Source organism: Streptomyces sp. TSRI0107 (genome assembly GCF_001905845.1).
Lineage (GTDB): Bacteria > Actinomycetota > Actinomycetes > Streptomycetales > Streptomycetaceae > Streptomyces.
Window position 1 is genome coordinate 569,311 of sequence record NZ_LIVZ01000001.1, and the last position, 57,026, is coordinate 626,336.

General features: G+C 71.7%; 49 protein-coding genes, 3 tRNA genes and 1 pseudogene (2 of these 53 only partly in view). 24 read left to right on the forward strand and 29 right to left on the reverse strand.

Annotated elements, in window-relative coordinates; translation table 11 throughout:
- Positions 1-232 carry the 5' portion of an ammonium transporter gene (locus tag AMK31_RS02480; protein WP_073938611.1) on the reverse strand. The gene continues 1,100 nt to the left of window position 1, outside the view, so only the first 232 of its 1,332 coding nucleotides appear in the window; the start codon lies at positions 230-232; the stop codon falls past the left edge of the window.
- A gap of 151 nt (positions 233-383) precedes the next feature.
- Here AMK31_RS02480 and era point away from each other — a divergent pair, with 151 nt between their 5' ends.
- On the forward strand, positions 384-1,343 hold the full coding sequence (era, locus tag AMK31_RS02485; protein WP_073938964.1) for a GTPase Era: 960 nt from the start codon (positions 384-386) through the stop codon (positions 1,341-1,343).
- A 6-nt stretch (positions 1,344-1,349) separates the two neighbouring features.
- Here the strand turns inward: era and AMK31_RS02490 are convergent, their stop codons facing one another.
- The 6 genes from AMK31_RS02490 to AMK31_RS02515 form a co-directional block, all read right to left on the reverse strand.
- Positions 1,350-2,219, reverse strand: a complete 870-nt coding sequence (locus AMK31_RS02490) for a thermonuclease family protein (protein WP_073938612.1) — start codon at positions 2,217-2,219, stop codon at positions 1,350-1,352.
- Positions 2,220-2,285: 66 nt separating this feature from the next.
- The gene (locus tag AMK31_RS02495) at positions 2,286-2,507 is read right to left on the reverse strand and encodes a hypothetical protein (protein ID WP_073938614.1); all 222 of its coding nucleotides are present in this window, start codon (positions 2,505-2,507) and stop codon (positions 2,286-2,288) included.
- 51 nt (positions 2,508-2,558) lie between these two features.
- The gene (locus AMK31_RS02500) at positions 2,559-3,995 is read right to left on the reverse strand and encodes a S8 family serine peptidase (RefSeq protein ID WP_073938615.1); all 1,437 of its coding nucleotides are present in this window, start codon (positions 3,993-3,995) and stop codon (positions 2,559-2,561) included.
- A gap of 192 nt (positions 3,996-4,187) precedes the next feature.
- Complete coding sequence (locus tag AMK31_RS02505) at positions 4,188-5,495, reverse strand: GH1 family beta-glucosidase (protein ID WP_073938617.1); 1,308 nt, start codon at positions 5,493-5,495, stop codon at positions 4,188-4,190.
- Between the two features lie 57 nt (positions 5,496-5,552).
- The gene (locus tag AMK31_RS02510; protein ID WP_073938619.1) at positions 5,553-5,819 is read right to left on the reverse strand and encodes a protealysin inhibitor emfourin; all 267 of its coding nucleotides are present in this window, start codon (positions 5,817-5,819) and stop codon (positions 5,553-5,555) included.
- 21 nt (positions 5,820-5,840) lie between these two features.
- Positions 5,841-6,893: a M4 family metallopeptidase gene (locus AMK31_RS02515; RefSeq protein ID WP_073938621.1), complete on the reverse strand. Its 1,053-nt coding sequence runs from the start codon at positions 6,891-6,893 to the stop codon at positions 5,841-5,843.
- A gap of 318 nt (positions 6,894-7,211) precedes the next feature.
- Between AMK31_RS02515 and leuA the strand changes: the two genes are divergently transcribed.
- The 6 genes from leuA to AMK31_RS02550 all read left to right on the forward strand — a co-directional run bounded on the left by leuA (position 7,212) and on the right by AMK31_RS02550 (position 15,329).
- Positions 7,212-8,933, forward strand: coding sequence for a 2-isopropylmalate synthase (gene leuA / locus AMK31_RS02525; protein WP_073938623.1), 1,722 nt, complete (start codon positions 7,212-7,214; stop codon positions 8,931-8,933).
- A 189-nt stretch (positions 8,934-9,122) separates the two neighbouring features.
- On the forward strand, positions 9,123-9,818 hold the full coding sequence (locus AMK31_RS02530; RefSeq protein WP_073938625.1) for a tellurite resistance TerB family protein: 696 nt from the start codon (positions 9,123-9,125) through the stop codon (positions 9,816-9,818).
- A gap of 199 nt (positions 9,819-10,017) precedes the next feature.
- The gene (locus AMK31_RS02535) at positions 10,018-12,087 is read left to right on the forward strand and encodes an MMPL family transporter (RefSeq protein ID WP_073938627.1); all 2,070 of its coding nucleotides are present in this window, start codon (positions 10,018-10,020) and stop codon (positions 12,085-12,087) included.
- Between the two features lie 94 nt (positions 12,088-12,181).
- Entirely contained in the window at positions 12,182-13,429 is a 1,248-nt protein-coding gene (locus AMK31_RS02540) for a sensor histidine kinase (RefSeq protein ID WP_073938629.1), read from the forward strand.
- A complete protein-coding gene (locus AMK31_RS02545) occupies positions 13,426-14,127 on the forward strand; it encodes a response regulator transcription factor (RefSeq protein ID WP_073938631.1) in 702 nt (233 codons plus the stop codon). Before AMK31_RS02540 ends, AMK31_RS02545 begins: the two co-directional genes overlap by 4 nt.
- The gene (locus tag AMK31_RS02550; RefSeq protein WP_073938632.1) at positions 14,124-15,329 is read left to right on the forward strand and encodes a sialidase family protein; all 1,206 of its coding nucleotides are present in this window, start codon (positions 14,124-14,126) and stop codon (positions 15,327-15,329) included. The genes AMK31_RS02545 and AMK31_RS02550 overlap by 4 nt, the downstream gene beginning before the upstream one ends.
- Before the next feature lie 41 nt (positions 15,330-15,370).
- Here AMK31_RS02550 and AMK31_RS02555 read toward each other — a convergent pair whose 3' ends face one another.
- The 5 genes from AMK31_RS02555 to AMK31_RS02575 form a co-directional block, all read right to left on the reverse strand.
- Complete coding sequence (locus tag AMK31_RS02555) at positions 15,371-16,306, reverse strand: dihydrodipicolinate synthase family protein (RefSeq protein WP_073938634.1); 936 nt, start codon at positions 16,304-16,306, stop codon at positions 15,371-15,373.
- A 164-nt stretch (positions 16,307-16,470) separates the two neighbouring features.
- A complete protein-coding gene (gene bla / locus AMK31_RS02560; protein WP_079186642.1) occupies positions 16,471-17,382 on the reverse strand; it encodes a class A beta-lactamase in 912 nt (303 codons plus the stop codon).
- Between the two features lie 128 nt (positions 17,383-17,510).
- Positions 17,511-19,004: an alpha/beta hydrolase gene (locus AMK31_RS02565; protein WP_073938965.1), complete on the reverse strand. Its 1,494-nt coding sequence runs from the start codon at positions 19,002-19,004 to the stop codon at positions 17,511-17,513.
- Between the two features lie 96 nt (positions 19,005-19,100).
- The gene (locus AMK31_RS02570; RefSeq protein ID WP_073938637.1) at positions 19,101-19,580 is read right to left on the reverse strand and encodes a cupin domain-containing protein; all 480 of its coding nucleotides are present in this window, start codon (positions 19,578-19,580) and stop codon (positions 19,101-19,103) included.
- Between the two features lie 115 nt (positions 19,581-19,695).
- Positions 19,696-20,223 carry a hypothetical protein gene (locus tag AMK31_RS02575; protein ID WP_073938638.1) on the reverse strand — a complete coding sequence of 176 codons (528 nt, stop codon included), beginning with the start codon at positions 20,221-20,223 and terminating at the stop codon, positions 19,696-19,698.
- A 277-nt stretch (positions 20,224-20,500) separates the two neighbouring features.
- Between AMK31_RS02575 and AMK31_RS02580 the strand changes: the two genes are divergently transcribed.
- From AMK31_RS02580 to AMK31_RS02595, 4 genes are all read left to right on the forward strand, one after another.
- Positions 20,501-20,725 carry a hypothetical protein gene (locus AMK31_RS02580; RefSeq protein ID WP_073938639.1) on the forward strand — a complete coding sequence of 75 codons (225 nt, stop codon included), beginning with the start codon at positions 20,501-20,503 and terminating at the stop codon, positions 20,723-20,725.
- 93 nt (positions 20,726-20,818) lie between these two features.
- On the forward strand, positions 20,819-21,565 hold the full coding sequence (recO, locus tag AMK31_RS02585) for a DNA repair protein RecO (protein ID WP_073938640.1): 747 nt from the start codon (positions 20,819-20,821) through the stop codon (positions 21,563-21,565).
- 33 nt (positions 21,566-21,598) lie between these two features.
- Positions 21,599-22,432, forward strand: a complete 834-nt coding sequence (locus tag AMK31_RS02590; protein WP_073938641.1) for an isoprenyl transferase — start codon at positions 21,599-21,601, stop codon at positions 22,430-22,432.
- Entirely contained in the window at positions 22,429-22,794 is a 366-nt protein-coding gene (locus AMK31_RS02595; protein WP_143204197.1) for a hypothetical protein, read from the forward strand. The genes AMK31_RS02590 and AMK31_RS02595 overlap by 4 nt, the downstream gene beginning before the upstream one ends.
- A 27-nt stretch (positions 22,795-22,821) precedes the next feature.
- On the opposite strand, the gene AMK31_RS02600 is transcribed toward AMK31_RS02595, so the two are convergent.
- From AMK31_RS02600 to AMK31_RS02615, 4 genes are read right to left on the reverse strand one after another with little or no spacing between them, the layout of a single operon-like run.
- Positions 22,822-23,244, reverse strand: a complete 423-nt coding sequence (locus tag AMK31_RS02600; RefSeq protein WP_073938643.1) for a Fur family transcriptional regulator — start codon at positions 23,242-23,244, stop codon at positions 22,822-22,824.
- Between the two features lie 60 nt (positions 23,245-23,304).
- The gene (locus tag AMK31_RS02605; protein ID WP_073938644.1) at positions 23,305-24,207 is read right to left on the reverse strand and encodes a metal ABC transporter permease; all 903 of its coding nucleotides are present in this window, start codon (positions 24,205-24,207) and stop codon (positions 23,305-23,307) included.
- A complete protein-coding gene (locus tag AMK31_RS02610; RefSeq protein WP_107468513.1) occupies positions 24,207-24,977 on the reverse strand; it encodes a metal ABC transporter ATP-binding protein in 771 nt (256 codons plus the stop codon). The genes AMK31_RS02605 and AMK31_RS02610 overlap by 1 nt, the downstream gene beginning before the upstream one ends.
- A gap of 14 nt (positions 24,978-24,991) precedes the next feature.
- Entirely contained in the window at positions 24,992-25,945 is a 954-nt protein-coding gene (locus AMK31_RS02615; protein WP_073938646.1) for a metal ABC transporter solute-binding protein, Zn/Mn family, read from the reverse strand.
- 175 nt (positions 25,946-26,120) lie between these two features.
- On the opposite strand from AMK31_RS02615, the gene AMK31_RS02620 reads away from it, so the two are divergent.
- The 3 genes from AMK31_RS02620 to AMK31_RS02630 all read left to right on the forward strand — a co-directional run bounded on the left by AMK31_RS02620 (position 26,121) and on the right by AMK31_RS02630 (position 29,344).
- Positions 26,121-27,503, forward strand: coding sequence for a glycine--tRNA ligase (locus AMK31_RS02620; protein ID WP_073938647.1), 1,383 nt, complete (start codon positions 26,121-26,123; stop codon positions 27,501-27,503).
- Positions 27,504-27,681: 178 nt separating this feature from the next.
- Complete coding sequence (locus AMK31_RS02625; protein WP_073938648.1) at positions 27,682-28,698, forward strand: aldo/keto reductase; 1,017 nt, start codon at positions 27,682-27,684, stop codon at positions 28,696-28,698.
- A gap of 25 nt (positions 28,699-28,723) precedes the next feature.
- The gene (locus tag AMK31_RS02630) at positions 28,724-29,344 is read left to right on the forward strand and encodes a TetR family transcriptional regulator (protein ID WP_073938649.1); all 621 of its coding nucleotides are present in this window, start codon (positions 28,724-28,726) and stop codon (positions 29,342-29,344) included.
- Between the two features lie 37 nt (positions 29,345-29,381).
- Here AMK31_RS02630 and AMK31_RS02635 read toward each other — a convergent pair whose 3' ends face one another.
- The gene (locus AMK31_RS02635) at positions 29,382-30,827 is read right to left on the reverse strand and encodes a DHA2 family efflux MFS transporter permease subunit (protein WP_073938650.1); all 1,446 of its coding nucleotides are present in this window, start codon (positions 30,825-30,827) and stop codon (positions 29,382-29,384) included.
- Positions 30,828-30,904: 77 nt separating this feature from the next.
- Between AMK31_RS02635 and dusB the strand changes: the two genes are divergently transcribed.
- Positions 30,905-32,068: a tRNA dihydrouridine synthase DusB gene (gene dusB / locus AMK31_RS02640; protein WP_073938651.1), complete on the forward strand. Its 1,164-nt coding sequence runs from the start codon at positions 30,905-30,907 to the stop codon at positions 32,066-32,068.
- Here the strand turns inward: dusB and AMK31_RS02645 are convergent, their stop codons facing one another.
- The 3 genes from AMK31_RS02645 to AMK31_RS02655 form a co-directional block, all read right to left on the reverse strand.
- Entirely contained in the window at positions 32,069-33,736 is a 1,668-nt protein-coding gene (locus AMK31_RS02645) for a CDP-alcohol phosphatidyltransferase (RefSeq protein WP_241842507.1), read from the reverse strand.
- 116 nt (positions 33,737-33,852) lie between these two features.
- Positions 33,853-35,805 (reverse strand): amylo-alpha-1,6-glucosidase, encoded by a 1,953-nt coding sequence (locus tag AMK31_RS02650; RefSeq protein ID WP_073938653.1) that lies wholly within the window; start codon positions 35,803-35,805, stop codon positions 33,853-33,855.
- Positions 35,802-37,274 (reverse strand): MGH1-like glycoside hydrolase domain-containing protein, encoded by a 1,473-nt coding sequence (locus AMK31_RS02655; RefSeq protein ID WP_073938966.1) that lies wholly within the window; start codon positions 37,272-37,274, stop codon positions 35,802-35,804. Before AMK31_RS02655 ends, AMK31_RS02650 begins: the two co-directional genes overlap by 4 nt.
- Positions 37,275-37,394: 120 nt before the next feature.
- On the opposite strand from AMK31_RS02655, the gene AMK31_RS02660 reads away from it, so the two are divergent.
- Both AMK31_RS02660 and ppdK read left to right on the forward strand, forming a co-directional pair.
- Entirely contained in the window at positions 37,395-38,621 is a 1,227-nt protein-coding gene (locus AMK31_RS02660; protein WP_198948403.1) for an ROK family protein, read from the forward strand.
- A 405-nt stretch (positions 38,622-39,026) separates the two neighbouring features.
- Positions 39,027-41,774: a pyruvate, phosphate dikinase gene (gene ppdK, locus AMK31_RS02665; protein WP_073938655.1), complete on the forward strand. Its 2,748-nt coding sequence runs from the start codon at positions 39,027-39,029 to the stop codon at positions 41,772-41,774.
- 163 nt (positions 41,775-41,937) lie between these two features.
- On the opposite strand, the gene AMK31_RS02670 is transcribed toward ppdK, so the two are convergent.
- Together AMK31_RS02670 and AMK31_RS02675 are read right to left on the reverse strand one after the other, a co-directional pair.
- On the reverse strand, positions 41,938-42,903 hold the full coding sequence (locus AMK31_RS02670) for a sensor histidine kinase (protein ID WP_241842508.1): 966 nt from the start codon (positions 42,901-42,903) through the stop codon (positions 41,938-41,940).
- Positions 42,900-43,205, reverse strand: a complete 306-nt coding sequence (locus tag AMK31_RS02675; protein WP_241842509.1) for an STAS domain-containing protein — start codon at positions 43,203-43,205, stop codon at positions 42,900-42,902. Before AMK31_RS02675 ends, AMK31_RS02670 begins: the two co-directional genes overlap by 4 nt.
- 175 nt (positions 43,206-43,380) lie before the next feature.
- Between AMK31_RS02675 and AMK31_RS02680 the strand changes: the two genes are divergently transcribed.
- Complete coding sequence (locus AMK31_RS02680; RefSeq protein WP_073938658.1) at positions 43,381-43,953, forward strand: ANTAR domain-containing protein; 573 nt, start codon at positions 43,381-43,383, stop codon at positions 43,951-43,953.
- 94 nt (positions 43,954-44,047) lie between these two features.
- Here the strand turns inward: AMK31_RS02680 and AMK31_RS02685 are convergent.
- From AMK31_RS02685 to AMK31_RS02695, 3 genes are all read right to left on the reverse strand, one after another.
- Positions 44,048-44,121: transfer RNA gene (locus AMK31_RS02685), tRNA-Ile, on the reverse strand.
- A gap of 167 nt (positions 44,122-44,288) precedes the next feature.
- A tRNA-Asn gene (locus tag AMK31_RS02690) sits at positions 44,289-44,361 on the reverse strand.
- 5 nt (positions 44,362-44,366) lie between these two features.
- Positions 44,367-44,439: transfer RNA gene (locus tag AMK31_RS02695), tRNA-Asn, on the reverse strand.
- A 155-nt stretch (positions 44,440-44,594) separates the two neighbouring features.
- Between AMK31_RS02695 and AMK31_RS02700 the strand changes: the two genes are divergently transcribed.
- The 6 genes from AMK31_RS02700 to AMK31_RS02725 all read left to right on the forward strand — a co-directional run bounded on the left by AMK31_RS02700 (position 44,595) and on the right by AMK31_RS02725 (position 52,189).
- Positions 44,595-44,900, forward strand: a complete 306-nt coding sequence (locus tag AMK31_RS02700) for a hypothetical protein (protein WP_073938659.1) — start codon at positions 44,595-44,597, stop codon at positions 44,898-44,900.
- A gap of 50 nt (positions 44,901-44,950) precedes the next feature.
- A complete protein-coding gene (locus AMK31_RS02705) occupies positions 44,951-46,402 on the forward strand; it encodes a xylulokinase (RefSeq protein WP_073938660.1) in 1,452 nt (483 codons plus the stop codon).
- Between the two features lie 106 nt (positions 46,403-46,508).
- On the forward strand, positions 46,509-48,242 hold the full coding sequence (locus AMK31_RS02710) for an ABC transporter ATP-binding protein (RefSeq protein WP_073938661.1): 1,734 nt from the start codon (positions 46,509-46,511) through the stop codon (positions 48,240-48,242).
- Positions 48,242-50,170: an ABC transporter ATP-binding protein gene (locus AMK31_RS02715; RefSeq protein WP_073938662.1), complete on the forward strand. Its 1,929-nt coding sequence runs from the start codon at positions 48,242-48,244 to the stop codon at positions 50,168-50,170. Before AMK31_RS02710 ends, AMK31_RS02715 begins: the two co-directional genes overlap by 1 nt.
- 101 nt (positions 50,171-50,271) lie before the next feature.
- The gene (locus AMK31_RS02720) at positions 50,272-51,765 is read left to right on the forward strand and encodes an APC family permease (protein ID WP_073938663.1); all 1,494 of its coding nucleotides are present in this window, start codon (positions 50,272-50,274) and stop codon (positions 51,763-51,765) included.
- Between the two features lies 1 nt (position 51,766).
- Positions 51,767-52,189, forward strand: a complete 423-nt coding sequence (locus tag AMK31_RS02725; protein WP_073938664.1) for a universal stress protein — start codon at positions 51,767-51,769, stop codon at positions 52,187-52,189.
- 36 nt (positions 52,190-52,225) lie between these two features.
- On the opposite strand, the pseudogene AMK31_RS02730 reads toward AMK31_RS02725, so the two are convergent.
- The 4 genes and pseudogenes from AMK31_RS02730 to AMK31_RS02745 all read right to left on the reverse strand — a co-directional run.
- A pseudogene (locus AMK31_RS02730) lies at positions 52,226-53,460 on the reverse strand (RNA polymerase sigma factor).
- Between the two features lie 81 nt (positions 53,461-53,541).
- Complete coding sequence (dnaG, locus tag AMK31_RS02735; protein WP_073938665.1) at positions 53,542-55,440, reverse strand: DNA primase; 1,899 nt, start codon at positions 55,438-55,440, stop codon at positions 53,542-53,544.
- A 51-nt stretch (positions 55,441-55,491) separates the two neighbouring features.
- Positions 55,492-56,757: an NAD(P)/FAD-dependent oxidoreductase gene (locus AMK31_RS02740; RefSeq protein ID WP_073938666.1), complete on the reverse strand. Its 1,266-nt coding sequence runs from the start codon at positions 56,755-56,757 to the stop codon at positions 55,492-55,494.
- A gap of 103 nt (positions 56,758-56,860) precedes the next feature.
- A protein-coding gene (locus AMK31_RS02745; RefSeq protein ID WP_073938667.1) for a deoxyguanosinetriphosphate triphosphohydrolase crosses the window boundary here: on the reverse strand, positions 56,861-57,026 show its end. The gene runs 1,106 nt beyond the window's last position; 166 of the gene's 1,272 nt are visible here — the last part of the coding sequence; its start codon lies beyond the right edge, outside the window — the gene reads right to left on this strand; its stop codon occupies positions 56,861-56,863.

Here is a 57,026-nt window from a genome sequence, read left to right on the forward strand (position 1 = left end):
CCTCGCCGAAGGCGAGCGAGTAGCCGGCCGCCAGCCACACGACGGTGACCAGGGCGATCGACACGAAGCTCATCATCAGCATGTTGAGCACGCTCTTCGTGCGGACCATGCCGCCGTAGAACAGGGCCAGGCCCGGGGTCATCAGGAGCACCAGGGCGGTCGCGGCGAGCAGCCAGGCGGTGTCGCCGGTGTCGGGCGCCGCCTGCTCGGCGGCCAGGGTCACGGTCGTCACGGGGTCTCCAACGCGGTGAGGGCTGCGTCAGAGAGTCACCGGTCGGCGTTTCCGGTCGCGTACGGGTGTGTTTCCGTGACGTTTCGTTGCCACCGGGTTTCCGGGAACTCACGGTACGGCGGCGCTCCGGCGATCAGGGAGAATGGTCGGCATGAGCGTTCGCACCCAGTCATCCGAGCCGTCGGGGCCCAGCGGGGCCGTCCACCGCGCGGGCTTCGCCTGTTTCGTGGGCCGCCCCAACGCGGGCAAGTCCACCCTGACGAACGCTTTGGTCGGGCAGAAGGTGGCGATCACCGCCAACCAGCCGCAGACCACCCGGCACACCGTGCGGGGCATCGTGCACCGTCCGGACGCCCAGCTGATCCTGGTGGACACCCCCGGCCTGCACAAACCGCGCACGCTGCTGGGCGAGCGGCTGAACGACGTGGTCCGCACGACCTGGGCGGAGGTCGACGTGATCGGCTTCTGTCTCCCGGCGAACGAGAAGATCGGTCCCGGTGACCGCTTCATCGCCAAGGAGCTGGCGGGGATCAAGAAGTCCCCGAAGGTCGCCATCGTCACCAAGACGGACCTGGTCGACTCCAAGACCCTCGCCGAGCAGCTGATCGCGATCGACCAGCTGGGCAAGGAGCTGGGCATCGAGTGGGCGCAGATCGTCCCCGTGTCGGCTACCGCGAACAAGCAGGTCGACCTGCTGGCGGACCTGCTGATCCCGATGCTGCCGGAGGGCCCCGCCCTCTACCCCGAGGGTGACCTCACCGACGAGCCCGAGCAGGTCATGATCGCGGAACTGATCCGCGAGGCCGCGCTGGAGGGTGTCCGCGACGAGCTGCCGCACTCCATCGCCGTGGTGGTCGAGGAGATGCTGCCGCGCCAGGACCGCCCCGCGGACCGTCCCCTGCTGGACATCCATGCCAACGTCTACATCGAGCGCCCCAGCCAGAAGGGCATCATCATCGGCCCCAAGGGCAAGCGCCTGAAGGAGGTCGGCATCAAGTCCCGCAAGCAGATCGAGGCCCTGCTCGGCACGCCGGTCTTCCTCGACCTCCACGTCAAGGTGGCCAAGGACTGGCAGCGGGACCCGAAGCAGCTGCGGAAGCTGGGCTTCTGAGCCGGGCTACTTCTCGTCGAAGACGAGGTCTTCCAGCGCCTGGACGACCTTCAGGGTGTTGCCGTTGGTGATGTCGATGACGGTGTCCAGTCCGGTCCACTGCCCGGTGGAGAGGATGAACAGCCGGTCGTCCCGCTGCTCCAGGTAGTCGGGGAAGCCCTCCAGTGAGGGGTCGCCGTCGTTGAGCTGGAGGTAGTCCGCCAGGCGGCGGAACAGCTTCGGCCACAGCACCGCGTGATTGGTGAGGGTGGACATGCCCTGCAGCTTCACGCCGCTCAGGGTCTGGTCCTTGGGCCACAGCCCCTTGTTCGCCTGCCGGGCCTGCTGCGCAGCCGAGGTCATCTCCTGGCGCAGGTCGGCGAAGAGCTTGCGGTAGAAGGTGGGGTACGCCAGACCCTCGGTGAGCTGGTGGTGGTTGGCGGTCTCGCGCAGATGGCCGACGGTGACGTCGACCAACTTGCCGCTGGTGCCGGGAGCGTCGGTGCCGCGGCCCGCGAGGGCGACGCAACGCCCGTTGACGTCCGCGCCGCGGGTGAAGATGTAGCCGGGCGTGGACTCCGGGTCGCTGCTGGTGACGATGCCGTCGGAGTTGCGCTGTACGTCCTCGAAGCCCAGCCAGGACAGCAGCTCTTCGGCGGCCTTGTCGGCGAACGGAGGCGGCTGGTGCAGCTCGGGTCCCCGGGGCGGGCGGTAGTGGGTCTCCAGCGTGTCGATGCCGTCGAGCCGTAGCTGTGCGCCGCCCTTGCGGTTGCGCCGCACCCGCCGCCCGCGCAGCAGGTCCCACTGTTTCGGGTCGTCAGGGTAGAAGCGCACCGAGTCCCCGTCGGGACTGGCGCCGACGATCTTGTACGCGCCTTTGATGAGCAGCATCGGCATGGCAGCTCTCCTTGTTGTCGTGTGCTGAGCGCCGTGGACCGGTTCTGCGACTCGCGGGTCAGCCCGTCAACCGCCCAGTTCGAACTCGGAGCTGGGGTAGGCCTCGATCGGAAGGCCCAGGCCGGCCACCCGGGTGCCGAGGTCGTGCGGCCCTTCGGCCTGCACCACCAGTTCGTCGTCACCGAGCGGAACCGGGTCGACATCCAGCAAGGTGCCGCCGATGGTGGACAGCCTGGCCGCCAGGTCGCCGAGGTCGGTGCCGACCGGAACGGTCAGGAGCCACTTCATCGATGCCCTCCCGGGCGCCGGTCCACGGGGTTCTTTCGGTGCTCCTGCGGCTCAGGCCTTCCGCAGCAGGAACGAGTACGACGCCGCGGCGTTCACGATGCCACGGCCATAGCCGGGATCCCAGGCCTTGCCCGTCGGGTTGACCAGCCCGGCCAGCAGAGCCTCGCGCAGCCCTTCCGGCGTCAGCTCGGGGAACGCGGACAGCAGCAGCGCGCCGACGCCCGCCGCGACCGGGGTGGCCGCGGACGTCCCGTTGTCGAAGGGCTGGTCCAGTCCGCCGGGGCGGCCCGGACCGAAGTTCCCGAAGAGGTGCGAGTACGAGGCGAAGTCCGGCTTGCCCTCGTCGAACATGCCGGGCCCCTGCGAGGAGTAACCGACGCGCTCCTGGCGGCTGTTGACCGCGGCGACCGTGATGACCTCCGCGAGGCTGTTGGAGGCGTGGATGGAGCGTCCGGGGCCGATTCCGCTACGGCGGCAGTTGCCGCTCGGGCACTGGGCGCCGCAGTTGCCGGCCGCGAAGAACGCCGCCGCGCCGGAGGCCACGACCTCGCGCACCTTGCGGTGCATCGGGTGGTTGATCGCCCAGATCTCGTGGTGGGGGTCCAGCTCACGGCGCGGGACGCCCGTGTACCCGTAGCTGTTGTTCGTCAGCTGTGGCGTGCCGTCGAGCCGACGATGCTCCAGGATCGCCTGGAACATGGTCAGCGCCGTGCCGGAGTCGGGCCGCCCGAGGAAGGGGTAGTCGTACAGCCGCGCCGCAGGGGCCGCGACGAGGATGTCGGCGGCGCACATCGAGCCGTGGCTGGTGATCGGGGCGGCCCCTGGCTGGAGGGTGGCTCCCGGGCTGGTGAAGCCGCCGGAGACCGGGTAGACCTGCCCGTTCACGCCTTCGTCGACGATGCCGACCACGATGTTCTGCCCACGGAAGCCGTCCCGCCACGGCCGCTCGACGCCCAGCAGGGCCCGGACGGTGGCGACGGTGACCCCGGGGCGGAACGGCCGGCAGTCGAGGCCGGCGCGGGAGCGGGCGAGATCGAACGCGTTCGCCTCGACTTCCGCACCCGGCACCGCGCCCGGCTCGTTCACCCCCTGCTCCTCCTCGTGGTGGAACAGGTGGAGCGGGGAGTTCGGCCACACCCGGACCCCTTCGCGCTCCCCCAGCTCCGCCAGCTGGGTGGGGGAGACCTCCACCGGCAGGACGACCGAGGTCGGCGCGATGTCCGGGTTGGTTTCCGGAACCGCGAACTCCCGCAGGGCGCCCAGCGGTTCGTGAGCCTCGCGTTCTCCTTCCGGGGCTGTGCCGAACATGGGGACGGGGACGAAGTTCTCGTCCGGTTCGACGCCGAGCCCGGCCACCAGGTCGAGGCCGGGAAGGGCCTGGCCGAGCGCCGCCGGCTCGGAGGCTATGGCTTCCCGGAAGGCGCTGAATCCTTCGGGCTGCTCGGCCTGGGGCGGTTCGACCTCGAGCAGCACCTTGATCTTGGCCATGGTTCAGTCTTCCTACTAGCCCCCCCCCGCGTATGTCAGGCCGACCCGTGGGCACGGCGTGACAGGTGAATATGCCGCAGGACCGGCATCTACCACAAATCTATGAATACCGCCCAGCACGTGCAACTGGTGGGGTAGTTGACGGTTGCATGGTTGAGCGCGCAGTCAAGGAACTCCCTCCGGCCGCGTCCGTCAGCGCCGGTCCCGCAGCACCTCCCGGAACCAGCGATATGACGCCTTCGGTGTGCGGGCCAGCGTCTCGTAGTCCACGTGGACGAGGCCGAACCGGCGCGCGTACCCCTCCGCCCACTCGAAGTTGTCCAGCAGCGACCAGACGAAGTAGCCCCGCACGTCCACACCCGCCGCCACCGCCCGGTGCAGGGCGCGGATGTGGCCGTCCAGGTAGGCGATGCGTTCCTGGTCGTCGATCCCCTCGTACGAGCAGCCGTTCTCGGTGACGACCACCGGCGGGAGCCGGTCGCCGTAGCGGTCACGGAAGCCGGTCAGCAGCTCGGTCAGCCCGTCCGGGACAACCGGCCAGCCGAAGTCCGTCGTCGGGAATCCCTCGATCTCCCGGACCGAGAAGGGCAGTTCGGCGGGCATCCGCACACCGCCGAAGTCGGTCTCCGCGCCCTGCGGGGCGCCCACCCTGGTCGGCGCGTAGTAGTTGACGCCGTACCAGTCGACCGGCTCGGCGATCACCTTCAGGTCGGCCTCGACGTCCCCCGGCATCAGCTCCCCGAGCCCCGCCGGGTACGCGCCGAGCAGCAGCGGGTCGGCGAACAGCCGGTTCAGCAGGACGTCGTAGAAGTCCGCCGCCGCCACGTCCGCGCTCTCCTCGGACGCGGCCCAGGTCGGCCCGTGCGAGTTGGCGATCCCGATGCCGCCGGCGCCGGCCGCGCGCAGCGCGCGGACCGCCAGGCCGTGTGCCAGCAGCTGGTGGTGGGCGACGGGCAGCGCGTCGAAGAGGAGCCGCTTGCCGGGGGCGTGCACGCCGAGGGCGTGGCCCAGCAGGGTGTGCTCGGCGGGCTCGTTGAGGGTGATCCACCGGGTGACCCGGTCGCCGAGCCGGTCGGCGACGGCCGAGACGTACTCGGCGAAGCGGGCGGCCGTGTCCCGGTCCAGCCAGTCCAGGCCGAGCGGCAGGTCCCAGTGGAACAGGGTGGGGACCGGCTGGACGCCCGCCGCGCACAGGTCGTCCACGAGACGGTCGTAGAAGCCGAGGCCGCCCCGCGAGCGCACCCTCGGCCAGGAGACCGAGAAGCGGTAGGCGTCCACGCCCAGGCCGGCGAGGAGGGCGACGTCCTCGCGGTGGCGGTGGTAGTGGTCGCAGGCCACCGCCGCCGTCGAGCCGTCCTTCACCCGCCCCGGCTCCGCCGTGAAGGCGTCCCACACGGACGGCTCACGCTCGTCGGCCGCGCCCTCGATCTGGTGGGCCGAGGTCGACACGCCCCACAGGAAGCCGGCGGGGAACTGTGGTATCGGGTTCGTCGTCGCCATGGGCGGATCATCCGTACCGTCGGTAACGGAAGTCAACGCCCCTGCGTGGGACCGGAGTTACGCCCCTTCCTTGAGCACCCGCGTGATCAGCGCCCGCTGGTCGTCCGTCAGCCGCGGATCGCTCGCGTACACCGTCGTCCCGTCCACGGTGATCTGGTAGCTGAAGCCGTCCGGCACCCCGACCGGGGGCGTGCCCCGGCCGGCGGACATCGCCCGCTCGGCCAGGGCCTGCCACTCGGGGGCGTCGGCGCGGCCCGAGGTGTCGATCTCGGCGTACCGCTCGATGCCCGCGAACCCGCCCGTGCGCCTCACCTGAATACGCATGGGTCCCTGTCTAGTACGGAACTACAGCGTGCGCACCCCGACCTGCTCCCAGGCCTTGCGCACCGCCTCCTGCTCGTCGCCGCCGTCGCCGTAGCGCTCCCGCGCGGCCTTGACGGTCAGCTTGGCGAAGTCGGTGAAGAAGGCCCGCTCGCTCAGCTCGCCGCCGGTCAGCACGTCGTACCAGATCTGGCCCGCCCGCTCCCAGGCGTGGCCGCCGAGCGCGGTGGCCGCCAGGTAGAAGGCGTGGTTGGGGATGCCGGAGTTGATGTGCACACCGCCGTTGTCGCGGCCGGTGCGGACGTACTCGTCCATCGTCGCGGGCTGCGGGTCCTTGCCGAGGACGTCGTCGTCGTAGGCGCTGCCCGGCTCCTTCATGGAGCGCAGGGCCCGGCCGGTGACACCCGGGGCGAGCAGGCCGGCGCCGATCAGCCAGTCGGCCTCGGAGGCGGTCTGGCCGAGCGTGTACTGCTTGATGAGCGAGCCGAAGACGTCGGACATCGACTCGTTGAGGGCGCCCGGCTGGCCGTAGTAGGTGAGGTTCGCCGTGTACTGGGTGACGCCGTGGGTCAGTTCGTGGCCGATGACGTCGATGGGCAGGGTGAAGTCCAGGAAGACCTCGCCGTCGCCGTCGCCGAACACCATCTGCTCGCCGTTCCAGAAGGCGTTGCCGTAGTTCTCGTCGTAGTGGACGGTGGCGTCCAGCGGCAGGCCGTCGCCGTCGATGGAGTGCCGGCCGTACACCTTCAGGAACAGGTCGAAGGTGGCGCCGAGCCCCGAGTAGGCGCGGTTGACGGTGGCGTCCCGGCCGGGGTCCTCGCCCTCGCCGCGCACCTTGGTGCCGGGGAGCGCGGTCTTGTGCTCGGCGTCGTAGATCGTGCGCAGCGGCTGCTCCGAGGGCGCCTTCGCCGCGGGTGCGGCCGCGAGGCGGAACTCGGTGGTCACCCGGCGCCGGCCGCGCAGCTCGCTGTCGCGCACCAGGGTGCGGCGGGCGGGTTCGGCGAGCGCGGGGTCGTCGGCCTGGGCCAGCTTGTCGAGGAGGTGGGGCGGGACGACTGTGCAGAAGACGGCGGTCATGCACCGCACGATCGCACCGAGTGAGCTGTTTGTCACCGTCCGCAACCATGATTGGTGAAATACGGACGTGTCGGCCGCCTGCGGTCCGCGCCAAGTGGTATGGCACACGTTTTGCCCGGTTTATCCCCCGGGTCCCGCATACTGATACGGAGCCCCGCACCCGGGAGCGGCTCGGCTAGCATGCTGCGCATCATGCGTTTCGGGCTGCTTCTTCTTAGCTGCCGCGGCGAGGGCCTGTAGTCCAGGTCGACTCCCTCCCCGCGGAGCTTGGCGTTGCCGTCGGCCGTCCTTCCGGACACCCCTAGGAGCCCCCGCATCATGGCCAACCGCCAGCAGCCCAGTTCCCTGCCGATCCACAAGTACGGCCGCTACGAGCAGGTCGACATCCCCGATCGCACCTGGCCGGACCAGCGGATCACCAAGGCCCCCCGATGGCTGTCGACCGACCTGCGGGACGGCAACCAGGCCCTGATCGACCCGATGTCCCCGGTACGCAAGCGGGCCATGTTCGACCTGCTGGTCAAGATGGGCTACAAGGAGATCGAGGTCGGCTTCCCGGCCTCCGGCCAGACCGACTTCGACTTCGTCCGGTCGATCATCGAGGAGCCCGGCGCCATCCCCGAGGACGTGACGATCTCCGTCCTCACCCAGGCCCGCGAGGACCTGATCGAGCGGACCGTGGAGTCCCTGAAGGGCGCCCACCGCGCGACCGTCCACCTGTACAACGCCACCGCCCCGGTCTTCCGCCGGGTCGTCTTCCGCGGCTCCAAGGACGACATCAAGCAGATCGCCGTGGACGGCACCCGCCTGGTGATGGAGTACGCCGACAAGCTGCTGGGCCCGGAGACCGACTTCGGCTTCCAGTACAGCCCGGAGATCTTCACCGACACCGAGCTGGACTTCGCGCTGGAGGTCTGCGAGGGCGTCATGGACGTCTGGCAGCCCGGCCCGGACCGCGAGATCATCCTCAACCTGCCGGCGACCGTCGAGCGCTCCACCCCGTCCACCCACGCGGACCGCTTCGAGTGGATGCACCGCAACCTGTCCCGCCGCGAGTACGTCTGCCTGTCGGTCCACCCGCACAACGACCGCGGCACGGCCGTCGCCGCCGCCGAGCTGGCGCTGATGGCCGGCGCCGACCGCATCGAGGGCTGCCTGTTCGGGCAGGGCGAGCGCACCGGCAACGTCGACCTGGTCACCCTGGGCATGAACCTGTTCTCCCAGGGCGTCGACCCGCAGATCGACTTCTCCCAGATCGACGAGATCCGCCGCACCTGGGAGTACTGCAACCAGATGGAGGTCCACCCGCGCCACCCGTACGTGGGCGACCTGGTCTACACGTCCTTCTCCGGCTCCCACCAGGACGCCATCAAGAAGGGCTTCGACGCCATGGAGGCCGACGCGGCGGCCAAGGGCGTCACCGTCGACGACATCGAGTGGGCGGTGCCGTACCTGCCGATCGACCCGAAGGACGTCGGCCGCTCCTACGAGGCGGTCATCCGGGTGAACTCGCAGTCCGGCAAGGGCGGCGTGGCGTACGTGCTGAAGAACGAGCACAAGCTGGAGCTGCCACGCCGGATGCAGATCGAGTTCTCCAAGATCATCCAGGCGAAGACGGACGCCGAGGGCGGCGAGGTCACCCCGAAGGCAATCTGGGCGATCTTCGAGGACGAGTACCTGCCGAACCCCGAGAACCCGTGGGGTCGTATTCAGGTCAAGAACGGGCAGTCCACCACCGACCGCGACGGCGTCGACACGCTCACCGTGGAGGCCACCGTCGACGGCGCGGACACCGTGCTGACCGGCTCCGGCAACGGTCCGATCTCGGCCTTCTTCGACGCGCTGCAGTCCGTCGGGATCGACGTACGCCTGCTGGACTACCAGGAGCACACGATGAGCGAGGGCGCCTCCGCGCAGGCCGCCTCCTACATCGAATGCGCGATCGACGGCAAGGTGCTGTGGGGCATCGGCATCGACGCCAACACCACCCGCGCCTCCCTGAAGGCGGTCGTCTCGGCCGTCAACCGGGCCGCCCGCTGAACCGCCCCCACCGGGGATTCGAGGGTCCCGTCCGCCGTCTCCCGGCGGGCGGGACCCCGTCGTTTACCGGCCATCCACCCGACCAGGTCACGGAAAGGTCTCGTCCGAGGTGCTGACTAGGCCTCATCCATGTGGCTAACATCACGCCAGCGCGGCGATGTTGCCGCGGGGTTACGGAGGTGCTGCGACGTGCTGCCAGGACGGGGACGAGACGGCCGTGTCACCGGGCTTTCGCGCATTCTGGGCACCCGTACCGCGTGGACGCCCGTCGGCGACGGCGCGTTCTTCTGCCCGCGCTGCGGAGGCGACCGCAACTACCAGCGGCTCACCGGGCGCCGCCGCCTGACCGTCCTCGGTATGCCCGTACTGCCGCGCGGCACGAGCGGACCCGTCGTCGAGTGCGCGGCCTGCCGCCACCACTACGGCACCGACGTCCTCGACCACCCCACCACCACCCGCTTCTCCGCGATGCTCCGCGACGCCGTGCACACCATCGCCCTCGCGGTGCTCGCCGCGGGCGGCGCCGGCTCCCGCGCGGCCCTGGAGGCCGCCGCCTCCGCGGTGCGCGCGGCCGGCTTCGACGACTGCACCGAGGAACAGCTGGCCGCCCTCGTCGAGGCGCTGGAGGCGGACACCGGCCGCATCACCGGCGCGCCCTGCGGCCCCGGGCTCGCCATAGAGCTGCACGAGGCGCTGGACCCCCTCGCCCCGCACCTCGCCGCCACCGGCCGCGAGTCGATCCTGCTCCAGGGCGCCCGCATCGCCCTCGCCGACGGCCCGTACACACCCGCCGAACGCGACGTCCTCGCCACCGTGGGCGCCGCCCTCACCATCTGCGCGGACGAGGTGACACGCCTGCTGGTGGCGGCGCGCACGCCGTCGTAGGGTCCGGAGCCGGACGCGGTCACCGTCGCCATGAACGCGGTCCCCCGGTGCTCTCCGGTACTCCACGGGGAGTAATGCACCCCTCGTGCCACCCCCGGAAGTATCACCGAACTCGCCCTCACGCGCGACGAATCCGCCCGCCCCCGCCGGGAGTCTGGAACCGCATCCAGACAACACTCACGGAGGGAGGGCCCGTTCCATGGGGGCCGGACAGACGACAGGCAGGCGACGAGCCGTGCCGTGGGTGGTGCTCGCGCTGTGGATCGGAGTGCTGGCGTTCGCCTCGCCGTTCGCCGCGAAGCTCGCCGACGTACAGCGCGACCGGGTCACCGACTACCTCCCGGCGAACGCCGACTCCACGCAGGTCGCCGAGATACAGGACCGGCTGCCCGGCGGGGAGACCACCGAACTGGTGCTCGTCTACCACCGCGACGGGGGGCTGACCGCCGCCGACCGGACGGTCGCCGGGCGGCAGGTCGACGAGATCGCCGGAGCCCACGAACTGGCCGCGCCCCCCGAGGGCGTGCCCTCGAAGGACGGCACCACGCTGATGTACCCGGTCGCCAGCAACGCGCCCGGCGGCGACGAGGACAAACGGGACGCCTTCGTCGAGGACGTCCGGGAGGTCGCCCGCGGTGCGGACGGGCTGAGCGTCGAGGTCGGCGGTCCGGGCGCGCTGACGACGGACGCCGCCAAGGTGTACGACTCGCTGGGCGGGCCCCTGCTGTACACGACCGTCGGCGTGGTCGCCGTCCTGCTGATCCTCATCTACCGCAGCCCCGTGCTGTGGCTGGTGCCCCTCGTCGTGGCGGGCATCGCCGACTACCTCTCCATGGGCGTCGCCTACGGCCTCAACCAGGCCTTCGGCACCCAGGTATCCGGGCAGAGCTCCGGCATCATGACGATCCTCGTCTTCGGCGCCGGCACCGACTACGCGCTGCTGCTGGTCTCCCGGTACCGGGAGGAACTGCGGCGCGTCGAGCGGCCGTACGACGCCATGCGGGCCGCGCTGCGCGGCTGCGGGCCCGCCGTGCTCGCCTCCTCCGGCACCGTCGCCGCCGGACTGCTGTGCCTGCTCGCCGCCGACCTCAACTCCAACCGGGGCATGGGCCCGCTCGGCACCGTCGGCGTGCTGTGCGCGCTGGTCGCCATGCTGACCCTGCTGCCCGCCCTGCTGGTCCTGCTGGGCCGCCGGGTGTTCTGGCCGCTCATCCCCGCCTACGGCAGCACCCCGAAGGCCGGCCGGTCGCTGTTCGCCGCGATGGGCACCTCCGCCGGGCGGCGCCCGTTCGCCGTCCTCGCCGGCGGCGCCGTCCTGCTCGGGGCGCTCGCCCTCGGCGCGTTCAACCTGCCCGGCAGCCTCAAGCAGGAGGACTCCTTCGTCGACCGGCCGGAGTCCGTCTCCGCCATGCGGACCCTCGCCGACGCCTATCCGGAACGGTCCAGCCAGCCCATCACCGTCCTCACCCCGGCCGGCCGCGCCGACGCCACCCTCGCCGAGATCCGCGACACCCCCGGCGTCACCGACGCGACCGCCGGACGCACCGGGGACGGCTGGACCGAGGTGTCCGTCCTCGCCGCCGATCCGCCCCAGTCGGCGGGGGAGACCAGGACCATCGAGGAGCTGCGCGACCGGCTCGACGGCTCCTACGTCGGCGGCGCCAGCGCCCAGCAGATCGACTTGGAGGAGACCAACGCCCGCGACACCCTCGTCGTCGTGCCGATCGTCCTCGTCTCCGTGCTGCTGATCCTGATCGTCCTGCTCAGGTCGCTCGTCGCGCCGCTGATGCTGGTGGCGGCCGTCGTCGCCGTCTGGGGCGCCACCCTCGGCATCGGCGGGCTGGTGTTCGAGCCGCTGTTCGGCTTCCAGGGCACCGACCCCGGGCTGGGCCTGCTGTCCTTCGTCTTCCTGGTGGCCCTCGGCGTCGACTACGGCATCTTCCTGATGCACCGCATGCGCGAGGAGGCCACGCGCGGCGCCGAACCGGTCGCCGCGGCGCTCACCGCGCTGCGCACCACGGGCGGGGTGATCGCCTCCGCCGGACTCGTCCTCGCCGCGACCTTCGGGGTGCTGCTGAACATGGGGCTGGTGGCCCTCGTCGAACTCGGCTTCGTCATCGCGGTCGGCGTGCTGCTGGACACCTTCCTCGTCCGCACCTACCTGGTGACCAGCGCGAGCGTCGCCCTCGGCCGCCGGGTGTGGTGGCCGGGCCGGCTGTCGAAGGTGCCGGACCCCGTCCCCGAGGTCCGGCAGCCGGAACGCGTCTGACCCGGTGGACCCGGTGGACCCAGTGGACCGGGTGCGCCCGGTGGAGACCCCGTGGGCGCCCCTCCCTCCCGGAGGGGCGCCTTCCTCCCGGAGGATGAGCCCCGTGCCCGAAGCCCACAAGCCCCGCGTCGGCGAGCGGATCATGGCGGCGATCAACCGTGACCCGCTCACCGCCCCGCACGCCCTCCGCAACGACGCGCTGCTCGCCCTCGCCACCACCGCCCACGCCGTCGTCGTCGCCCTGCTCACCGACGAGGGGCGACGGCCCGACGCGCTCGGCTGGACCCTGCTGCTGGCCGCCCAACTGCCCTTGGTCTGGCGCCGTCGCCGCCCGCTGTGGGTGCTGGCCGCCGTGGTCGCGCTGGTCGCGCCGTACCACGCCCTCGACTACAACCACGCCGCCCCGACCCCGGCTGCGTACGTCGCGCTCTACACCGTCGCCGTCACCAGCCGCCCCCTGCGCACCCTGCTGACCGGCGGCTCGGTGCTCGCCGTCTCGCTCAGCGTCATGTTCACCGTCAACAGCCACCAGGCACTGGAGCTGCTGCGGATCTCGGGCTGGGTGATCGCCGTGCTCTTCGTCGGCATCGACGTCCGCTTCTACCGCCAGTACGTCGCCGCCATCGTCGAGCGCGCCGAACGAGCCGAACGCACCCGCGAGGAGGAGGCGCGCCGCCGGGTCGCCGAGGAACGCCTGCGCATCGCCCGCGACCTGCACGACCTGCTCGCGCACAGCATCACCCTGATCGGCGTGCAGACCTCCGTCGCCGCGCACGTGCTGAACGCCGACCCCGACCGCCTCGACCGGGCCGCCGTCGCGAGCGCCCTCGACGACATCGCCGAGACCTGCCGCACCGCGCGCGGTGAACTGTGCACCACCCTGGAGGTGCTGCGCGAGCACGACGGGCCGGAGATACGCGGGCCGCTGCCCGGCGTGCACGGGCTGACCGACCTCGCGGAGACCGCCCGCGCCGCCGGCGCCAAGGCGGAACTGGAGGTGCGGGCCGAGGACGTGCCGCCCGCCGTCGGCGCCGCCGCCTACCGGATCGTGCAGGAAGCGCTGACCAACGCCGTACGGCACGCCGGGCCCGCCCCGGCCGTCCGGGTCGAACTGGCCGAACGGGACGGCAGCCTGCACCTGTCGGTCACCGACGACGGCACCGGCCCGCCCTCCGGCACCACCCCCGGCTTCGGACTCGTCGGCATGCGTGAGCGGGCCCGCAGCGTGGGTGGCACACTCGACGCCGGCCCCCGGCCCGACGGTGGCTTCGCGGTGCGCGCCGTACTGCCGCTGAGAACCGCCAGAACCGCCAGAACCGCCAGAACCGAGGGGAACCGATGATCCGCGTCCTGCTCGCCGACGACCAGACCCTCGTACGGGCCGCGTTCGCGATGCTCGTCGAGTCCGCTCGGGACATGGAGGTCGTCGGCCAGGCCGGCACCGGCCGGGAGGCGGTCGAACTGGCCCGCGCCGAACGCGCCGACCTCGTGGTGATGGACATCCGCATGCCCGACCTCGACGGCATCGAGGCGACCCGGCTGATCGCCGCCGACGAGGACCTGGCGGGTGTGAAGGTGCTCGTGCTGACCACCTACGACACCGACGAGCACATCGTCGAGGCGCTGCGCGCCGGGGCGTCCGGCTTCCTGGTGAAGGACACCAGACCCGCCGACCTCCTGGACGCCATCCGCACGGTCGCGGCGGGCGAGGCGCTGCTGTCGCCCGGCCCGACCTCCCGGCTGATCGCCCGCTTCCTGCGCAGCCCCTCCGCCGCCCCCGCCACGGGCGGCCCCGAATGCCTCTCCGAGCGGGAACGCGAGGTGCTCACGCTCGTCGCGCGCGGCCTGAACAACACCGGGATAGCCGAAACCCTCGGCCTGAGTCCGCTCACCGCGAAGACGCACGTCAGCCGCATCATGGGCAAGCTGGGGGCGCGGGACCGGGCCCAGCTGGTCATCGTGGCGTACGAGTCGGGGCTGGTGACGCCGGGGAGGCATGTGACGGACAGTCACGTCCGTCAGTCTTCTGGAGAGCGATGACCCTCCCGAGCCGCACCCTCCTCACCGCCGCCGTCCTGCTCGCCGCCTCCGCCCTGACCGCCCCCGCTCCGACCGCCTCCGCACAGGCCCCCGCCGAAGCCGCCCCCGGCTGCGCCTCCTCCGTGCCCTACGTCTCCGGGCAGGGCGGCTACGCCGCCTACCGCGTCCCCGCCGTCGTCACCACCCGGCACGGCACCGTCCTCGCCTTCGCGGAGGGCCGGCGCACCGGCGCCGGGGACAGCGGGGACATCGACGTCGTCCTGCGCCGCTCCACCGACGGCGGCTGCACCTGGGGCCCGCCGACCGTGGTGGCCGCCGGGCGCGGCGACACCCGGGGCAACCCGGCGCCGGTGGTGGACCCGCGCACCGGCGCCGTCGTCCTCGTCACCTGCTTCAACGGCGGAGAAGCGACCGAGGCGCGGATCATGCGGGGAGGGGTCCCGCCGGAGCGGGGGCGGCGGGTGTTCGTGCAGCGCAGCCTGGACGACGGACGCCGCTTCTCACCGCCGTACGAGATCACGGCGGCGGTGAAGCCGGCGCACTGGCGCTGGTACGCCACCGGGCCCGGCCACGCCCTCGCCCTCACCCACGGACCCCACAGGGGCCGCCTGGTCGTCCCGGCCAACCACTCGGCCGCGCCGCCCGCCGGATCCCCGGACACCGGCGCGGAACCCCGGTACTACGGCGGCCACGCCCTGCTCAGCGACGACGGCGGCCGCACCTGGCGGCTCGGCTTCACCGACGACTCCTACGACGGCCACGCCAACGCCAACGAGAGCACCGCCGCCCAGCTCCCCGACGGCCGCGTCTACCTCAACGCCCGCGACCAGCACGGCACCCTGCCCGGCAACCGCCTCGACACCCACTCCTCCGACGGCGGCGAAACCCTCGACCGCCCCTACACCCCCCAACCCGCCCTGGACGACGTCCCCGTCGTCCAGTCGAGCGTCCTGCAGCCGCCCGGCTCCCCGCTCCTCCTCTCCGCCCCCTCCGACCCCGCCGCCCGCCGCGCCCTCGCCCTGTGGCGCAGCACCGACGGCGGCACCACCTTCACCAAGTCCCTGACCCTCACCCGGAACCGGTCCGCCTACTCCGACCTCGCCCGAGTCGACCGCGCGACGGTCGGGGTGCTGTTCGAGACGGGCGTGGACGGGCCCTACGAGACCATCGAGTTCCGGCGGGTGCCGGTCGACCGGCTCTAGGGGGTGTCTCGCCGATCAGGCCGGGCTCGCCGAGACACCCCCTAGAGCAGCCCGGCCGCCGCGAGGAACTTCCCCACCCGCTCGACCTCCGCCGCGGACAGCGGCACCTGCGGCTCCGCCGTCGCCGGGCAGGCGATGACGCCGCGCAGATGGAGGGCGGCCTTGAAGGCGCCGATGGCCGAGGAGGACGGGCCCATGCGGGCGGGGTCGCCGACGTGGACCATGCCGAACAGGGCGCACAGCCGTTCCTGTTCGGTGCGGGCGCGCGGGTGGTCGCCGGTGCGGCAGAGGCGGTCGAGGCGGACATAGCCGTGCGGGTCGACGTTGGCGAGGCCGGGGACCGCGCCGTCCGCGCCCAGGGCGAAGGCGGCGTCGACGAACAGTTCCGAGCCGGTCAGGACACTGAACCCGGTGATGTCGGGGCGGGTCCGGGCGCCGGTGACGACCTCGCGGAAGGAGCCGAGGTCGCCGCTGGAGTCCTTCAGCCCGGCGAGCACTCCCTCGGCGGCCAGGTCCAGGACCAGGCCGGCGGGCAGCTTGCTGTGGACGGCGGACGGGATGTCGTAGGCGAGGACCGGGACGGGGGAGGCGCCGGCGACCAGACGGAAGTGGCGGGCGATCTCCGCCGGATGGGTGCGGGCGTAGAACGGGGCGGTGACCACGACCGCGTCCGCGCCCGCCGCGGCCACCGCCGCCACCCGCTCCAGCACCCGGGGCGTGGTCATGTCGATCGCACCGGCCAGCACCGGCAGCCGCCCGCCCGCGTGCCGTACGGTCTCCGCGACCACCAGTTCGCGCTGCCGGTCCGTCAGGAACGCCGCCTCCGACGTGGACCCGAGCACGAACAGCCCGTGCACCCCGGCCGCCGTCAGATGGTCGAGCAGCCGGTGCAGCGAGGCCACGTCCACCTCGCGGTCCGGGGTCAGCGGGGTGCACACGGGCGGGACCACACCGGTGAGCGGGGCGGGGATCGTCATGGCAGCTCCCTCGGCTGGCGGGACCGGCGCACCAGGTCGCCGGTCGGCTCGGTCTCCTCCACCGGATGGTGACAGCGGAAGCGGCGGCCGGGCAGTGACCCGGCCGTGAAACCGGGCATCCGGGTGGCGCCCGCCCCGTCGTGAGCCGCACGGATGACGCCGGGCTAACCGAGGATTTCGGTCAGCACCTTCGCCGTGTCCGCGATCAGGGCGTTCACCCGCACGGCGTCCGGGTCGGACTTCCTCGACAGGACGGCCAGGACGACCGGTGTGCCGTCCGGGGTCCAGGCGATGCCCACGTTGTTGTTGGTGCCGTACGAGCCGCCGCCGGTCTTGTCGGCGACCGTCCAGGTGGACGGGACGCCGGCGCGCAGCCTGTCGTCGCTGGTGGTGTTGTTCAGCAGCCAGCGGGTGAGCAGGGCGCGGTCGTGGCGGGGGAGTGCGTCGCCGAGGACGAGACGGGCGTAGGTGCGGCCGATCGCACGCGGGCTCGTGGTGTCCGTGACCCGCCACGGCTCCGCCGAGTTCAGCTCCGTCTCCCAGCGGTCCAGGCGGGTGACCCGGTCGCCGAGTGAACGGGCGAACCGGGTGATCGCGGTGGGGCCGCCCAGCTCACGCAGGAGCAGGTTGCCGGCGGCGTTGTCGCTGTACCGGATGGTGACGTCGCACAGCTCGGCGATCGTCATGCCCTCCGCCAGGTGCTTGCGCGTCTCGTCGGAGCCCTCCACCAGGTCGGCCTCCGTGTAGTGGATCCGACGGGCGAGGACCTCGCCGTCGTGGTCCAGGTCGCGCAGGACGGCCGCCGCCGCGAGGGTCTTGAAGACGGAGCAGATGGGGAACAGGTCGTCGGCGTGGTGGCGGACGGTCTTGCCGGTGCCCAGGTTGTGGGCGTACACGCCCAGCTTGGCGTCGTACCGCCGCTCCAGGTCGCGCAGGCGTGCGGTCACACCGGCCGGCCGGGCCGTGGCGTGTGCCGGGGCCGGGGTGAGCAGCGCGGCGGCACCGGCCGCGCCGGCGGCGAGAAGGGTGCGTCGGGTGGTCGTCGTCGCCGGGGACGACGGCTTGCGGCTTAAGATGTCGGGCTCCTTCGCTCGGGGACAAGACGGAGACGGGGACGGGGACTGGACGTCCTTCCATGATCGACGCAGTCGCCCGGCCCGGCGGTTGCGGCGGCTCCGCCTGCTTCTCCGCGCTTCTCCGCCCGCTAGTCGCAGTACACGTCCTTCTCCGGCCGCTCGCCCGTCGCCAGGAAGCGGGAGACGATGGCGTCGCCGCAGGCGTTGCCGTACGCCAGGTAGGCGTTGTGGCCGGTGGCGTCGACGGTGACCATGCGGGCACGGTCACCGAGGGCCGCGCGCAGTTTCAGGGCGCCGCCCAGCGGCGTGGCCACGTCCCGCTCGTTCTGTATCAGCAGGATGTTGGACGGCCCCCGGTCGGTGATCCGCACGGCCGGCTCCTTGGGTGTGAAGGGCCAGGCGGCGCACAGCATGGCGTTGCGAGGCATGCCGGCGGTCAGCGGATACCGGGCGCGGCTCTCGTCGACGGCCTTCTGGTAGACGGCCGGGTCCTCGGGCCACGCCACGTCGTTGCACAGCGTCCCCGCGCCGACGGCGGCGACGTTCTGCAGCACCTTCTCCGGCGGTGCCGGCGGTGCGGGCGGCACCGTCCCCTTCTCGGCGGCCAGCATCAGCCGGGCGAGCTCCGGAAAGCGGGCGGGGGAGTAGAGGCTGTCCAGCATGGTCTGCCGGAGCACGTTGCCGTTCAGCTCCTCCGGGTTGGCGCCCGGCCAGGGGATCGGCTCGGAGTCCAGGCGCGCGGCCAGCCGCAGGAACAGCGGCCGAACCTCGGCGGCCGTCTCGGCGACTCGGTGCGGGTTGCCGGGTTCCGACGCCCACTTCGCGAACTCGGGGAACACGTCCTCGACGCCCTGCTCGTGCCCGGCGAGCCAGGCGCGGGCGACCCGCGAGGGGTCGGGGTCGTCGTTGCTGTCCAGCACGATCCGGTCGGTGCGGTGAGGGAACAGCCGGCTGTAGACGGCGCCGACGTACGTGCCGTACGACACCCCCCACGCGGACACCTTCCGCTCACCCAGGGCGGCTCGCACACGATCCAGGTCGCGGGCCTCGTTCGCCGTGCTGAGGTGTTCGATCAGTTCGCCGCCGTTGCGGGCGCAGGCGTCGGCCATGCGCCGGGCGTCGGCCATGTTCCCGGCGACGGAGCCGTCGGGCGCGGGCCAGGGCCGCAGCCTGGACAGCGCGAGGTCGCCGTACTCCAGTCCACAGCTCACGGAGGTGGACGGGGCTAGTCCGCGCGGCGCGAACCCGATCAGGTCGTAGGCGTCCCGTACGCCCTGCGGCAGTCTCTGCCCCTTCTTCGACGGGTCGTCGAGGCTGGACCCGCCGGGCCCGCCCGGGATCAGCAGCAGCACGCCCCGCCGAGCGGACGGCTTCTCGCTCGGGATCCGCGAGACGACGATGTCGATCTTCTCGCCGTCCGGATCGGAGTAGTCCATCGGCACTTCGACGGTGGCGCACCGCTGCCGGGGATCGGGCGCCCCGCCGGCACACTCGCCCCAGTCGAGGGACGAGCGCGCGGCGGCGGTCGCGGAGGCGGCCGTGGAGGGGACGGTGAGCCCGGAGAACAGCAGGGCGGCGGCGGAGGCGGCGACTAGGCCGGCGTAGGACGTGGTCTTCTTCATGCCCACGAGCCTCGCCGATCCCCACCGCCCCTCACATCCGGGCAACTTCCTTAAGTCTCCGGGGGTTTACCCCAACATCCCTTCTCAGGGTCACCCTCAGAGGAAGTAGCTGTCGTGCCGGACCTGGAACTCCCGGAGTTCCTCCCCGCCGCGCTGCGCGAACTCCGCGACGCGCTCGAAGTACTCCTCGCGCGGCGCGCCCGGCGTGAACAGCATCAGCATGGACACCGGGTCGTCGGAGTCGTTCTTGAAGGCGTGCAGCCCACCGGGCGGCACGTACAGGAAGTCGCCCTGACGGCCGGTCACCCAGCGCTCCCCGTCGAACAGCCGCAGCTCTCCCGACAGCACGTAGAAGGACTCGGAGATGGCCCGGTGGAAATGCGTCTTCGCACCCGGCGCCTTCGGCCCCATGTCCACCTTGTAGAGCCCGAACTCGCCGTCCGTGGTGGCGTGGCTCGCCAGGTAGTGGGTGACGGTGCCCCCGGGCGAGACCACGTCGGGCGGCGTGTCGGCACCTCTGAACACGGCGCTGATCTCACCGTTCTCACCCAGATAGCGCGGCTCCGGATAGGACATGCGGTCCCCCTTGATCGTTACGTGTGTTTGCCGGACCACTCTGACCCGCGCGAGCCCGTTCCCGCATCCGCCGAGAGGACGGTGGGCCGAGGACGTCGGACGTAGGACCGGAGTTTCAGACGGCCGCCGGCGGCGTGTACGGGGCGAGCCGCGCCAGCCGCTTGATCTTCTCGCGCACGACGTACAGCGGGATCACCCCGAACACCCCGAACGACATGTCGATCACCGTCCACCAGAAGGGGATCCCCCGGATCGGCCCGCAGATCAGCGCGAGCGGGACGATTCCGGCGCAGGCGATCATCCCGAACTCCACGACCCAGATGTTGCGGACCGGGTCGCGGTACGGCCCGTAGAAGGCGACCGCGATGACCAGGTGGGCGAACGCCAGCCAGTCGGTGCCGTAGAGGACGAACGGGTAGCGCGCGTCGACGGCGTCGAGCCCGTCCCGCACCCGCTCGATCCAGTGCGTCAGGCCGGGTGCGTACTCCGGCGCGGACAGCGCCCGCAGCGCGCTCTCCGCCCACCGCAGTTCGTGCACCAGCGGGAAGGCCGTGGCGCCGCTGAGCACCAGGCAGACGACGAAGAGGACCAACCAGGCACGGATGCCCTTCAGGAGGGCGGCTCTGCCGCTCGCATCGCTCATGCCGGCAGCGTACGCCTGAATTTGAACACGTTCAAAACGTGGTCGTGAGAGTGCCGTCCGGATGTCGGGTGGCAGGTGGGTGGGCGGGCGCATCACGCGAACGGACTTCGCGGCGCCGCAGCGCACTTGGCGCGCTTCGCGCACAAGCTCCCGTCGAGTCTAGGGCGAGCGGGCCGTGGTGGAGACGGAAAGAGTGAAACCCGATCACGCAGGGGAGCCAGTGGAGGCAGAACGCCGATCGCAGGACATGCGAACCGCACGAAAAGGCCGGAATCCAATGACACCGACGAAGCCGCCGATCGGCTCGTACGTCGTCGACACCCGCACCGGAAAGGTGGGCATCGTGATGGGCCACGAGGGACCCTACGTACAGCTGAGACCGTACGGCGGCGGCAGGGAGTGGGACGCGGAGCCGGGCGCCGTACGCCTCGCGACCGCCGCGGAGCGCCTGCGCGCCGCCACCGCTTACGCCAACGCGCGCAGCCGGGGAGAGGTCCCTTGACGGGGCGCGAGACGACGTAGGGCGACGCGTGGGGCGCGGGCGCCCTGACGGTACCCGGCACGCCGGGGTGCCGGCGTGCGGGAGAATGAGGCCATGAGTCTGTTCCGCGACGACGGCATCGTGCTGCGCACCCAGAAGCTGGGTGAGGCGGACCGGATCATCACGCTGCTCACACGCGGTCACGGCCGGGTACGCGCGGTGGCGCGGGGCGTGCGGCGCACGAAGTCGAAGTTCGGGGCGCGTCTGGAACCCTTCTCCCACGTCGACGTGCAGTTCTTCGCGCGCGGGAGTGAGCTGGTGGGGCGCGGGCTGCCGCTGTGCACGCAGAGCGAGACCATCGCGCCGTACGGCGGTGCGATCGTCAGCGACTACGCTCGGTACACCGCCGGTACGGCCATGCTGGAGACCGCCGAGCGGTTCACCGACCACGAGGGCGAGCCGGCCGTGCAGCAGTACCTGCTGCTGGTGGGCGCCCTGCGCACGCTCGCCCGGGGCGAGCACGCGCCGCATCTCGTGCTCGACGCCTTCCTGCTGCGCTCCCTCGCCGTCAACGGCTACGCGCCCAGCTTCAGCGACTGCGTGAAGTGCGGGATGCCCGGTCCGAACCGCTTCTTCTCGGTCGCCTCCGGCGGTTCCGTCTGCGTGGACTGCCGGGTGCCCGGCAGCGTCGTACCCTCCCCCCGGACCCTGGAACTGCTCTCCGCGCTGCTTACGGGAGACTGGGAGACCGCGGACGCGTGCGAGCCGCGGTACGTCCGGGAGGGCAGCGGGCTGGTGTCCGCCTACCTGCACTGGCATCTGGAGCGCGGGCTGCGTTCCCTTCGGTACGTCGAGAAGTAGCACCACAGCGAGCAAGAGGGAGACGAGACGCACATGGTCGTACGCGGGTTCCTGGGGCGCCAGCGCCGCGAGTACAGGACGCCGGAGCCGCACCCGTCCGGCGCGCGGCCGCCGAAGCTCCCCGGCGAGCTGGTGCCGAACCATGTCGCGATCGTCATGGACGGCAACGGCCGCTGGGCCAAGGAGCGCGGGCTGCCGCGCACCGAGGGGCACAAGGTCGGTGCCGAGCGGGTGCTGGACGTGCTCCAGGGCGCGATCGAGATGGGTGTGGGGGCCATCTCCCTGTACGCCTTCTCCACGGAGAACTGGAAGCGCTCGCCCGACGAGGTGCGCTTCCTGATGAACTTCAACCGCGACTTCATCCGCAAGACCCGCGACCAGCTCGACGAGCTGGGCATCCGGGTGCGCTGGGTGGGCCGTATGCCCAAGCTGTGGAAGTCGGTCGCCAAGGAGCTCCAGATCGCCCAGGAGCAGACCAAGGACAACGACAGGCTCACCCTGTACTTCTGCATGAACTACGGCGGCCGCGCGGAGATCGCCGACGCCGCGAAGGCGATCGCCGAGGACGTCCGCGCCGGGCGGCTCGACCCGTCCAAGGTCACCGAGAAGACCGTCTCGAAGTACATGTACTACCCGGACATGCCGGACGTGGACCTGTTCCTGCGGCCCAGCGGCGAGCAGCGCACCTCCAACTACCTGCTGTGGCAGAGCGCGTACGCCGAGATGGTCTTCCAGGACGTGCTGTGGCCGGACTTCGACCGCCGTGACCTGTGGCGGGCCTGCCTCGAGTTCGCCTCCCGCGACCGGCGGTTCGGCGGCGCCATCCCGAACGAGGAGCTGCTGGCCATGGAGGGCGAGCAGAGTTGAGCCGAGTGCCCGCCGTGGCCCGGGGCTGCGCGGCGGGCGCCGTGTTCGCGTTCGCGGCGCTGGTCGTGCTGTTCTCGTTCGGCGGCACGGTCGAGATGGAGACGTTCCCGGGGCTGCGGGAGAACATGGCCCCGGTGGTCGTCTGGATGCTGGTGTTCGCCGCGCTGGTGGCCGCGGGCGGCGTCGCGCTGGCCGGCCGGCGGTCGTACGCGGGGTGGATCGCCGTCGCCTGTCTCGCGGGCCTCATGACGCTGCGGATGTGGACGCTCGCGCCGATGCTGCACTGCTGGTCGTACGACAGCGTGGGGCGGTCGGACGACGGGTCCTACACCTGTGTGAACCGCGGCGACATGCTGCCCTGAACCACGCCCGCGAGGGCGGCGGCCCCGTCAGTCCTCCGTCGCCGCCCGGGCGCAGTCCGCGCAGGTGCCGAAGATCTCCACGGTGTGCGCCACGTTCACATAGCCGTGCTCGGCGGCGATGGCCTCCGCCCAGGTCTCCACCGCCGGGCCCTCCACCTCGACGGCCTTGCCGCAGGCGCGGCAGACCAGGTGGTGGTGGTGTTCGCCGGAGGAGCAGCGGCGGTAGACCGCCTCGCCCTCGGAGGTGCGCAGCACGTCGACCTCGCCGGCCTCGGCGAGGGACTGGAGGGTGCGGTAGACCGTGGTGAGTCCGACGGAGTCGCCCTTGTGCTTGAGCATGTCGTGCAGTTCCTGCGCGCTGCGGAACTCGTCGACCTCGTCGAGGGCGGCCGCCACGGCGGCGCGCTGCCGGGTGGCGCGGCCCTTCACAGGCGGTCCAGCGGTCGTCACCGGTTCCTCCTCACGTCGTGCTTCAGTCCGGGCCATTGTGCCAGCCCGGACTGACAGGGGTCAGACGCCGATCTCGTCCCCGGTCCGGCGGCTGGCCGGAATCGCGCATTCCATCGGATCCCCGGCCGGCTGCGCGGCAGCGGCGGCGCGTGCTCTGCGCCGGGCGAGCGGGGCCGCCAGCAGGGTCAGCACCACGAACGCGCCGATGGTCAGCAGCACGATCGTCGCGCCGGGCGGCACGTCCTGGTAGTACGAGGTCGCCGTGCCGCCGACGGTCACGGCCACCCCGATCCCCACGGCGATCGCGAAGGTCGCCGCGAAGCTGCGGGACAGCTGCTGGGCGGCGGCCACCGGCACCACCATCAGCGCGGACACCAGCAGCAGGCCGACCACGCGCATCGCGACCGTCACCGTCACGGCCGCCGTGATCGCCGTCAGCAGGTTCAGGGCGCGCACCGGCAGTCCCGTCACCCGGGCGAACTCCTCGTCCTGGCTCACCGCGAAGAGCTGCCGGCGCAGACCGAGGGTGACCAGCACCACGAACGCGGCCAGCACGCAGATCGCGGTGACGTCCGACTCCGACACCGTGGAGAGCGAGCCGAAGAGGTACGAGGTGAGGTTCGCGTTGGAGCCCGTCGGCGCGAGGTTGATGAACATCACACCGCCCGCCATGCCGCCGTAGAACAGCATCGCGAGGGCGATGTCGCCGCGCGTCTTGCCGTACCAGCGGATCAGCTCCATCAGGACCGCGCCGAGCACGGAGACGAGCGTCGCCATCCACACCGGCGACCAGGACAGCAGGAAGCCGAGGCCGACGCCGGTCATGGCGACGTGGCCGATGCCGTCGCCCATCAGGGCCTGGCGGCGCTGCACCAGGTAGATGCCGACCGCGGGGGCGGTGATGCCGACCAGGACGGCGGCGAGCAGGGCTCGCTGCATGAAGTCGTAGTTCAGGAGTTCCATCAGCTCAGCAGTCCCGTCCGGATCGGTTCGGCGTCGTGAGCCGCGTGCGGATGGACGTGGTCGTGGCCGGGCAGCGCGTGCTGGCCGACCGCCTTCGGGGGCGGGCCGTCGTGCAGGACGCAGCCGTCGCGCAGCACCACCGCCCGGTCGATCAGGGGCTCCAGAGGGCCCAGTTCGTGCAGGACCAGCAGCACGGTGGCGCCCTGGGCGACCTGTTCGCGCAGGGTCGCGGCCAGCACCTCCTGGCTGGCCAGGTCGACGCCGGCCATCGGCTCGTCCATGATCAGCAGTTCCGGTTCGGCGGCGAGCGCGCGGGCGATGAGCACCCGCTGGTGCTGGCCGCCGGAGAGCGCGCCCACCGAGTCGCCCGCCCGGTCCGCCATGCCGACCAGGTCCAGGGCCCGGCGTACGGCCTCGCGGTCGGCCTTGCGGAAGACGCCGAAGCGGGTGCGGGCCAGGCGGCCCGAGGAGACCACCTCGTTCACCGTGGCGGGCACGCCGCCCGCGGCGGTGGTGCGCTGCGGGACGTAGCCGACACGCGCCCAGTCCCGGAACCGCCGGCGGGGCGTGCCGAACAGCTCGATCTCACCGGCGCTGACCGGCACCTGGCCGATCACGCTGCGCACGGCCGTGGACTTGCCGGAGCCGTTCGCGCCGAGCAGCGCGACGACCTCACCGCGCGAGACGCGGAGGTCGATGCCGCGCAGGACGGGGCGCGAGCCCAGCTCGGCGCGGACGCCACGCAGGGATATGACGGGCTCGCTCACAATGGCCTCCATTGCGGTCACTTGGCGCCCAGGGCCGTCTTCAGCGCGGCCAGGTTGGACTCCATGACCTCGAAGTAGTCGTCGCCCTCGGACCTGTCGGTGATGCCTTCGACGGGGTCCAGCACGTCGGTCCTCAGGCCGGCGTCCTTCGCGAGGGTCTTCGCGGTCTTGTCGCTGACCAGCGTCTCGTAGAAGACGGTGGTCACGCCGTCGGCCTTCGCCTCGTCCCGCAGCTCCTTGATCCGGGCGGGGCTCGGCTCCGACTCCGGGTCGAGCCCGGAGATGGCCTCCTGGGTGAGGCCGTAGCGCTCGGCGAGGTAGGTGAAGGCGGCGTGGTTGGTGAAGAAGACCTTGGTGCCGGTGTTCTTCAGACCGTCCGTGAACCGCTTGTCGAGGTCGCCGAGCTCGGCCACCAGCGCGTCGGTGTTCTTCCGGTAGTCGGCCGCGTGGTCCGGGTCGGCCTTCTCGAAGGCGGCGCCGACGCCCTTCGCGGCCTCGGCGTACTTCACCGGGTCCACCCAGAAGTGCGGGTCGACGGCGTGCTCCTCCTCCTCGGAGTGCTCCTCGCCTTCGTGGTCGTGCCCGGCGCCGCCGTGGTCCTCCAGCTCGGTCAGCGTGGCCGCGTCGATCTTCGTCTCCACGCCGGCCTGGGCGACGGCCTCGTCGACGGCGGGCTGCAGGCCCTTGAGGTAGAGGACCGCGTCGGTCTCCTGGAGGTTCGCGGTCTGCCGGGTGCTCAGCTCCAGGTCGTGCGGTTCCTGGCCGGGCTCGGTGAGGGTGGTGACGTTCACGTGGTCCCCGCCGATCCGCTCGGCGAGGAACTGCATCGGGTAGAACGACGCGACGACGTCGAACTTGTCCGTGTTGCCCGCAGCGCTGCTGTCGGAGGAGCAGGCGGTGAGGGTGCCGAGGCCGAGGGCGGCGGCGGCCGCGAGGGCGACCCCGGATATGTGCTGTCGTCGTACGTTCATGACAGTCATTTTCAGACAAGATGGAAACCATTGTCAACAAACGGCCTGAGCTGCGCGGAAGCGATGCGGGAAGGGGGCACCGATTTGATTGAGAGGGAGGCCACGCCGGTACTCTGAAGCATTCGCTCTGAAGCATTCTCGCTTCGTCGCCCGTCGTCGTAATGAAGAGAGCACCGTGGCCGCCGACAAGATCGACACCATCGTCAGCCTGAGCAAGCGCCGTGGCTTCGTTTTCCCCTGCAGTGAGATCTACGGCGGTCAGCGCGCCGCCTGGGACTACGGGCCGCTGGGTGTCGAGCTCAAGGAGAACATCAAGCGCCAGTGGTGGCGCTACATGGTGACGTCGCGCGAGGACGTCGTCGGTATCGACTCCTCCGTGATCCTGGCCCCCGAGGTGTGGGTCGCCTCCGGCCACGTCGCGACCTTCACGGACCCGCTGACCGAGTGCACCTCCTGCCACAAGCGGTTCCGCGCGGACCACCTGGAGGAGGCGTACGAGGAGAAGAAGGGCCGCGCCCCCGAGAACGGTCTCGCCGACATCAACTGCCCGAACTGCGGCAACAAGGGCCAGTTCACCGAGCCCAAGCAGTTCTCCGGCCTGCTGTCGACCCACCTCGGCCCGACCCAGGACTCCGGCTCCATCGCCTACCTGCGCCCCGAGACCGCCCAGGGCATCTTCACCAACTTCGCCCAGGTGCACGTCACCTCGCGCAAGAAGCCGCCGTTCGGTATCGCCCAGATGGGCAAGTCCTTCCGCAACGAGATCACGCCCGGCAACTTCATCTTCCGCACCCGCGAGTTCGAGCAGATGGAGATGGAGTTCTTCGTCAAGCCGGGCGAGGACGAGAAGTGGCAGGAGTACTGGATGGAGCAGCGCTGGAACTGGTACACCGGCCTGGGCCTGCGTGAAGAGAACATGCGGTGGTACGAGCACCCGCAGGAGAAGCTCTCCCACTACTCCAAGCGCACCGCCGACATCGAGTACCGCTTCCAGTTCGGCGGCAGCGAGTGGGGCGAGCTGGAGGGTGTCGCCAACCGCACCGACTACGACCTCGGCGCCCACTCCAAGGCCTCCGGCCAGGACCTCTCCTACTACGACCAGGAGGCCGGCGAGCGCTGGACGCCGTACGTCATCGAGCCCGCGGCCGGTGTCGGCCGCACCATGCTGGCGTTCCTGCTCGACGCGTACGTCGAGGACGAGGCGCCCAACGCCAAGGGCAAGATGGAGAAGCGCACGGTGCTCCGCCTGGACCACCGTCTGGCCCCGGTGAAGGTCGCGGTCCTGCCGCTGTCCCGCAACGCCGAGCTGTCCCCGAAGGCCAAGGGCCTCGCCCAGGCCCTGCGCCAGCACTGGAACATCGAGTTCGACGACGCCGGTGCCATCGGCCGCCGCTACCGCCGCCAGGACGAGATCGGCACGCCGTACTGCGTCACCGTCGACTTCGACACCCTCGAGGACAACGCGGTCACCGTTCGTGAGCGCGACACGATGAAGCAGGAGCGGGTCTCCCTCGACCAGATCGAGGGCTACCTGGCCGGCCGCCTGATCGGCTGCTGACCCTCCGCACCTCCGCACCGGCCCCCGATACGGACCCTCGATTGGTCCTGTATCGGGGGCCTTCGCGCTTCCAGGGGGATCCATCGGCTGACAGGTGACGTGGCTGCCCGGAGGTCTGGGTGACAAGTATCGACTGACAGATATTGAAATCTGTCAGTCGTCATGTCATGGTGGACGTATGACGACGACGATCCCCACCCGCACTCTCGGCACCACCGGCCCGCAGGTCTCCGCCCTCGGCCTCGGCTGCATGGGCATGTCCGCGCTGTACGGCGACTCCGACCGGGCCGAATCCGTCGCGACCGTCCACGCGGCGCTCGAAGCGGGCGTCACCCTCCTGGACACCGGCGACTTCTACGGCATGGGCCACAACGAACTGCTCGTCGGCGAGGCCCTGCGCACCGCCCCCGCGGCCCTGCGCGAGCAGGCGCGGGTGAGCGTGAAGTTCGGCGCGCTGCGCGGCCCGGACGGCAGCTGGCTCGGTTACGACGGCCGGCCGGAAGCCGTGAAGAACTTCGCCGCGTATTCGCTCCAGCGCCTCGGCGTCGACCACATCGACGTGTACCGGCTCGCCCGCCTCGACCCCTCCGTGCCCATCGAGGAGACCGTCGGCGCCATCGCCGAGCTGGTCGAGCAGGGGTACGTCCGCCACATCGGCCTGAGCGAGGTCGGTGCCGACACCGTCCGCCGGGCCGCCGCGACCGCGCCCATCGCCGATCTCCAGATCGAGTACTCCCTGATCTCACGCGGCATCGAGGACCGGATCCTGCCGGCCACCCGGGAACTGGGCATCGGCATCACCGCCTACGGCGTCCTCTCGCGCGGCCTGATCTCCGGCCACTTCACCGCCGACCGGCAGCTCGCCGCGAACGACTTCCGGGCCCTGTCGCCCCGCTTCCAGGGCGACAACCTCCAGCACAACCTGAGTCTCGTCGAGGCGCTGCGGAAGATCGCCGAGGAGAAGGGCGTCTCCGTCGCGCAGATCGCCATCGCCTGGGTGCTGTCCCGGGGCGACGACATCGTGCCGCTGGTCGGCGCCCGCAGCCGGAACCGGCTGTCCGAGGCCCTGGGCGCCCTGGACGTGACCCTGGACGCCGCCGACCTCGCGGCCGTCGAGAAGGCCGTACCCGCCGACGCGGCGGCCGGCGCGCGCTACCCCGAGTCCCAGATGGAACACCTCGACAGCGAGCGGTGAACCACCCGCCAGGTACCGTCACCTCATGGCACCGACCAGCGAGACCCTGACCGCCGAGCGCATCCTCGAGGCCACCGAGGAGGTGCTGCGCCGCCACGGCCCGGCCAAGGCCACCGTGCTGGACGTGGCCCGCGCGCTCGGCGTCAGCCACGGCAGCGTCTACCGGCACTTCCGCACCAAGGCGGCCCTGCGGGAGGCCGTGACGAAGCGCTGGCTGGACCGTACGTCCGAGGCGCTGGCCGGTATCGCCGCCGCGGACCGTGACCCGGAGGAGCGGCTGCGGGCCTGGCTGCGGGCCCTGTTCGACGCCAAGCGCCGCAAGGCGGGCGACGACCCCGAGCTGTTCGCCACGTACATGGTCCTGACCGGCGAGAGCGGCGAGGCGGTCCCCGAGCACATCGCCGACCTCACCGCCCAGCTGACCGCGATCATCCGCGCCGGCGTCGAGACCGGCACCCTCACCGCCGCCGACCCCGCCACCACCGCCCGCGCGGTCTTCCACGCCACCGGCCGCTTCCACGACCCGTGCTACGCCGAGGAGTGGGAGCGTCCCGGCGTCGAGACGGAGTTCGAGGCCGTGGTGGAGCTGGTGGTGCGGGGGCTGCGGACCGCGATACGGGAAACCGCGGTACACGACACCCCCTGAGGCGCGTCCCCGGGCGTGTCCCCGGCGCGGCGACCCCTCACGCGGACGTCCTCGCCGCCTCCCGGATCTCCTCGGACGCCAGCCTCTCGGCCGCCCGCTCCGCGGTCCCGCGGGCCCAGCGCCCCGTGGTGAGCGCGCCCAGCAGCAGTACCACCAGCCCGCACCCGGCGAGGATCCACCAGCCGGGTACGGCCGCCGTGACGAACGCGTCCCGGTACGCCGAGGCGCCCACGCCCGCCGCGAGGACCGCGCCCACCACGGCGACCCCGAGTGTCTGGCCGAGCTGACGGCTGGTGGAGGCGATGGCGGCGGCCACACCGGCCTGGGCGCGCGGCATGCCCGACACCGCCGTGTTGGTGATCGGCGCGTTCACGAAGCCGAAGCCCACGCCGAACAGGAGGTAGCCGAAGAAGAGCCCGGTGTTCGACGTCTCCGCCGCGAACGCCGCGAAGAGCACCGCGCTGGCCGTCATGGCGACGCCCGCGATCAGCAGGGGCAGCCGCGGGCCCCGGCTGCCGACCAGACGGCCGGACAGGGGTGCGCACAGGAAGGTCGGTACGGCCATCGGCAGCATCCACAGTCCGGCGTGCAGCGCGTCCAGCCCGCGGACGTTCTGCAGGTACAGCGTGGACAGGAAGAGGAACCCGCCCAGCGCGGCGAACGCCGCTGTCGCGATCACCGTCGCCCCGCTGAACGGAGCCGACCGGAAGAAGCGCAGGTCGATGAGGGGTTCGGCACGCCGGGGCTCGTACACCAGCAGCCCGATCAGCGCGGCCGCCGCCACCACCGCGAACGGCAGCACCGCCGCGAGCCCGGCCGCGGGCGCCTCGATGATCGCGTACGTCAGTCCGCCGAACAGCACGATCACCAGCAGCTGTCCGACGGGGTCCATCCGGCGGGCCTTCGCCGCCCGGGACTCCGGCACGTACCGCAGGGTCAGCAGCAGGGCGGCGAGCCCCACCGGCAGGTTGATCCAGAAGATCGCCCGCCAGCCCACCGACTCCACCAGCAGTCCGCCGACCAGCGGCCCGGCGGCCATCGAGATGCCGACCACCGCGCCCCAGACCCCGATCGCGCGGGCCCGCTCGCGGGGGTCCGTGAAGGTGTTGGTGATGATCGACATGGCGACCGGGTTGAGCATGGAGCCGCCCACCGCCTGGACCATCCGGAACGCGATCAGCGCGTCCAGGTTCGGCGCGACGGAGCACAGCGCGGAGCCGATGGTGAAGACGACCAGCCCGGCCAGGAAGACCCGCTTGCGGCCGATCCGGTCGGCCGTGGACCCGGCGAGCATCAGCAGCACGGCCAGCACCAGGGTGTAGGCGTCGATCGTCCACTGCAGACCTGCCGTGGAGGCGTGCAGGTCGCGCTGGATGACGGGGAGCGCTACGTTCAGCACGGTGTTGTCGAGGCTCACGATCAGCAGGCTCATACAGCAGATCGCGAGCACGAGCAGACGTCGGCGGGGGCTGAGCTCGGGCATGCGTCCATCGTACGACGAGTTCAATAGTGCGGCTAACTAAAGAATTTGTCAGGCTCATTGCGCGGCACAATGGAGGAATGTCCACGCCCACACAGCCGCTGCGGATCGGTCCGCACACCGTTCAGCCGCCCGTCGTCCTGGCCCCCATGGCGGGCATCACCAACGCGCCCTTCCGCACCCTGTGCAGGGAGTTCAGCGGCGGCAAGGGGCTGTTCGTCAGCGAGATGATCACCACCCGGGCGCTGGTCGAACGCAACGAGAAGACCATGCAGCTGGTCACCTTCGACCCCACCGAGCAGCCCCGCTCCATCCAGCTGTACGGCGTGGACCCGGCCACCGTCGGCAAGGCCGTCCGCATGATCGCGGAGGAGGGCCTCGCCGACCACATCGACCTCAACTTCGGCTGCCCGGTCCCGAAGGTCACCCGCAAGGGCGGCGGCTCCGCCCTCCCGTACAAGCGCAACCTGCTCCGCGCGATCCTCCGCGAGGCCGTCAGCGGCGCCGGGGACCTCCCCGTCACCATGAAGATGCGCAAGGGCATCGACGACGACCACATCACCTACCTCGACGCCGGCCGGATCGCCGTCGAGGAGGGCGTCACCGCCATCGCCCTGCACGGCCGCACCGCCGCCCAGCACTACGGCGGCACCGCCGACTGGGACGCCATCGCCCGGCTGAAGGAGCACGTCCCGGAGATCCCGGTGCTCGGCAACGGTGACATCTGGTCGGCCGAGGACGCGCTGCGGATGGTCCGCGAGACCGGCTGCGACGGCGTCGTCGTCGGGCGCGGCTGCCTGGGCCGGCCGTGGCTGTTCGCCGACCTGGTGGCCGCCTTCGAAGGCCGGGACGCCCGTGCCGGAGGCACTGATGGAGGCAGCCGCAGGCCCGCGCTCCGCGAGGTCGCCGACGTCATGGTCCGGCACGCCCGCCTGCTCGGCGAGTGGATCGGCGACGAGTCCAAAGGCGTCGTCGACTTCCGCAAGCACGTCGCCTGGTACCTCAAGGGCTTCGCGGTCGGCTCCGAGATGCGCAAGCGGCTCGCCGTCACCTCCTCCCTGGAGGAGCTGCGCGCCGGGCTCGACGAGCTGGACCTCGACCAGTCCTGGCCGGCCGGCGCCGACGGCCCCCGCGGCCGCACCTCCGGCAACAACCGGGTCGTACTGCCCGACGGCTGGCTGAAGGACCCGTACGACTGCGCGGGCGTCGGCGAGGACGCGGAGCTGGACACCTCCGGCGGCTGATCAGCCGTTCTTCCCCGAGGGCGTCGAGCCGTACGCCGTCAGGAACCGGTCCCGGAACGCGCTCATCTTCCACACCGGCGCGTCCCCGGCCGGTTCCAGACCGTCCGTCCAGCCCCAGTCGGCGATCTTCTCCAGCACCCTTGGATCCTTGGCGACGATCGACACCGGCACGTCCCGGCTCGCGTCGTCGCCGCTGACCCGGGCGATCGGCTGGTGGTCGCCGAGGAAGACCAGGACGGTGTCGTCACCGCCGTAGCGCCGCAGCCACTGGGTGAGGCTGGTCACCGAGTACTGGACCGACTTGCCGTACTCCTCCTTGGAGCGCGCGGAGCTGGCGACCACGTCCGCCGGGTCGGCGCCCCGCTTCTCGATGCCCTCGAAGATCCGCCCGTCGCCCAGCTCGTCCCAGCCGACCATCTCCGGGATCGGCGCCCACGGCTGGTGGCTGGAGGTGAGGATGACCTCCGCCATCAGCGGCTTGTCCCGCTTCCTGCCGTGCTCAAGCCGCTGGAACGCCTCCAGCGCGTACTGGTCCGGCATCGTCGACCAGCTGAACTTCGGCCCCCGGTAGCCGAGCTGGAACGCGTTGTAGACCTTGTCGAGGCCGTAGAACTCCGCCTCCGGCCAGGCCTTCTGCACCCCCGGCATGACCCCGACCGTCCGCCACGCCCCCGTCTTCTGGAACGCCCTGGTGAGCGTGAGGTGGTCGCTGGACGTCGCCGTGCGGTACCGCTGCTGGTTGGCGATCCACAGGCCCGACAGGAAGGTGGAGTGGCCGAGCCAGCTGCTGCCGCCGTACGTCGCCGACGTCAGCCAGCCGCTCTTCGCCCGGAACCCCGCCTTCGCCAGCTCCTCGGTGCTCGCGTCCAGGGTGCGGTGGACGCCGGGCCGGATCGCCGGGTCCTCGATCGCGCTGCGGCCGTAGCTCTCGATGAACGTGAAGATCATGTCCTTGCCGCGCAGATCCGGGACGAGCTCCGCGGGCGGGGTCGCGCCGAACGCGTCCGACTTCGCCTCCCGCGCGAACGCGGCCTCGTCCCGCAGCGTGGCCCGCACCCGTTCCGTCTGGCCGCGCACCAGTGCCGACGCGTGGTCGGAGACGACCGGCGCCCCGGCGAGCTGCACGCCCAGCGCGCCCGTCACGGTCCATACGACGGTGGCGGCCAGCGTCGACCGCACGGCGACCGTGCGATGCCGGACCAGCAGCCCCGCCACCCGGACCACGGACAGCGTGAGCAGCGCGCACAGCAGCAGCACGAGGACGACCGCCCCGACGGCCAGCGCGAGCGCGCCCGCCTCGCCCATCGTGTCCCCGGCGTACGACTGCGCGTCGTCGAGGAGTTCCCAGTCCAGGACCAGGTTGAAGCCCCGGCCCAGGTACTCCTGGAACCCCATGTCCAGCAGGTTCAGCACGGTCAGGGCGGCCAGCGCCAGCCCGGCGCACACCGCCGCCGCCAGCCGGGGCCGGCGCGGCAGCGCCAGCAGCAGCGCGGCCCCGACGATCGCCTCCACGGGGATGCGGAGGAACGCCTCGGGGGTCAACGCCCGCACGGTGTTCGGCAGCAGCAGGGCGAACAGCACGAGCGCGACGGACAGGACGGTGAGTGTCCGGTCCAGTACGCGAGTGGCGGTGGGGTGAGCAGCACGCCATCGGGTGAAGACGGACACCCAGAGTCCTTCCGTACGCACGGGTCTGGCGGCGGACCCGGCGTGGGGGAAACGGGTCCGCCGCCATGACGTACGGCCCGTTCCCACCCGGCGTTCAACGCGACGCCCCCGAACCCTCAGACGCCCCCCACCGCGGTCAGCAACGCGAGAGGCGCGGCCGCGGACCGCGACTCCCGCACACACGCGTGCGGGTACGGCACCGGCTCGGAATGGATGTCACGCCCGTACCCCGCCAGCACCTCCGGCAGCCGGCCGCCACACGCGCTCGCCGCGTCGACCAGCGCGTTCGCCACCGTGCGGGCCTCGTCGTGCAGGCCGTAGCGGGCCAGACCGAGGGCGATCAGCGCGTTGTCGTGCGGCCACACCGAACCCCGGTGGTACGACAGCGGGTGGTACGCCGGCTGGCCCGCCGCCAGAGTGCGCACACCCCAGCCGGAGAAGAAGTCCTCCTCGACCAGCCGCCGCCCGACGACCTCCCCGTACTCCTTGTCCAGCAGCCCCGACCACAGCAGATGCCCGGCGTCCGAGGCGAGCGCGTCCACCTGATGCCCCTCGCCGTCCAGCGCCAGCGCCGGGAAGGACCGGTCCGGCATCCAGAACTCCCGCTGGAAGCGGTCCCGCAGATCACCGGCCGCCTGCTCCAGCAGCGCCGCGTAGGTGGCGTCCGCCCAGATCGCGCGGGCCAGCTGGGCCGTGCGGCGCAGCGCGTCGTACGCGTAGCCCTGCGCGCCCGCCGCCATCACCGGGCCGCTGGCCCGGGTGCCGTCGGCCCAGCAGATCGCGCCGGGGGAGTCCTTCCAGTTCTGGTTGACGAGGCCGCCCTGGTCGGCGCGGTAGACGAGATAGCCGCGCGAGGTCAGCCCGCCGTGGTCCAGCATCCAGCCGACCGCCGCGCGGGCGTGCGGCTCCAGACGGCGGGCCAGGGCCGTGTCCCCGGTCTGCTCGACGTACGCGCCGAGCAGCACCAGGAAGAGCGGGGTGGCGTCCACCGAGCCGTAGTAACGGCCGAACGGCACCTGCCCGAAGTGCGCCAGCTCGCCGTACCGCACCTCGTGCACGATCTTGCCCGGCTGCGCCACCGAACCCGGGTGCGCCTCGGCGGCCTGGGTCGCGGCGAGCGCGGGCAGCACGGCCGCCGCCAGCTGCGGGCGGTACGGCAGCGCGAACAGGGCGGTCAGCAGGGCGTCCCGGCCCAGCAGCGCCAGGAACCAGGGCGCGCCGGCCGCCGGGACCCGCAGATCCTCGCCGTCCGGGCCGGTCGCCGGGATCTGCAGCGCCGCGAGGTCCGCGAGACCGCGCGCACAGGCCGCCGCCAGCTCCGGCCGGCCCGTCGGGAACGCCACGCCCTCCACGAACCGCTCCTCCAGCGCGGCGAGCTGCTCGCCGACGGCGGCGGGGGAGCGGGGCACGCGCAGCGCCCGCCGCTCGCCGTGCGGGCGGGCCATCACCCGCAGGGCCAGCTCGGCCGTGCCGTGCGGCTCCAGTTCGAGGGTCCACACCAGGCGCCGGGCGCCGGTGCCGGTCTCCTCCACCGCGTCCGGGGAGGGGTCCGCCGTGACCGTCGTGCACGACCGCCACTCGCCGCGCTGGTAGGTGAACTCCAGCCCGTGGCCGAGGACGACGCGGCGGCGGACGGCACCCGGCTTGGGGTAGGTGCGGTGGTCGGAGCGCAGCTCGAACTGGTCGGTGAAGTCCGCGTCGGCGGTGACGGCGAGCCGGACCGTGGTCGGCACCGGCCGGTTGCTGGTGACGCGCAGCCGCTCCACGAACGAGCTGTCGCCGACGGCCTGTTCCCGGAAGAGCGTGTAGGCCGGCGGCTCCTGACGGCCGCCGCGCGGGACCAGGACACAGCGCGCGGTGTCCCCGTCGCCCACCGGGGACAGCGTCTCCGGCACCGCGCCGTCGACGGTGAGCTGCCACCGGCTCAGATGCCGGGCGTCCCGCACGAACAGCCCGTCGGGGAGGCCGGGCCGCCCCGTGCCGCCGCCGCGGACGCCACTGATGTCGCCGCCGTCGCCCACGGCGGCGAACGTCCCGCCGTGCACGAGCGGATGATGCCGGTCCGTCATCCTCGGTCCCCTCCCCTGAGTTCACTGCTGGCGGTCTGGTCGTACGACAGGTCGAGGGCGAGGGCGGCGGTCCAGCCGAAGCCGGTTGTGCCGCAGGCCTCGCCGGTGTACGGGTCCACGTACTCGGCGAACCCGGAGGTGTCCGCGAGGTCGACGATCGCCGTGCGCAGCGCGTCGGCCCGCTCCCGCTCGCCGTGGACGCGCAGCCCCCGCTCCACCAGCCAGCTCGTGTTGAACCAGGCCGGGCCCCGCCAGTACCGGTGCCGGTCGAAGGCCTCGCCGAGCAGGTCGTAGCTCGGCACCAGCCGGGTGGTGTCGCCGAGGCCGAAGTGCGGGCCGGTGAGGGTGCGCACCAGGGCGTCGGCGACGGCGCGGGGCAGGGTGGGCAGGAGCAGCGGGATCAGGCCGGACACGCCGCGCTCGGGGACGAGCTCACCGGTGCGGACGTCGCGGCAGAAGAACATCGAGCGCCCGGGGTCGTAGAGCCGGTCGACCAGCGCCTGCGTCAGCCGTTCCGCGCGGGCGCGGCGGGCGGTGCCGGGGGCGCCCAGTTCCGCGGCGATCCGGGCCAGCGCGTGCTCGGAGGCGATGAGCAGGGCGTTGAACGCCGGGTCCTCCACGGCGAAGTCGCCGGGACCGTCCCCGTGCCTCCCACCCGCCCCGTCCCCGTGCCTCCCACCCGCCCCGTCCCCCTGCCCCCCACCCGCCCCGTCCCTGTACCCCCGGTCCCGGTAGTCCGCCGCCAGCCGTACGTAGCGGCCGTAGTCCAGGTCCGTCGGCCGGTCCTCGGCGGCGCCGTGGTCGAGGTCGGCGCGGCGGAAGGAGCGGGCCGGGGCCGGGGTGACCCGGGCCAGCGGGGTGTCCCAGCAGGGGCTGTTGTCCATGCCCTGCTCCCACGGGTGGACGACCGAGGCGAGCCCGCCGCCGCCCAGGTCGCGCCGGTGCAGCAGATAGCGGTGCCAGGCCGCCAGCCGCGGATACACCCCGGCGAGGAAGCCGCGCGCCCGCGACAGCACCGGATCGGCGCGGTGCACCAGCCACGCGGCCAGCGCGTGCACCGGTGGCTGCACGATGCCCGACGTCTGTACGGTGCGCGGGGCGCCCGCGGCGCGCCCCGCCACCGACGAGCGCCAGAAGTCGGGGCTCGGGAAGTAGGCGTCGAGCGGGACGGAGGGGTTGAAGACGATGTGCGGGATCCGCCCGTCGCGCCACTGGGCGGCGAGCAGTGTCTCCAGCTCCGTCTGCGCCCGTGACGGGGACAGGTGCCGCAGCCCGATCGCGATGAACGCGGAGTCCCACGACCACTGGTGCGGGTACAGGCTGTGTGAGGGCACGGTGGAGGTGCCCGTCCAGTTCTGCTCCAGGACCCGGGCGGCGCCGGCGTGCGGCGGCGCGTGCCGGCCCGGCGGCGGATCGTATGCGACGGCGCGCTCGGCGCCGGGGACGGTCAGTTGGGCGGTGCGATCCACTCGGGGCTCCCCGAAAGGCGTCCGGCCGACCGGTTCGGTCTTGGCCACCATAGAGTTACGTCTATTTAACACGCAAAACTCAATATGTAATGCAGGCTTGAGAAACACAAGGGGGTGCGCATGACCGGACGGCCGGGAAGGACCGGAAAGGGCGGCGGCCAGGCGAGCGCCGGCGATCTGCTCGAGCTGGTGCGCAGCGGCCGCGCCACCACACGGGGCGCGCTCCAGCAGGCCACCGGGCTGTCCCGGGCCACCGTCGGCCAGCGCCTGGACCGGCTGTTCCGGGCGGGCTGGCTGCGCGAGGGCGCCGGCGGACCCGTGGACTCCCCGCTGGGCGGCCGCCCGTCCATCACCCTGGAGTTCGACGACGAACACGCCGTGGTCCTCGCCGCCGACCTCGACACCCGGCACGCCCGCGCCGCCGTCCTCTCGCTCACCGGCGAGATCCACGCCGAGCACACCGGCACCCTGGTCATCGAGGACGGCCCCGAGGCGGTCCTCGGCGAGCTGGGCCGCTGGTTCGCCGAACTGCTGGAGAAGGCCGGGCACCGGGCCGACATGGTCTGCGGCATCGGGCTGGCCGTGCCGGGCCCGGTCGACAACGGCACCGGCCGGGTCGTCCAGCCGCCGATCATGCCCGGCTGGGACGGCTACGACATAAGGGGCCGCCTGGCCAGGGCCTTCACCGACCACACCGGCACCGCCGAGGTGCCCGTCCTGGTCGACAACGACGCCAACCTCATGGCCTACGGCGAACAGCGCACGTCCTGGCCGGACTGCTCGGCGTTCGTCCTCGTCAAGGTCTCCACCGGCATCGGCGCCGGAGTCGTCGTCGACGGCTCGGTCTACCGGGGCTTCGACGGCGGCGCCGGGGACATCGGCCACATCCGGGTCCCGGAGGGCGCGGGCGCGCTGTGCAGGTGCGGCTCCTACGGCTGTCTCGCGGCCGTCGCCAGCGGCGGCGCCGTCGCCCGGCGGCTCGCCGAGAGCGGGGTGCCGGCGGCGTCCGGCTCGGACGTACGGGACCTGCTGGCGGCCGGGCACCCCGAGGCGGTCGGGCTGGCCCGCGAGGCGGGACGCAGGGTCGGGGACGTGCTGGCGACGGTGGTGACCCTGCTGAACCCTGGTGTGCTGATGATCGCCGGAGATCTGGCCGGAACGCCCTTCCTGACAGGTGTGCGGGAGCTGCTGTACCAGCGGGCGCTGCCGCGCTCCACCGCCCGGCTGGAGGTCGTCACCTCGCGGCTGGGGGAGCGGGCGGCGCTGGTGGGGGCCGGGGCGCTGGTCGTGGAGCACCTGTACGCGCCGGAACGGGTGGAGGAGCGGCTGCGGGCGATGGGCGTGTGACGTCCGGTTTTCCGTCTCGATACGCGTCCGGATGGTGAAATCCGGCAGCTCGTGGCAGCGTGATTCTCGCCACCCTTGATAAGGGTTGCGCTCAGATGAGCGGATCATGGGCGACTGCACTTCTCCAAGGGGTGGCACTGAGTGCCACCCCTTGATCGTTCATCGATCGAAATCAGACGTGTCGGAGGCCGCTCACATGAGCGAAAAACCCGCTCTGTGAAGGTGGATGCGTTCAAGAAGTGAAAACATAAGCCGTCAGCGGCTTACCAAGCTTTGACTTTCGATCCGCTGGCGGACGAGTGGTTACAGGCGTATGACGCACAAGTAGACGTACCCAGGCGCCTTCGATCTGGGTATGTTCCTCGCCGTCAGGGCAGCCACCGCGTCCTCGAGGAGTCGAGACCCGTGTCGGAAAACAAAGATCCCCAGGTAGCCGAGCAGGCCGGCAGCGTTGAGGGCGTGAAGTTCGTCTACGACTTCACCGAGGGCAACAAGGACCTCAAGGACCTCCTCGGCGGCAAGGGCGCGAACCTCGCCGAGATGACCAACCTGGGCCTTCCCGTCCCGCCCGGCTTCACCATCACCACGGAGGCCTGCAAGGTCTACCTGGAGAGCGGCGAGGAGCCGGCGGCACTGCGTGACGAGGTGAGTGCGCACCTCGACGCGCTGGAGCAGCGGATGGGCAAGAAGCTGGGCCAGGCCGACGACCCCCTTCTGGTGTCGGTCCGCTCCGGCGCCAAGTTCTCCATGCCGGGCATGATGGACACCGTCCTCAACATCGGCCTCTCCGACAAGTCGGTTCAGGGCCTCGCCAAGCAGGCCGGCGACGACCGGTTCGCCTGGGACTCCTACCGCCGCCTCATCCAGATGTTCGGCAAGACTGTCCTCGGCGTCGACGGCGAGCTCTTCGAGGAGGCGCTGGACAAGGCCAAGGAGGCCAAGAAGGTCACGGTCGACACCGAGCTGGAGGCCGCCGACCTCAAGAAGCTCGTCACCGCCTTCAAGAAGATCGTCAAGAAGGAGGCGGGCCGCGACTTCCCGCAGGACCCGCGCGAGCAGATGGACCTCGCCATCAAGGCGGTCTTCGACTCCTGGAACGGCGACCGCGCCAAGCTGTACCGCCGTCAGGAGCGCATCCCGCACGACCTCGGCACCGCCGTCAACGTCTGCTCGATGGTCTTCGGCAACCTCGGCCCGGACTCCGGCACGGGCGTCGCGTTCACCCGTGACCCCGCCTCCGGCCACCAGGGCGTCTACGGCGACTACCTGCAGAACGCCCAGGGCGAGGACGTCGTGGCGGGCATCCGCAACACGGTCCCGCTGGCGGAGCTGGAGTCGATCGACAAGAAGTCGTACGACCAGCTGATGCAGATCATGGAGACCCTGGAGAACCACTACAAGGATCTCTGCGACATCGAGTTCACCATCGAGCGCGGCCAGCTCTGGATGCTCCAGACCCGTGTCGGCAAGCGCACGGCGGGCGCGGCCTTCCGCATCGCGACCCAGCTGGTGGACCAGGGCCTGATCGACGAGGCCGAGGCGCTGCAGCGCGTCACCGGCGCCCAGCTCGCCCAGCTGATGTTCCCCCGCTTCGACGAGAAGGCGAAGGTCGAGCAGGTCGGCCGCGGCATCGCGGCCTCGCCGGGCGCGGCGGTCGGCAAGGCGGTCTTCGACTCGTACACCGCGGTGAAGTGGTCCCGCTCCGGCGAGAAGGTCATCCTGATCCGCCGCGAGACCAACCCCGACGACCTGGACGGCATGATCGCGGCCGAGGGCATCCTCACCTCGCGCGGCGGCAAGACCTCCCACGCGGCCGTCGTCGCCCGCGGCATGGGCAAGACCTGTGTCTGCGGCGCGGAGGAGCTGGAGGTCGACACCAAGCGCCGCCGGATGACGGTGCCGGGCGGCCACGTGGTGGAGGAAGGCGACCTGATCTCCATCGACGGCTCGTCGGGCAAGGTGTACCTGGGCGAGGTCCCGGTCGTCCCGTCCCCGGTCGTCGAGTACTTCGAGGGCCGTATGCACGCCGGCGCCCAGGACGCCGACGAACTCGTCGAGGCCGTGCACCGCATCATGGCGTTCGCGGACCGCAAGCGCCGCCTGCGGGTGCGCGCCAACGCCGACAACGCCGAGGACGCGCTGCGCGCCCGCCGCTTCGGCGCCCAGGGCATCGGCCTGTGCCGCACCGAGCACATGTTCCTCGGCGACCGGCGCGAGCTGGTCGAGCGGCTGATCCTGGCCGACACCGAGGCCGAGCGCGAGGAGGCCCTGGCGCAGCTGCTGCCGCTGCAGAAGAAGGACTTCGTGGAGCTGTTCTCCGCGATGGACGGCCTGCCCGTCACCGTCCGGCTGCTCGACCCGCCGCTGCACGAGTTCCTGCCCGACATCACCGAGCTGTCGGTCCGCGTGGCCCTCGCCGAGTCCCGTCAGGAGCCGCACGAGAACGAGCTGCGCCTGCTCCAGGCCGTGCACCGCCTGCACGAGCAGAACCCGATGCTGGGTCTGCGCGGCGTGCGCCTGGGCCTCGTCATCCCCGGCCTGTTCACCATGCAGGTCCGCGCGATCGCCGAGGCGGCCGCCGAGCGCAAGAACGCCAAGGGCGACCCGCGCGCCGAGATCATGATCCCGCTTGTCGGCACCGTCCAGGAGCTGGAGATCGTCCGCGAGGAGGCCGACCAGGTCATCGCAGAGGTCGAGGCCGCCACCGGCACCGAGCTGAAGCTGTCCATCGGCACGATGATCGAGCTGCCGCGCGCCGCGGTGACGGCCGGTCAGATCGCCGAGGCCGCCGAGTTCTTCTCCTTCGGCACCAACGACCTGACCCAGACGGTGTGGGGCTTCAGCCGCGACGACGTGGAGGCCTCGTTCTTCACGGCGTACCTGGAGAAGGGCATCTTCGGAGTCTCGCCGTTCGAGACCATCGACAAGGACGGCGTCGGCTCGCTGGTCAAGCAGGCGGCGAAGGCGGGCCGTGAGACCCGCCCGGACATCAAGCTCGGCGTCTGCGGCGAGCACGGCGGCGACCCCGAGTCCGTCCACTTCTTCCACGAGGTCGGCCTGGACTACGTCTCCTGCTCCCCGTTCCGCATCCCGGTCGCCCGCCTGGAGGCCGGCCGTGCGGCGTCCTCGTCGGAGGGCAGCGACCACCGCTGACCCTCACTCGGAGGCCGGGCCCACCGCCCGGCCTCCCCGGCCCCCGGAGCCGTCGCTTGTCACCCGACCCTCACCGATCGGCGACGGCTCCGGTCACTCAGGAAAGGGCGGCACCCTTGTGCGGGGGTGCCGCCCTTTCACACGTCCTTCCGGTGCCCTCCGGTCACACGGCGAACCAGCAGCGCACCGTCGTGCCCGCGTCGTCCGTGTGCGTGCGTACGAGGTCGGAGACCAGGTTGACCAGCAGCAGCCCGCGTCCGCCGCGCTGTGTCTGCGGGGCGGGCCGGCGTCCGGCGAGCGGGTCGGTGAGCCTGCCCTTGTCGCGCACCTCGACCACCAGGTGTCCGTCCTCCGCCCACACCCGCACGGTGCCCGTGCCGCCGCCGTGCACCACGCTGTTGGTGGTCAGCTCGGCGGTGACCAGGGCGAGGTCGCCGAGCCGGGTGCCGGTGAGGCCGTGGCGGGCGCCCTCGCCGGTGACGACGTGCCGGGCCTCCGGCAGCGACTCCGCGTCGAACACGACGGCCAGGGCGTCCGGGACGACGGTCAGGGGCCGGTTGTAGCGGGCGACGACGCCTTCGGGGTCGTAGGCGTCACTGACCCGTCCCGCGCCGCCGGTGCCCGCCTCCACGACCGTGGGATGGGTGGCGTAGGCGTCGGCGACCACGTCGGCCGGGAGGCGGCTGACGTCGTACGGACACAGGATGGTCACCGGACGGCCGGTGAACGCGGCGTTGATGAGCGCCTCGTGCTGGACGCAGGCCGGGTACTCGGTCGCGCTGCGGCCCGCCCAGACCGGCTCCCCGATGATCCGCACCCGGCGGCCGGGCGGCTGCGCGTCGGCGAACTGGCGCAGCACACCGGGGATGATCCGGCCGGGGTTGCGGCCCGCCTCCCGCATGTCCAGCAGCCGCACCCCGGCGGCCGCCTCGCCCAGCCCCTCCCGGATCAGCGCCAGCCGCTCCCCGGGCACGGCCACCGCGACCGGTTCCCCGGCGTCCAGCCCCTCCCGCACGAAGGGGACGGTGCCCGCCAGGTACTCCTCGTCGTCGCCGTAGAACAGGGCGGGGTGGATGAACGGGTCGTCGTCGCTGTGCACGGCGTCGGCACCCATGGCATCGGTACTCATGACATCGACACCTCGATCGCCGGCAGGTCGGGCCAGAACAGTTCCAGGGTGCGGCGCAGCGCGGGCGGCGGCCGGTGCAGCACCATACGCTCGTCGGCCAGCCGCCCGGCGGCGGCCACCAGCGCCCCGGCACCGGCGACGTCGACGAACGTCACCGCGGCCAGCTCGAGATGGCACATCCCCTCGCCGTCCCGGACGGCCCGGTGCAGGGCACGCTCCCAGATCGCGTGCGTGGTCAGACCTACCTCACCGGCCGCCCGCGCCCCGCGCCGCTCGGCCAGCGGCGACACCGTCAACCGCACGGCCGCCTCCCACTCTCTCGGACGACAACGCACGTACCCGCGCGCAGTACCGGTCATTCCCGGCCGCTCCCTCACGGATGGGGTGTACCGCCCCGCACACCGGGCAGGCGCACGGTGTCGCGAGGACGGACGACAACGGTTGAGCCGAACGGACGATGCTGAGTCGAGGACGGTTGTGAGGACTGCCGAGTCGAACCCGCTGATCATCGAGGGCCACACGGACGACACCGGCCGGGCGGTGCTCGCCGCACGCGGTGAACTCGTCCACGGCTGCGCGGAGACCCTGGCCCGGGCCCTGGCCCGGCTCCCCGCCGGCACCCGCCGGATCGAGGTGGACATGTCGGGCGTGGGCTTCATGGACACCGCCGGCAGGGGCTTCCTGGACCTGCTGCGCGACCATGGCGAACGGCACATGATCCCCGTGTCCGCCGTGAACTGGCGCGGCCAGCCGCGTGACTTCTGGGAGCTGTGCAAGGAGGTCGAGCAGCTGCGCCGGGCGATGGCGACCCGCCCGGTGATCGACCAGGCCCGCGGCATCCTCATGGCCACCCACGGCTGCACGTCCGAGGAGGCCTGGCAGATCCTGCGTGAGGCGTCCCAGCTCTCCAACACCAAGCTCCGCACGATCGCCGCCACGGTCACCGCGAGCGCCGAACACACCGCCACGGCCCCGCCGGAACCCGTCGGCAGGGCCCTGCGTACGGCGATCGCCCGGTTCCACGGCGGCGGGGGTGCCGCGCGCGGCTGATCCGGGCGGGTGAACGACGGCCGCACGCTCGGCGTGGCGGCCGCCATCCCTTCAGGCCCACAGGTCAGATCGATTCTGCACCTGTGCTGTGCGGTGGGGCGGGTGGGACTCGAACCCACGGCCGACGGATTATGAGTCCGCTGCTCTAACCGGCTGAGCTACCGCCCCTTACGGCGCGTCGCGCACATTTGTGCGCGCCGTCTGCCGCAGCATAGCCGCTCATACGATCTCCTGCTCCGGCATGGTCGGCTTCACACGACCTTGAGGACTCCGCCGCGGCGCGAGCGGTTCCACCGGGCATGAAAAAGGACCCCGGAGGGTCCTCGTTCAGCATGCTCCCCCGACTGGACTCGAACCAGTAACCTGCCGGTTAACAGCCGGCTGCTCTGCCAATTGAGCTACGGAGGACCGAGCTCCCCCGACTGGACTCGAACCAGTAACCTGCCGGTTAACAGCCGGCTGCTCTGCCAATTGAGCTACGGAGGAATGCCTCGTTGCATCGAACGTGCCTACCTGGGTATTCGCCAGGGGGCGCTCGCTCGCTGCGACACATACATTAGCGCAAGCAGGGGGGTGCTCCGCCAATCGGTTCCCCCGGGCCCGATGCGGTGCCGGGACTACGCAACGAAAGGGTGGCCGCCATGCGCTACCGGCTCACGTTCATCGCCGGCCTCGCTCTGGGTTACGTGCTGGGCACGAGGGCCGGGCGCGAGCGCTACGAGCAGCTCCGGAAGTCGGCCCAGCAGATCGCGCAGAACCCGGCCGTCCGCAACACCGCGGAGAGCGCCGCCCAGCAGGGCCGCCAGTTCGCCGGCAAGGCGTACCACGTGGTCAGCCACAAGGTCGGCGACCACATGCCCGACTCGGTGGCCCACCGCGTCCGCACCCTGCGCGAACGCAGCGTCCACAACGGCGCGGACGACGACTGGGGCACCAGCAACACGTAGCCCCTCCGCCCCTGCTCGAACAGGCGCAGCGCTGCGGCACAATCTCTGACATGGGGATAGTCGCCGGGTTGGACAGTTCGCCCGATTTCACTCGTATCGTCGTCTGCGACACGGACACGGGGGCCGTGCTCAGGCAGGGATATGCCCCCCATCCGCTGGACAGTCCCGACGGCGGCCGGCCCAGTGACGTCGATCCGCAGGCCTGGCTGCTCTCCCTCGGGGAGGCCGCCGGCGGCGGGCTGCTCGAGGGCGTGCAGGCGATCGGCGTGGCCGCGCAGGCGAACGCGGTGGTCCCGCTGGACGCGCAGGGCAACACCGTGCGGCCCGCGCTGGTCGGCGGGGACAAGCGGGCGCAGGTCGCCGCCGCCGACCTGGTGGACGCGCTCGGCGGGCGGGAGGCCTGGGCACACGCCGTCGGCTGTGTGCCGCAGGCCGCGCAGCCGGTGACCAAACTGCGCTGGCTGGCGAAGAACGAGCCGGAGGCCGCCGCCCGCACCGCGGTGCTGCTGCAGGCGCACGACTGGCTGGTGTGGCAGCTGCTCGGCCGGCCGGTGCGCCGGACCACGGACCGCGGCGGCGCCTCCGGCACCGGCTACTGGTCCGCCGCCACCGGCGGCTACCGGGCCGACCTGGTGGAGCTGGCGCTCGGCCACCAGGCCATGCTGCCGGAGGTGATCGGTCCCTCGGACGCGGCCGGTACGACGCCGGAGGGGCTGCTGATCTCCGCGGGGACCGTCGAGACGATGGCGGCCGCGTTCGGCCTGGGCCTCGGGTTCGGCGACGCCGTCGTCTCGCTCGGAGCCTCCGGTTCCGTCATGGCCGTCCACCCCGAGGCGCTGCACGACCCGTCGGGGACGATCACCTCGCTGGCCGACGCGACCGGCATGCACCTGCCGGTGGTGACGACCCTGAACGCCGTGCGCACCCTGCGCGGCACCGCCGAACTCCTCGGCCTGCCCGACCTGGAGAGCCTGTCCGACCTGGCGCTGAAGTCGACGCCCGGCGCCCACGGCCTCGTGTTCCTGCCGTATCTCGAAGGCGAGCGGACGCCCGCGCTGCCGCACACCGCGGGGACGCTGGCCGGTCTGCGGCGGGAGTCGATGAAGCCGGAGCACCTGGCGCGGGCCGCGTTCGAGGGCATGCTGTGCGGGCTCGCCGACGCGCTGGACGTACTGCGCGGGCGGGGTGTGGAGGTGCGGCGGATCTTCCTGCTGGGCGCGGCGGCCGAGCTGCCCGCCGTACAGGCCTGCGCGCCGTCCCTGTTCGGCGCGCAGGTCGTCGTACCGCAGCCCGCCGACTACGCGGCGATCGGCGCCGCCCGGCAGGCCGCCTGGGCGCTCGGGGTGTCACAGGGCACCCTCGACCCGCGCACCCCGCCGGCCTGGCAGGGTGCGGTCGCGCAGGTGCTGGAGCCCGGCGAGGAACTGGCGGTCGGACAGGCGGTGCGGCAGCAGTTCGTGTCGGTGCGGGAGCAGACCCATCCGGGGGCGTTCCGGTTGTAACTCCCCGCCTGCTCCGGTTATTCGGTTGAGGTAACGCGGGTGGAGTGTTCGACGATAGGGGCCAAGGGCAACCAACCGCCCCTACCGCCGACTCCGAGAGACCAGCGTGCTCATACGACTCCTGCGGACCTACCTCAGGCCCTACCGAAAACCCATCGCCGTGCTGGTGCTGCTGCAGTTCCTGCAGACCTGCGCGACCCTCTACCTGCCGACCCTGAACGCGGACATCATCGACAACGGTGTCGTGAACGGCGACACCGGCTACATCCTGTCCTTCGGCGCCCTGATGATCGGCATCTCGCTGGTCCAGGTCGTCTGCAACATCGGCGCGGTCTACTACGGCGCCCGGACCGCCTCGGCGCTCGGCCGTGACGTGCGGGCCGCCGTCTTCGACCGGGTGCAGTCCTTCTCCGCCCGCGAGGTCGGCCACTTCGGCGCGCCCTCGCTGATCACCCGGACGACGAACGACGTCCAGCAGATCCAGATGCTGGCCCTGATGACGTTCACGCTGATGGTGTCGGCGCCGATCATGTGCGTGGGCGGCATCGTGCTGGCGCTCGGCCTGGACGTGCCGCTGTCGGCCGTGCTGGTCGCCGTCGTGCCCGTGCTCGGCATCTGTGTGACGTTGATCGTGCGGCGGCTGCGGCCGCTGTTCCGGACCATGCAGGAGCGGCTGGACACGGTGAACCGGGTGCTGCGCGAGCAGATCACCGGCAACCGGGTGATCCGCGCCTTCGTCCGCGACGAGTACGAGCAGCAGCGCTTCCGCCGGGCCAACACCGAGCTGACCGACCTGTCGCTGGGCACCGGCAACCTGCTCGCGCTGATGTTCCCGATCGTCATGACGGTGGTGAACCTGTCGTCCATCGCGGTGGTGTGGTTCGGCGCGCACCGCATCGACAGCGGCGGCATGCAGATCGGCGACCTGACCGCGTTCCTCGCCTATCTGATGCAGATCGTGATGTCCGTGATGATGGCCACCTTCATGTTCATGATGGTGCCGCGCGCGGAGGTGTGCGCCGAGCGCGTGCAGGAGGTGCTGGACATGTCCTCCAGCGTCGTCCCGCCGTCGGCGCCGGTCACCGAGCTGCGCCGGCACGGGCACCTGGAGATCCGGGGCGCGGGCTTCCGCTACCCGGGTGCCGAGGAGCCGGTGCTGAAGGCCGTCGACCTCGTCGCCCGGCCGGGCGAGACGACCGCCGTGATCGGCTCGACGGGCAGCGGCAAGTCCACCCTGCTGGGCCTCGTGCCCCGGCTGTTCGACGCGACGGACGGCGAGGTCCTCGTGGACGGCGAGGACGTACGGACCGTCGACCCGCGGCTGCTGGCCAGGACCGTCGGGCTCGTCCCGCAGAAGCCCTATCTCTTCGCGGGCACGGTCGCCACCAACCTGCGCTACGGCAACCCGGACGCCACGGACGAGGAGCTGTGGCACGCGCTGGAGGTCGCGCAGGCCAAGGACTTCGTGGAGCGGCTGGAGAACGGGCTGGACTCCCCGATCGCGCAGGGCGGCACCAATGTGTCCGGCGGTCAGCGGCAGCGGCTCGCCATCGCCCGCACCCTCGTCCAGCGCCCGGAGATCTACCTCTTCGACGACTCCTTCTCCGCCCTCGACTACGCCACCGACGCGGCCCTGCGCGCCGCGCTCGCCCGGGAGACCGCCGAGGCGACCGTGGTGATCGTCGCCCAGCGGGTGGCGACCATCCGGGACGCCGACCGGATCATCGTGCTCGACGAGGGCCGGGTGGTCGGCACCGGCCGGCACCACGAGCTGATGGCGGACAACGAGACCTACCGGGAGATCGTGCTCTCCCAGCTGACGGAAGCGGAGGCTGCCTGATGGCCGGGCCCATGGGGCGGATGATGGCCGGGACCGGACCGGACCACCGCTCGCTGGACTTCAAGGTGTCGGGCCGGCGGCTCGTCGCGCAGTTCCGGCCGGAGCGGTTCACGATCTACGCGCTGCTGCTGTGCGTGCTGATCAGCGTGGGCCTGTCGGTGGCCGGGCCGAAGATCCTCGGCGAGGCCACCGACCTGGTCTTCGCGGGCATCGTCGGGCGGCAGATGGAGCCCGGCGCCACCAAGGAGCAGGTGCTGGAGGCGATGCGGGAGCGCGGCGACGGCGACATCGCCGACATGCTGCGCGGCACCGACTTCACGCCCGGCGAGGGCATCGACTTCACCGCCGTCGGGAACGTGCTGCTGTTCGCGCTCGTCGTGTTCGTGGTCGCCGGGCTGCTGATGGCGGTGGCGACGCGGCTGGTGAACCGGGCCGTGAACCGCACCATGTACCGGATGCGCGAGGACGTGCAGACCAAGCTGTCGCGGCTGCCGCTGTCGTACTTCGACAAGCGGCAGCGCGGCGAGGTGCTGTCCCGGGCGACCAACGACATCGACAACATCGGGCAGACCCTCCAGCAGTCGATGGGCCAGCTGATCAACTCGCTGCTGACCATCATCGGCGTGCTCGCGATGATGTTCTGGGTGTCGTGGATCCTGGCGCTGGTCGCGCTGGTGACGGTCCCGCTGTCGCTGTACGTGGCGACGTGGGTCGGCAAGCGGTCGCAGCCGCACTTCGTGCAGCAGTGGCGGTCCACCGGCACGCTCAACGCGCACATCGAGGAGATGTACACCGGGCACACCCTGGTGAAGGTGTTCGGGCGGCAGGAGGAGTCGGCGAAGCAGTTCGCCGAACAGAACGAGGCGCTGTACGAGGCCGGGTTCAAGGCGCAGTTCAACAGCGGCATCATGCAGCCGCTGATGATGTTCGTCTCCAACCTGAACTACGTCCTGGTCGCGGTGGTCGGCGGCCTGCGGGTGGCGTCCGGGTCGCTGTCGATAGGCGACGTGCAGGCGTTCATCCAGTACTCGCGGCAGTTCTCGATGCCGCTGACGCAGCTCGCGTCGATGGCCAACCTGGTGCAGTCCGGCGTCGCCTCCGCCGAGCGGATCTTCGAACTCCTCGACGCCGAGGAGCAGTCGGCGGACCCGGTGCCGGGGGTGCGGCCGGAGGAACTGCGCGGCCGGGTCGCGCTGGAGCAGGTGTCCTTCCGGTACGACCCGGAGAAGCCGCTGATCGAGGACCTGACGCTGACGGTGGAACCGGGGCAGACGGTGGCGATCGTCGGCCCGACCGGCGCCGGCAAGACCACGCTGGTGAACCTGCTGATGCGGTTCTACGACGTGTCCGGCGGCCGCATCACCCTCGACGGCGTCGACATCGCCCAGATGTCCCGGGACGAACTGCGCTCCGGGATCGGCATGGTGCTCCAGGACACCTGGCTGTTCGGCGGCACCATCGCGGAGAACATCGCGTACGGGGCGTCCAGGAAGGTCACCCGCGGCGAGATCGAGGAGGCCGCGCGGGCGGCCCACGCCGACCGGTTCATCCGCACCCTGCCCGACGGCTACGACACCGTGATCGACGACGAGGGCTCGGGCGTCAGCGCCGGTGAGAAGCAGCTCATCACCATCGCGCGGGCGTTCCTGTCCGACCCGGTGATCCTGGTGCTCGACGAGGCGACCAGCTCCGTCGACACCCGCACCGAGGTGCTGATCCAGAAGGCGATGGCCAAACTGGCGCACGGCCGGACGTCGTTCGTCATCGCCCACCGGCTGTCGACCATCCGGGACGCCGACACCATCCTGGTGATGGAGAACGGCTCGATCGTCGAGCAGGGCTCACACAGCGAACTCCTGGCGACGGGCGGGGCGTACGCACGGCTGTACCAGGCGCAGTTCGCGCAGGCGGTCGCCGAGGTGGACTGAGGGTTCGCCCGGCCGGTGGCCTCGGTTTGCCGAGGCCACCGGCCCGCCGCAGAATCAGGGAGAATTCCCTGCGCCGCAGGCGCCCGACCGAGCGAGGCACCATGGCCGGCATCAAGGGGGACGCGGCCCGGCCCGTCGAGCTGAAAGCCGGCGCGATCGGGTTCGTCGACGCGCTCGTCATCGGACTGAACTCGACGTCCCCGGCGTACTCGCTGGCAGCCGCCATCGGCCCCGTCGTGGCGCTCGTGGGCGTCTACGCCCCCGGCGTGATGGTCGCCTCGTTCGTCCCCATGCTGCTGATCGCGTCGGCGTTCTACTACCTCAACCGGGCCGACCAGGACTGCGGGACGACCTTCTCGTGGGTCACCCGGGCCATGGGGCCGTGGACCGGGTGGCTCGGCGGATGGGCCATCACCATGACCGGCGTCCTGGTGGTCGGCTCGCTGGCCGACGTCGCCGTGACCTTCGGCCTGCTCACCTTCGGCCTCGACGGCTGGGCCGAGCACGAGGCCGTACGCCAGACGCTGACCGTGCTGGTCATCCTGCTGATGACGGCCCTGTGCGTCATCGGTACCGAGCTGTCGGCCAAGGTGCAGAACGTGCTGATCCTCGCGCAGGTCGCCTGCCTGCTCGCGTTCGCCGTGGTGGCGCTCTACCGCGTCCACGCCGGCACCGGCACCCTCGACTCCGTCCGGCCGTCGGCCGAGTGGCTGAACCCCTTCGGCTCCGGAGGCGCCCTCCTGACCGCGGCCCTGCTGCTGGGCGTGTTCATCTACTGGGGCTGGGAGTCGGCGGTCAACCTCACCGAGGAGGTGACGGACTCCGCCACCGCGCCCGGCCGGGCCGCCGTCTGGTCGACGGTCATCCTGCTGGTGACGTACGTGTCGGTCGCCTTCGCGGTGGTCGCCTACGCCGGGACGGCCTTCCTCGCCGAGAACGCCGGGGAGGAGGAGTTCGTCTTCGCCCTGCTCGCCGGGGAGGCCATGGGCGGCTGGGACTGGGTCGTGCTGCTGGCGGTGTCGACGTCGGCGCTGGCCTCGACGCAGACGACGATCATCCCGGCCTCCCGCACGGCGCTGTCGATGGCCCGCCGCCGCGCGCTGCCCGCGTCGTTCGCCCGGATCCACCCGCGGTACCGCACGCCCGACGTCAGCACCTGGTGGGTCGCCGCGATCGCCATCGGCTGGTACCTGGTCGTCAAACAGATCAGCGAGAACGCGCTCTTCGACTCGCTCACCGCGCTGTCGCTGCTGATCGCCTTCTACTACGCCCTCACGGGCGTCGCCTGCGCGGTCTACCACCGCCGCCGGCTGACCGAGAGCGTCCGGAACCTCGTGCTGATCGGCCTCGGCCCGGTGGTGGGGGCCGCGCTGCTGGCCTGGCTGCTGGTGGAGTCGGTCGTCGACATGGCCGACCCGGCGAACAGCTACAGCGGGGTCTCCTGGTTCGGGCTCGGTCCACCGCTGGTGATCGGCATCGGCATCGCCGTCACGGGTGTGGTCCTCATGGTCTGGTGGCGGTTCGTGTCGCCCGCCTTCTGGTCGGAGCGCCCGGGCGTCGCCGACGCCGAACCGGTCCGCCGGGAGGAGCCCTGACATGGCGGTCGTCCTCGGATACGACGAGTCCCCCGGGGCGGTGCGGGCGCTGCGCGTCGCGGTCGAGGTGTCGGCCGCCTTCCGCGAACCCCTCGTCCTGGTCTACGGCGCCGCGGCCCCGGGAGCCGTGGGCGAGGAGTACGCGGCCCATCGGCAGGCCCTCGTCGAGGCCGGGCGCACCGCGCTCCGGCACGCCGTCGCGGTGGCCGAGGCGGCCGGGGTGCCGACGACGGTCGAGATCGTCGACGAGAAGCCCGCCCAGGCACTGCTCGGCGCGGCGGCCCGGCACGGGGCGCGGGTCATCGTGGTGGGCAGCTGGGGCGAGAGCCCGATGCGCGGCGCGCTGCTGGGCTCGACGCCTCACAAGCTGCTGCACCTGTCCCGCGTGCCGGTGCTGTGCGTGCCGACCGCCGAGGACGAGTGAGACGCCGGCCCCCGGTCCCGGCCCCGGGTCCCGGCCTCAGTCCAGGTAGCCCCGCAGCTGGTCCGCGAAGGCGTGGTCGCGGAGTTTGCTGAGGGTCTTCGACTCGATCTGGCGGATGCGTTCGCGGGTGACGCCGAAGATGCGCCCTATCTCCTCCAGGGTGCGCGGACGGCCGTCCACCAGCCCGTAGCGGAGCTGCACGACCTTGCGCTCACGCTCGCCGAGGGTGGACAGGACCGCCTCCAGGTGCTCCCTGAGCAGCAGGAACGCGGCGGACTCCACCGGGGACGCGGCGTCGCCGTCCTCTATCAGGTCGCCCAGCGCGACATCGTCCTCCTCGCCGACGGGGGCGTGCAGCGAGACGGGCTCCTGGGCGAGCCGCAGCACCTCGCCCACCCGTTCCGGCGGCAGGTCGAGCTGCGCGGCGACCTCCTCGGACGTCGGCTCGTAGCCGCGCTCCTGGAGCATCCGGCGCTGGACGCGCACGACCCGGTTGATCAGCTCGACGACGTGCACCGGGACCCGGATGGTGCGGGCCTGGTCGGCGAGGGCGCGGGACATGGCCTGGCGGATCCACCAGGTGGCGTAGGTGGAGAACTTGTAGCCGCGGGCGTAGTCGAACTTCTCGACGGCCCGGATGAGGCCCAGGTTGCCCTCCTGCACGAGGTCCAGCATGGTCAGCCCGCGGCCCACATACCGCTTGGCGACGGACACCACCAGCCGCAGGTTCGCCTCGATCAGCCGCCGCTTGGCCATCCGCCCCATCACGACCAGACGGTCCAGGTCGAGGGCGAGCTGGCTGTCCAGGTCGGGCGTGTGGAGCAGCTTCTCCTCGGCGAACAGCCCCGCCTCGACGCGGCGGGCCAGCTCGACCTCCTCGGCGGCGGTGAGCAGCGGGATCCGCCCGATCTCCCGCAGGTACTGCCGGAACAGGTCGGAGGTGGGCCCGCCGGTGTCCACCACCCGCCCGGGGGGCGGTTCGACGGGCTCCGGCTCCGCGGCCGGCCCGCCTTCCGGTTCGGTCTCCGGTTCGCTCTCCGGCTCCGTTTCCGCCTCCGTTTCCGGGTGGTGCGCGACACGGCTCTGCGGCGGCACGGCCGCCAGCACGTCCGGCTCCGCGTCCGGATCCGTGTCGGTCGGCATGTCGGTGTGGACGAGGGTCTGGGTCTGCACGGGGGCGACCTCCAGGGTGATCGCTGCTGAGGTGGCGGAACCGCGGGGGTGTAGGACCCGTGAGGGACGGATCGGCCGCGCTCCGAGGACTCAGGCACCGGCACCCAGTGTGGGGTAAGACACATCTCCGCCACGAGGGGCGTGCGGTGACTTTTTGCGTCCGGTTCGTGACCGCGCGCTCAGAGCGCCGAGGGACCCTCGTCCTGCAGTGCCCGGTCGTACCTCGTGAGGATCATCATCTCGTTCTGGATGGCGGCGGCCTGCGCCGGATCGCCGTTGCCGAGACGGGTCAGCAGACTCTGCAGGTCGGCGAGGCGACGGGCGACGGCGCGGCGGCGGACCGTCACCAACTGCACACCCGCGTAGTGCTCGTCGACCGTCTTGCGCATGATGGCCTCGACGGCCAGTTCCGTCACCATCGCGCGGACCGTGTCGTCCGGGGCCGCGTCCCGGACCCGGGCCAGGTACTCCGGCGCGTCCTGCGTGCCGTACTCGGCGCCGCCGGCGTCGAGGATGGCCTGCCGTACGGCGGCGTAGGGGGCGGCGGTGAACTCGTCGACGCCGTACGCGTCGAAGGCCGGGGAGACCAGTTCGGGGCGCTGGAGGGCGAGCTTGAGCAGCTCGCGTTCCGTCGCGTACACCGGGTTGCGGAGGGTCAGCGCCGGGCCGGAGGCCTGGGGGCGCGGGGCGGCGTCGTACGGCGGTTGCGGGCCCCGCGCCGGCGCCGGGCCCTTGCCGCCCCGGTCGCGGGCCCAACGGGCCAGCTGCGCCACCCGCTTGACCACGAACTGGGTGTCGAGGATGCCGAGCATGCCCGCGAGCTCGACGGCGACCTCGTGCTGGGCGCCGCTGTTCTTGATGCGGGCGACGACCGGGGCGGCCTCGTCGAGCGCGGCGGCGCGGCCCGCCGGGGTGTCCAGGTCGTAGCGGGAGACGATCTGGCGGAGGGCGAACTCGAAGAGCGGCGTGCGCGGCTCGACCAGGTCGGCGACCGCCTCGTCACCCTTGGCGAGCCGCAGGTCGCAGGGGTCCATGCCGTCGGGGGCGATGGCGATGTAGGTCTCGGCGGCGAACTTCTGGTCGTCCTCGAAGGCGCGCAGGGCCGCCTTCTGGCCGGCCGCGTCGCCGTCGAACGTGAAGATCACGCGCGCGCTGCCGTTGTCCATCAGCAGCCGGCGGAGGATCTTGATGTGGTCGCCGCCGAACGCGGTGCCGCAGGTGGCGATCGCCGTCGTCACCCCGGCGAGATGGCAGGCCATCACGTCGGTGTAGCCCTCGACCACCACCGCGCGGGACGACTTCGCGATGTCCTTCTTCGCCAGGTCGATGCCGTAGAGGACCTGGGACTTCTTGTAGATCGCCGTCTCGGGGGTGTTGAGGTACTTCGGTCCGTTGTCCGCCTCGTAGAGCTTGCGGGCGCCGAAGCCGACGACGTCGCCGCCGATGTCGCGGATCGGCCACATCAGCCGGCCGCGGAAACGGTCGATGGGGCCGCGCCGGCCCTCCTGCGACAGCCCGGAGAGGATCAGTTCCTTGTCGCTGAAGCCCTTGCCGCGCAGATAGCGGGTGAGGTGGTCCCAGCCCTGCGGGCTGTAGCCGACGCCGAAGTGGACGGCGGCGGCCTGGTCGAAGCCGCGCTCGGCGAGGAAGATCCGGCCGGTGTCGGCCTCGGGGCTGGTGGCGAGCTGTTCCGCGTACCACTCGGCGGCGATCTTGTGGGCCTCGACCAGGCGGATGCGTTCGCCGCGCTGGTGGGCGGGGTTGTACCCGCCCTCCTCGTAGCGCAGGGTGATGCCGGCCTGGGCGGCCAGGCGTTCGACCGCCTCCGAGAAGGAGAGGTGGTCCACCTTCATCACGAAGGTGATGGTGTCGCCGCCCTCCTGGCAGCCGAAGCAGTGGAAGAGTCCCTTGCTCGGGCTGACCTGGAAGGACGGCGACTTCTCGTCATGGAACGGGCACAGCCCCTTGAGGTTGCCGCCGCCCGCGTTGCGCAGCTGGAGGTACTCGGACACCACGGCGTCGATCGGGACCGCGTCCCGTACCGCCTTCACGTCCTCGTCGTTGATCCGTCCTGCCACGGATGAATTCTACGGGGCTCCGGTGACAAGCCCGGGGCACGCGGAACGCCCTCAGGTGCCGAGGCTCTCCAGCGGCACGCGCGGGGACGCCAGCGCCTCGGTGTCCACCCGCGCCCGGGACCGGATCAGCCGCTGGATCTGCTCTGTGACGTCCCACACGTTCACGTTCATCCCCGCCAGCACCCGCCCTTCCTTCACCCAGAACGCGATGAACTCCCGCTTCCCCGCGTCCCCACGGATCACCACCTGGTCGTACGACCCGGGCGGCGCCCACCCCGAGTACTCCATGCCCAGGTCGTACTGGTCGGAGAAGAAGTACGGCACCCGGTCGTAGACGACGTCCTGTCCCAGCATGGCCCGCGCCGCCGCCGGTCCGCCGTTCAGCGCGTTCGCCCAGTGCTCCACCCGCATCCGGGTGCCGAAGAGGGCGTGCGGGAAGGCGGCGACGTCGCCGGCCGCGTGGATGTCGGGGTCGGACGTGCGCAGCCGCTCGTCCACGATCACGCCGCCGCCGTGCGCCCGGTCGGCGATCCCCAGGCCGGCCGCCTCCGCGAGGGCGACCCGCGGTGCGGCGCCGATCGCGGCGAGCACGGCGTGCGCCGGGTGCTCCTCGCCGTCGTCCGTACGGGCCGCCAGCACCACGCCGTCCTGACCGATGATCTCCGTGAGCCGGACGCCGAAGTGGAAGCGCACCCCGTGCTCCCGGTGCAGCTCGGCGAAGAGCTGGCCCAGCTCGGGCCCGAGCACACCGTGCAGCGGGGTCGGCTCCGGTTCGACGACGGTGACCTCGGCGCCGTACTCCCGGGCCGCCGCCGCCACCTCCAGGCCGATCCAGCTGGCGCCGGCGATCACGATGTGGCCGTTGTCCCGGCCGAGGTGGGTGAGGACGCCCTTGAGGCGTTCCGCGTGGGCCAGGCGGCGCAGATGGTGGACGCCGGCCAGGTCGGTGCCCGGGATGTCCAGGCGGCGGGGCTCGGCACCCGTGGCCAGCAGCAGCTTGTCGTAGCGGACGACCGTGCCGTCCTCGCCGAAGCGGACCGTCTTCGCGGCGCGGTCGACGGCGTCGACGGTCTGGCCGAGGTGCAGCTCGATGTCGTTGCGCGCGTACCAGGCGGGCTCGTGCACGAAGACGCTGTCGCGTTCGTCCTTGCCGAGCAGGTAGCCCTTGGACAGCGGGGGCCGTTCGTACGGGTGGTCGCGCTCGTCGCAGATCAGTATCACCCGCCCGTTGAAGCCCTCAGCGCGAAGCGTCTCGGCCGCCTTCGCGCCGGCGAGACCTCCTCCGACGATGACGAATGTCTGATCCGCGTCGACCACTTGATGCCTCCTCGTGAATATGCCGCCACTGCGAGCGTCCCGCACGGAGCGTGATGGGGGAAGAGGGGGTGACCCGATCAGGCCACGGAGGGTCACGTACTTGTCACATACGTCCCGTCAGTCTCGCGTGCAGCGAGCGGGCGGAGGCGTCGGTGAGGGAGGCGATCTGGTCGACGATCACCCGTTTGCGGGCCCGGTCGTCGGGCGCCTCGTCGAACAGCGTGCGGAACTGCGGGTCCAGGCCGTCCGGCGCGCGGGCGGTGAGGGCA

What these genes read in the sequence shown, in the direction of transcription:
- era (WP_073938964.1), top strand. Translation starts at nt 384, where the DNA reads ATGAGCGTTCGCACCCAGTCATCCGAGCCGTCGGGGCCCAGCGGGGCC.
- AMK31_RS02490 (WP_073938612.1), bottom strand. Translation starts at nt 2,219, where the DNA reads ATGCCGATGCTGCTCATCAAAGGCGCGTACAAGATCGTCGGCGCCAGT.
- AMK31_RS02495 (WP_073938614.1), bottom strand. Translation starts at nt 2,507, where the DNA reads ATGAAGTGGCTCCTGACCGTTCCGGTCGGCACCGACCTCGGCGACCTG.
- AMK31_RS02500 (WP_073938615.1), bottom strand. Translation starts at nt 3,995, where the DNA reads ATGGCCAAGATCAAGGTGCTGCTCGAGGTCGAACCGCCCCAGGCCGAG.
- AMK31_RS02505 (WP_073938617.1), bottom strand. Translation starts at nt 5,495, where the DNA reads ATGGCGACGACGAACCCGATACCACAGTTCCCCGCCGGCTTCCTGTGG.
- AMK31_RS02510 (WP_073938619.1), bottom strand. Translation starts at nt 5,819, where the DNA reads ATGCGTATTCAGGTGAGGCGCACGGGCGGGTTCGCGGGCATCGAGCGG.
- AMK31_RS02515 (WP_073938621.1), bottom strand. Translation starts at nt 6,893, where the DNA reads ATGACCGCCGTCTTCTGCACAGTCGTCCCGCCCCACCTCCTCGACAAG.
- leuA (WP_073938623.1), top strand. Translation starts at nt 7,212, where the DNA reads ATGGCCAACCGCCAGCAGCCCAGTTCCCTGCCGATCCACAAGTACGGC.
- AMK31_RS02535 (WP_073938627.1), top strand. Translation starts at nt 10,018, where the DNA reads ATGGGGGCCGGACAGACGACAGGCAGGCGACGAGCCGTGCCGTGGGTG.
- AMK31_RS02540 (WP_073938629.1), top strand. Translation starts at nt 12,182, where the DNA reads ATGAGCCCCGTGCCCGAAGCCCACAAGCCCCGCGTCGGCGAGCGGATC.
- AMK31_RS02545 (WP_073938631.1), top strand. Translation starts at nt 13,426, where the DNA reads ATGATCCGCGTCCTGCTCGCCGACGACCAGACCCTCGTACGGGCCGCG.
- AMK31_RS02550 (WP_073938632.1), top strand. Translation starts at nt 14,124, where the DNA reads ATGACCCTCCCGAGCCGCACCCTCCTCACCGCCGCCGTCCTGCTCGCC.
- AMK31_RS02555 (WP_073938634.1), bottom strand. Translation starts at nt 16,306, where the DNA reads ATGACGATCCCCGCCCCGCTCACCGGTGTGGTCCCGCCCGTGTGCACC.
- AMK31_RS02565 (WP_073938965.1), bottom strand. Translation starts at nt 19,004, where the DNA reads ATGAAGAAGACCACGTCCTACGCCGGCCTAGTCGCCGCCTCCGCCGCC.
- AMK31_RS02570 (WP_073938637.1), bottom strand. Translation starts at nt 19,580, where the DNA reads ATGTCCTATCCGGAGCCGCGCTATCTGGGTGAGAACGGTGAGATCAGC.
- AMK31_RS02575 (WP_073938638.1), bottom strand. Translation starts at nt 20,223, where the DNA reads ATGAGCGATGCGAGCGGCAGAGCCGCCCTCCTGAAGGGCATCCGTGCC.
- AMK31_RS02580 (WP_073938639.1), top strand. Translation starts at nt 20,501, where the DNA reads ATGACACCGACGAAGCCGCCGATCGGCTCGTACGTCGTCGACACCCGC.
- recO (WP_073938640.1), top strand. Translation starts at nt 20,819, where the DNA reads ATGAGTCTGTTCCGCGACGACGGCATCGTGCTGCGCACCCAGAAGCTG.
- AMK31_RS02590 (WP_073938641.1), top strand. Translation starts at nt 21,599, where the DNA reads ATGGTCGTACGCGGGTTCCTGGGGCGCCAGCGCCGCGAGTACAGGACG.
- AMK31_RS02605 (WP_073938644.1), bottom strand. Translation starts at nt 24,207, where the DNA reads ATGGAACTCCTGAACTACGACTTCATGCAGCGAGCCCTGCTCGCCGCC.
- AMK31_RS02615 (WP_073938646.1), bottom strand. Translation starts at nt 25,945, where the DNA reads ATGAACGTACGACGACAGCACATATCCGGGGTCGCCCTCGCGGCCGCC.
- AMK31_RS02625 (WP_073938648.1), top strand. Translation starts at nt 27,682, where the DNA reads ATGACGACGACGATCCCCACCCGCACTCTCGGCACCACCGGCCCGCAG.
- AMK31_RS02630 (WP_073938649.1), top strand. Translation starts at nt 28,724, where the DNA reads ATGGCACCGACCAGCGAGACCCTGACCGCCGAGCGCATCCTCGAGGCC.
- AMK31_RS02635 (WP_073938650.1), bottom strand. Translation starts at nt 30,827, where the DNA reads ATGCCCGAGCTCAGCCCCCGCCGACGTCTGCTCGTGCTCGCGATCTGC.
- dusB (WP_073938651.1), top strand. Translation starts at nt 30,905, where the DNA reads ATGTCCACGCCCACACAGCCGCTGCGGATCGGTCCGCACACCGTTCAG.
- AMK31_RS02650 (WP_073938653.1), bottom strand. Translation starts at nt 35,805, where the DNA reads ATGACGGACCGGCATCATCCGCTCGTGCACGGCGGGACGTTCGCCGCC.
- AMK31_RS02660 (WP_198948403.1), top strand. Translation starts at nt 37,395, where the DNA reads ATGACCGGACGGCCGGGAAGGACCGGAAAGGGCGGCGGCCAGGCGAGC.
- AMK31_RS02670 (WP_241842508.1), bottom strand. Translation starts at nt 42,903, where the DNA reads ATGAGTACCGATGCCATGGGTGCCGACGCCGTGCACAGCGACGACGAC.
- AMK31_RS02700 (WP_073938659.1), top strand. Translation starts at nt 44,595, where the DNA reads ATGCGCTACCGGCTCACGTTCATCGCCGGCCTCGCTCTGGGTTACGTG.
- AMK31_RS02705 (WP_073938660.1), top strand. Translation starts at nt 44,951, where the DNA reads ATGGGGATAGTCGCCGGGTTGGACAGTTCGCCCGATTTCACTCGTATC.
- AMK31_RS02715 (WP_073938662.1), top strand. Translation starts at nt 48,242, where the DNA reads ATGGCCGGGCCCATGGGGCGGATGATGGCCGGGACCGGACCGGACCAC.
- AMK31_RS02720 (WP_073938663.1), top strand. Translation starts at nt 50,272, where the DNA reads ATGGCCGGCATCAAGGGGGACGCGGCCCGGCCCGTCGAGCTGAAAGCC.
- AMK31_RS02725 (WP_073938664.1), top strand. Translation starts at nt 51,767, where the DNA reads ATGGCGGTCGTCCTCGGATACGACGAGTCCCCCGGGGCGGTGCGGGCG.